Genomic DNA, 53,114 nt, shown 5'->3' with positions numbered 1-53,114 from the left:
CCCGAACCGCCGAAGCTCCCCATGGCCGCCTGGATCAACAAGCCCGACGACCCCAGGCCCGACGATCAAACGATCCCGGCACAGCGATAGAACACTTCACCTGCCTTGATCACGTTGACAGGCTCCGCAGTGCGCACACAACGCGTTGCAGGGCTCGCAGATCTGGATGAGCGCCTTCCGATGGGGGGCGTCCACCGTCGTCCGGAAGTAGCAGGACACTGCCTGCCCCTTCGTGATGATCGCGCGACCGGTCACAGATGACCTCCTGGGTCAATGGGTGCGGGATGGCCCGCCCCGGCCGCGCGCCAACACAGCGCGACCGAGGGCGGGAGTCTCAAACCGAGGCACTGCCTCGGAGGTGGTGAGCACGCACCAGCGCCTCCAAGCGCACGATGCACGGCTCACAGCAGTAGAAAGGGGCATCGCCCGCGTCCTGGCTCTGGACCGGACCGAGCCACAGCACCGGCACGTCCGTCTCATCGCAGCGCCAACAGTCGCCGTCAACGAACCTGTTCACGACCGCTACCCCCGGCAGATGCCGTAGGCCAGGGTCACGATGAGCACGCCGAGGGCCAGGACGTAGAGGATCGGCCCGTAGCGCTCAAGCACTGGACTTCTCCCGGTCCACGGCCAGATCGGCCCACACGCGTTTCCCCCACCGCAACGGATCCACGCCCCACCGGCCGTCACTGAGAGCCGCGACGAGGGCCAGGCCCCGCCCGGACTCGTCGTCCTCGACCGCCGGCCGCGGCAGGGGGAGCCGATGAGACATGTCCACCACGGCCAGGCGCACGACCAGCAGGTCCGCGCGACGCGTCACCGTGACCCGGATCGACCCGGACCGGGCGTGCGCGACCGCGTTGGACACCAGCTCGCTCATGACGAGGAGCGCGGCATCCTCGACACCGCCGAGGGACCACCGGTCCAGCGCGCCGGACACCAGCAGGCGCGCGGGCCGCGCGGACTCAGGCAGCCGCGGCAGGGTCCGTGTGTAGGAGGGAGCTCCGGGAACTGCTGACTCGAACATCGACATGCGGACGCCGATCCTCTGGGCTCGGCGGACGACGCCACCGGCCACGCTCAAGGCCTCGCGGGACGTCACGTCCTGCGCGGGCCAGGACAGGGCCTCGGTCACTCCAGCTCACCGCCCGACGGAACGAACCGACGTCGGCCGAGGCAGGCGAGGGAGGCTAGCAGGGCAGGCGGGCACAGCTCCCCGGGCCCTTCAAGGGGGAGAACCCACCAGGGCCGGTCACCGACCGGCTCACACCGATCCGGGGCCGGCACCAGGAGCAGCGCGCGCGGCGCATGCAGCGTCGTGGACGGCACATTCCAAATCGTCGCCGCGCTCGCGGGCAGCAGGACCACGTACGCGCCATCGGCGCGGAACGCCCCGGGGTCGTAGAACACCGGCCCGTCCAACGCCTCTTGCAGCGCCGGCGCGCACTCCTCCGGGCTGTCCACGCCCGTCGCCGCGTGGACGATCGAGGCCGGGACGAGCACAGCCGTGAACAGGGGCGACGGCTGGAGCCAGGTCTCCCCGGTCTCCTTCCACGCCGCGTTGGCCGCACTGACCGACGGTGCCGCAGCGAGCAGCCAATGCCCCGAGGCCAGCCGGCGTTCCGATCGGGTCGTTAACGCACCGGTGAGCGGCGCCTCCTGACCCTCCGTATCAACATCCATTCAATGCCCCCAAGCGGCATTCGTCCGAGGTGTGACGCAGCTCATGTAACCGGCGCTACCGTGGCAGAGACAGCACCGGTCAACGCCCGATGCGTTTACCGGGTTTAACGCCCTGCTTGGGAGGGTGCACACACCGTGACAACTTCGCGTGCCCGAAACGAAAGCCTCCGACTCGCCCTGGAGCAGACAGGTCTGACGTACGACCAGTTCGCCGCAGACATCCGCCGCATCGCGGCCGAAGCCGGCGAAACCCTCCGCACCAACCGGTCCGCCGTTGCCCACTGGGTCGCCGGCCGACCGCCCTCCCCGGAGACCGGCGCCTACATTGCGGAAAGCCTGTCCCGCCGCCTCGGGCGGCACGTCACCCCCGCCGAGTTCGGCTGGAAGGTGCCCGGACATGGCAACGGGCCCGACGCCCGGCTTGGGTTGGGCATCGGACCCGATCCAGTGGACATCGTACGGCGAATCGGGGAGGCCGACATCAACCGCCGAAAGATCCTTACGGGAGCCGCCTACAGCGTCGCCGCCGCCGCCTTGCCTCTCGGCCTCGTCCAAGCGGCGGAAGCACAGGAGCGCGCGACGGGCGCAGGGCGCATGGTCGGGGTGGGCGACATCGACGCAGTGCGCTCCATGCTCAAGGCGTTCACCGCCATCGACGAGCGGCAGGGAGGACTCCACGGCCGCTCCGCCGTGGTCCAGTACCTGCGGACCGACGTCGTCGGCCTCACCCGGGCACGGTGTGCCACGGAGGCCCTACGCGGGGACGCCCTCACCGCCGCGGCCGCCTTCGCGTTCCTCGCCGGCTGGAAGGCATACGACGCCGGCGAACACGGCCTCGCCCAGCGCTACTACCTCCAGAGCCTGGGCCTGACCAGGGAGGCCGACAACCCCCTCCACGAGGCATGGGTGCTGCGGATCATGGCCCACAACGGCATGGACATCGCCCGCCCCGAACACACGCTGGACCTGGCCGACGCCGCCCTGTCCCTGGCCACCGGCCGCGCCGACCCCGGGATGCTGTCCATGTTCGTCGTCTGCCGGGCCCGCGCGCTCGCGGTCGCCGGCCGCGGCGCGGAGGCAGTCACCGAGGTACGCCGGGCACAAGACCTAGCCATCCGGGGCGAGGACGACGTGATGCCGTACTGGCTCACCCTGTCCGGCTCCCCCCGCGCCGCCGTGGCCTCCCACTCCGCCAAGGTGTTCCGCGCACTCAAGGACCACCCCAACGCCGCCAAGCAGTACGCCGCCGCCGGCCGCAGCTACGGCAGCGCCGCCCATGGCGGCCTGTCCCGCATCACGGCCCTGTCCCTCGCCTCCCTGGGCAAGGAACAGGCCGCCCAGGGTCACCTGGAGCAGGCATGCGGCACATGGGGCCAAGCCCTCACCCACTTCACCGGGGTGTACTCCGACCGCGCGGTGAAGCAGGTCGGCTCCATCCGCCGGCAGCTCACGGTCTTCGAGCGACGAGGGGTCGGCGCGGCCTCCCTCCTCGATGAGCAAGCCCGCTCCTGGCAGCTCGCCCACGCCTGACCCCGGACACAAAGGAGCCCCGCTCATGGTGAGCGGGGCTCCTCCGTCGGGTCCGAGAAGCTGGCAGCAACAGCTTTGAATGGACAAGTCCCCACCATACGCCCTGTGTCCGACATCAGGCCGTATGCGCGAAAGCCCGGCCGCGCTGGGGGAGGTAGCGCGACCGGGCTTGCTCGGGGGGTGCACCACGCCAAGGGGCGGTGCGGACCACCAGCATCCCCCACCAGCATGATCTAAAGCAGGTAAACCACCGAAAGCGGGGTGTCCCGCTCCCGGAGCCGTGGGAGCGGGACACCCCAGCCTCAACCCCCCGAAGGCGGGTCGAGGCAGATCCTGGCCAGGCACGCGTTCGCCCGGTCGACGGCATCCCTCAGCGACTGCCCGTCGTTGGGGTGCAACTCGTGGTCCACCCGGGCCAGCCGCGCCTCGATCTCCCCGACGCGCTCCAGCACCCCTGGGCGGGCAGGCACGCCGGCCCGGGGCGGCTCCCCGTACCAGTCGTCCATGAACTGATCCATGCGCCCGGCCGTACGGACCAGCCCTCGGAGAAGGCGCCACAGCACACCGACCACGCCCGCGATGACGGTGAACGCGCCGGCCCAGACGAGCACCGTGTCCATGACGCCCCCTAGCCGACGACGTCGAAGCCGTGCTTGCGGGCCAGGACCCCCAGCGTGAACGCCCCCGGCACCCCGTCGGCAGGCTCACCCGGCCGCCGCCCCCAGTACCCCAAAGACTCCTGCCAAGCGCTGTACGCGGACCTGGTCGACCAGCCGTAGTGACCGTCCAGGAACCGCTTCTGCAACAGCCCCTCGTCCACGAGGGCCACCTCCAGCACGCGGACGCCCGCGTACGACACGGGCGTGCCCTCCCGACCGGGGTCGGTCTTGGCCGCCCGGATCAGCTCGGACAGGTCCACGACCGGGCGGGTCGGCCGCGGCGGGGGCGGCAGCACGGGAAGCTGAAGACGCCCGGCAACACGGGCCCGCATGGAGGCCATGGTGAAACCCCTCGGGTCCGGCTTCCCCGGCTGCCACTCCAGGTGACCCAGGACCGAACCCGCACCCCACCCGTGCACCCGGCACAGAGCCGCGCTCGCCCGCTCGATGGCCTCCAACTGCACCGCCGGCCACGGGTCGACCCCATCGCCCAAGTTCTCGCACTCGAACCCGTAGAACGCCCGGTTGCCGTCGACCGTGGCCTCATCGTCCACCGGCAGCGCGCGCTCTGCGATCACGGCGGACAACACGTCCGGGTCCCCGAGACCGGCATGGTTCGCCCGCCCGTACCCGACCAGGTAGACCACGCCGTTCTTCGCGATCACCCCGTGACACAAGGGCCCCGGAAGCTCGCTGTGCCCGTCCCGGCACAGGTCCACCGCGTACTGCGTGCCTTGGGTGACGGTGTGATGGATCATCACGCCGTGGACCGGCCCCCACGGGCCGTGTCCCTCCCGGTTGTGGGTCTGCCAGGCACCCACCTCCACCACGACCAGGCCCTCCGCGCGCAGCGCCCCCAGAAAGCCGGCGGCCGTCACAGGCGCAGCCATCAGACACGCTCCGGCCAGTGCCAGGACCCGGGACGAACCTCGTCCGGCGACAGCTCGCACCCCTCCCCGTCCGGCTGATACAGGAAGCACCCGCCCTCCGACAGCGGACGGAAATGCAGCCCGGTCGGGTTGGTGACGGCCAGACCGACCTGGTACGGCTCCTCGACGTTGACCTCCGTCACGGTGGCCGCCCGACACTTCGCGGAGTACACCTGACTGCCATCCGGGAGCAGCGGCGTGCCATGGCTGACGTAGTGGACGGCGCGGCCCACGGTGGGCGCTGCTTGGGCCATGAGGGACCTCCAGGACAGGGGGCCGGACAGGGTGTCCGGGGTTGGGCGGACAGGGCCGGACAGGGTGTCCGGACAACGACCATCGCGCGGAGCCGCAGCGCCATGACCTGCGCGGACACTGCCCGGACAGGATGTCCGCAAGGTGTCCGCACCGGGGTGTCCGCAAGGGGTGCGGACAGGGTGTCCGCAAGGCGGGCGGACAGGGTGTCCGGGGTGTCCGGACGGGGTGGCAGGTCAGCCGGACAACTCCACGTCACGATCCCGCGCGCGACCCGAGGACCCCCGCCGACATCGCCGGCGCCCTCGCTCCTCCAGCCGACGCCCCATCAACGAGCCTTCGTCCGCCGCCCCGTGGCAGCCGGCTCCGGCTCCTTGACGACATGCCCGGACAGGCGGGCGGCGGTCGCGGCCGGGAGCCCCGCCTCAATGAGGGCGTCATGGTCGGCGCGCCGGCCGTCGAGGAGAGCGACACTCTCCGCCTCCCGCCGGGCCTCCGTCCCCGCGACCACGGCCGCAGACCCCGCCTCGTACTCGGCCTCCGTGATCTCGACCGCGCCCTCCGGAGGGGACACCTGCCCGTGATTCCCCGAGATCGACCGCATGCCGAACGCACCGGTATCCGGGTATCGGTAATAGAAAGTCGGCACGATATCCCCTTTACGCGAGGTTGAAGATGAAAGCCTGAATCCACGTCTGGACCCGGTTGTACGTGGCCCCACCCGTACCGCGACTCATCGTCACGCGCATCGGTGCGGCCTGAACTCCACCCGCCGGGACGATCGTTGACACAACCTTGGTGTGCTGGGAATGCACGTCGTTCTGGAAGGTGGTCCCGTTGTTGAATCGGTACACCATGGCGTCCGTGCCGATGCCCCAGTCCGCCGACGAACCCACCGGCATGTCAACGCTCACCTCGACCTCCTGCTCGATGAGCACGAACGCATCGCGGCAAGGATCGGGGTTGATGATGTTGATGGACTGCATCTCGATCTGCACGTTCAGCCCCGCCGGCACGAGGACGTCCGGGTATGCGGTCTGAGTCTGCTGCACGAACCGGGAGAACCCGCCCGGCGGCACCGCCCGCAACCGGCCCGTGGTGTCGCAGTACAGATCCCCGCCCTCCGTGTCGATGTCACACGGGAACGGCCACACACCCACGGGGATGGTGAGCGGCGACCCGCCCGAACCGTCCCCGGAAATACCACAGTCGACGCTCACCGTCGCCGCGCCGCTCGGCACGAACAGCCCGTTGTCGCCACCGATCGCGATGTTGTTCCCCGCGTCGCCGGAAAGCCTCGCGCGAATGATCCCGGTGACCGGATCGTAGAGAATGCCCGGCCCCTGGGAAAGACATCCCCGCACCGTCGGGCAATCCGTGGTCGCGTAGATACCACCGTCACCACCGATCGACGCATTGTTGCCCGCGTCGCCGGAAATCCGCGCCGAGATCACACCACTACCGGCGCTGTACGTGATCCCGTCACCCTGGGAAAGACACGGCCGGACATCATCGCAACTCGCCGTCGCCGACACCACGAAAGGATTCGCGAGGCTCCCGCTACCGGTGACCGTCGTGCCCGTACCGGCGGTGACAGAGCAGTTGCACTGTGAGCCGCCACACCCGCACCGCGCCACGCCGACCAACCCCTACCCACAGAAGGATTCGGCCCGGCCCAAAACCAGCGACACCGCGAGTCTAGCCCGCCACAGTCCTGCCACCCCGGGTCAGCCGTACAGGTCCACCACCACGACCCCCACGCCCCCGGGATGCCCGTCATACGCCGTCCCGTACGACAGGGACCCGCCCCCGCCGCCACCGAACCCGCGCGGCGCACCACCCACACCCTGGAACCCTCGCGAGAAGCCCCCGTTGCCCAGGCGGGAGTCCCCGCCGCGGCCGGACGTCGCCACCGTCCCGGACACCCTCAACGCGCCGTCGCTGCCTCCGCCGCCGGTGGCCAGTTGCCCGGTTCCGCCCGGCGCCCCGGTCGATCCGTTCGCGGACGCCGGCGACGTCCCGCTCACCATCGTCGCCGTGCCGCCGTCGCCACCGAACGCGGACAGGAACCCGCCGAACGAACTCGTTCCGCCGGCCGTGCCCGCCGTGTTCCCGATACCGGCCGCGCCGGCCGCGCCCACGACGATGGCCTCCGACACCCCCAGCGAGGCGACCTGGATCAACGACCGGGCCCAGCCCCCGCCGCCGCCCCCCGACCGCGCGATGCACTCTCCGGGGTCCGCGTCCGCGCCGGCGGACCCTCCGCCACCGCCCTGCACCTGCACGTCGATCCGGGCCAGCCACGGATACGAGGCCTTCGTGAAGTTGTACATGCCGGCTGGGGAGTAGACGATCCGCTGCCGTAGCCCCTGCTGGCCCGGGATGAGGCACAGCACCCCGTCGTCGTCCGTCTCGAAGTAGTCGTCGCACACGCACGCCGTATTGGCCACGGGGTCATCCTCCACACCGCAGAAGCGCCCGGCCCAAAACCAGCGGCCCGCCGAGCCTACCGACCCGGCAGGTCAGCCGTCCGTGCCCGGGGGGAGCCGTACCGCCGTCAGGTGGACCCGCACCCCAGGACCGGCCGGCCGGACCTCGCCGCGGCCGACCAGCCACACCCGTACCCGCACCTGGTCCACCTCCACCGCCTCCAGCACCACAGTGGGCGCCTCCCGCCCGTCGCCGGGGTCCGGGTCCACCACCGCCACCGTAACCACCGGCGGCCGGGAGAACGGCCGCGGCAACGTCCAGGCGGCTCGCCCGTCCTCGTCGCTGACCACAACCGCCGCGACGGGCACCGACCAGGTGGGCGGCTTCCACCCGACCGCCGGCACCGGCGCCTGCTCCCCCTCCGCAGCCGCGGCCTGCCCCCGGGGTCTCATCACCCGCGACTGCCTCGCCAGGTCCCGCAGCACCCCCGCCACAGGGTTCCCCGGCACCCTCCGCGCCGGCCCTCCGCGTACCGCCACCGCTCACACCCCCGACCCGAAACCGGTCGGCCCCAACTGGACCTGGATCTTCTCGCTGTCGCCGTTCTCCACGACCTTCACCCCGAGGACCTTCAGGCGTTGGGCGAGGTTCCGGCACGCCAGCACGCTCGTGATGTCCAGGCACCAACCAGGCACCAGCAGCGGGACGTCAATGTTGGCGTCGGGCGACAGGGTCACCTGGTCACTGTCCATGAAGATCGGCACCGGGTACGACGTCCGCAACCGCGACAGGGCCGCGCTCGCCGCCGACGCGTTGTCCTTGATGGACGTCTCCTCGGCGGCCCGCTCCAGCAACCCGTAATAGGCGTCGACCCCGCCCGCGACGCCCTTGATCCCGGTCTCCTCGTCGCCGTGGACGACCCACCGTGTGGCGAGGGCCGCGCCGTCCTCCGCGATGACCAGGCCGTCCGGCAGGTCGACGTCCGACAGGCTCCCGATGCTCACCGCGAAGTCGTCCGGGAGGAGCAGGATCGTGGACCCGATCGCGGTGTAGTCGAGGCCGGTGCCGGCCAGGTCCCGGAGGTGGTCGCCGGTCTGCTCGACGTCCGTCTCGTACGTCCGGTCCCCGGTCACCCCCGACTTCCCCACGATCTGCACGGTGTGCCCTGGGTCATCCGGAGCGAACCCGTCATCGATGAGGGCCTCGGCGATCTCAGTCAGGTCCCGGCCGGTGAACGTCATGTCGGAGTGAGGCACCCGCCGATCCAGCCAGGCCAGCACGTCGCCGGCGAACAGCTCGACCGTGCCGATCCCCCATGAGGCTTGGATGATCGGCCCCTCGAACACCGGCTTCTGGTCCCGCCAGATCACCAGCCGGTGCCTCCACGACCGGACCGCGCCCAACTTCTCGCAGCAGTCGCCATCCGGGTGGATCAGCACGCGCGCCGTCCCGGTGTCGTTGAGCACGCGGTTCCACTCGACCTCGATCAGGGTGTCGGCCGTGGTGACGACCAGGCCCTGACGGTCGATGACCTGCGCCCGGTGCGTCCCGCACCCCGCGACCGCCATCAGAGCCCCCGCCCCGACACACCGATCGTCAGCATCGCCGTCGCGTGCGGCGGATCAAGGGCGTCCGTCTCGATGCACACGCAGTACGTGGCGCAGTCGATAGGCTTGTACGACGCCGGCCCGCCCTCCGCCCCGAAGATGTACGGCGACGTCTCGCAGAGCGGCGCGCACTCCACCAGCGCCCGGCTGACCTGTCCGTCGATGACGACCGCAGTACCTGCCGGGACGAACGCGGCGGTGTAGACGCTGTGCGGGTCGCACCGCTCGTAGTCGGCGATCTCCTCGCACGTGAACGTGCCGTGCGCGGGCGTCCGTTCGTAGAACGAGATCGTGACGTCCCGCAGGTCGTAGCTGCCGGCGCGCAGCGTGATCACCGGGACATCGACCGACCAGCCCGGACGCGTCGTCAAGTCCAGCTCGAAGCACTGCCGTTCGGCCGCGATGGGCAGGCAGTAACAGGTGTCCGGCGCCCGGGGCGCGGGAGGAGGCGTGTCGAGCATGCACGTCACGGACTGCGAGGACACCACCGGGTCCGAGCACGATCCCAGCCGGCAGCACGCACACCCGTCGGGAGCCTCCTCCCCCCGCGTGACAAGGCACCACTCCGGGCAGTCCCCGGCACCGGGCGGCCGGAGAGGCATCTCCAGCACAGGCATGACGTCGGCCCACAGCCAGGGCGTGCCCGCGACGAGGACGAACTCGACGGTGAGCAGGTCCGCGCCGAGGGTGCATTCCCCCGACCGGCACCCGTTGCCCGTACGCTCCAGCACCTTCGGGCCCTCGGCCAGGACGACCCGGCGCAGCGTCCGCCGGTACCGGTCCGTGAACTGCTGCGGTGTCAAGTCCTCGTCCCCCGGGCAGCACGAGAACACCTCCAGACAGTCCCCGTCGCAGGACCCCCCGCTACACCCCGCCAACGCCTCCGACAGGAACTGCAACCCGTACTGCACCCCGCAGCACGTGGAACCGAGGAGGACCCCCGTCACGGTGATCGTGCGGCCCTGCACCCGGGACGGCCCCAGCGACGCGCCCCCCGATACCGCCGTGGTGGTCTGCCGGGTCACCGGGAAGTCGTCCATGCCCTCCACGCTCAGAACCATGAACCCCGCGAACTCCGCAGACTCCGGGACATCCACGTCGTACCACGGCGCCTCGTCGTCCACGGGGTTCGTGTACGGGCCGTCCTCCCCGAGGACTTCCGGTGTCAGCGTCGGACAGCCGCAGTTGCCGTAGTCCGTCAGGGGGGAGCCCACGGACTCCAGGTACGCCGCCAGGCGGGTCGAGTTCGCGATCTCGATCCCGCCGATCCTGAGGTAGTCGGAGTACACCGTCAGCCCTCCATCCGGGGCCGCAGCCCACCCGCACGACCACGCCCGAGGTCTCGGGCGTGCGACCGGTACCGCGCCGGCCCGCTCACAAGCCGGCCATGAGCGTCATGCGCGTCAGCACCCGCCTGGCGGTCGCCTCCGCGTCCCCGACCTCGTTCAACGTCCAGTAGTTGTTGATCACCCCGGCCGACGGGGCGGGCCCTCGGCCGGGCTTGCGGGGGCCGCCCGCGAGGACGTCCAGGAGCCCGGACTCCTCGGCCAGGCGGCGCGCCCTCGTGGGCCGGGTGAGCGGGATCACGACCTCGGTGCCGGCCTCGCCGATCAGGGCCGCCGTCGGAGAGGTGACGACCCCGCCGTCCGCCAGAGGCAGCAGTCCACGCAAGGACCCGGGCAGGCCTGACTTCAACTGCTTCAGCACGTCCGCGCTCACGGACCCCAGCGACGCGGTGATGAGCGCGGGCAGGACCGCGAACGCACCGGCCACGCCCTCCGCGACCTGCTCGGCCGCGGCAACCGCCTGCTTCTGGAGAGCCAGGATGCGGTCCACGAACCCGATCTCCAGGCCCTCGCCGGTCAAGTCACCGATGTCCCGGAAGACCTGCGACGGGCTCTTGATCTTCAACGCGGTGCGGATCGCCACCTGCATGCCCTTGGCGATGCCGACCATCAAATCCTGGATGGCCTTCTGCTGACCCTTGAGCCCCTCCAGGAACCCCTTGCCGGCCAGCTTCCCGGCGTCGAACAGGATGTCCGCGCTCGTGTTGCCCAACCCCTGCGAGGCCGTCACGAGCTGCCCTTGCAGGGTGTTGATCTGGGCCAGCGCACCCTTGCCCGAGTTCGCGAGAGCGCTCGCGATGGCGGCGCCCTGCTCCGGCCCGAGCCCAACGATCTGCTCCAGCAGGTCCTTGCGCAGGCCTCGGGCGGCAAGCCCCCTGATCTGGTTCGCGAATGTCTTGATGTCGAAGATCGTTTGCTTCAGGCCCTCGGCGAGAGTCTCCGTTGTCACCGGCCCCTCGCCCCGCGACAGGTTCGACAGAGACCCGGACTTGAGCACGTTCGCGGCCGTGTCCGCCGCGAACTTCTGGGCGTCCACGATGCGCTGCGTGATGACCTCGCGCTGCTTTGCCAACGTCTGGAGCTTCGCGTTGCCGGCGTCGACCAGCCGCACGAGCACGTCGTCAATGCTGGTCTTGCGGCCCTCGAAGGCGTTGATGATGTCCTTCGCGAGGCGGTCCGTGGTCTCCTTGATCTGCGACGAGGACCCGGTAGCGCCCTCGATGAAGCCGCGGCCGACGTCCTGCCCGATCTTGACGACCCCGGCGGCGACCTTCTGCATGGCCTTGCGGATCTCCGAGGCCGTCCCCGTGATCCCGATCGCGTATCCCTTGCCGGTGTCCTCGCCGATCCCGATGAAGACCTTCGACGGGCTGCCGATCTTCAGCACGTTCTTGGCCGCGTCGATCGCGCCCTTGACGACCGACTTGGCCGCGCTCGCGACTGCCTTGGCGGCGTTCTTGATGCCGTTGATTAGGCCGTTGACCAGATCTTTTCCGATCGAGACCAGGAGGGTGCCAGCTCCCTTCAGCGCGGCGAGGGCCTTGCCCGGGAGTTCGCGCAGGAACCGGATCGCGTCCGATACGAAGCCGGACACGGCCGTCAGCGCGCTGGTGGCCATGCGCTTGAAGAACCCGACGACCGTCGACACCAGCGAGCTGATCGCGGATCCGATCTTGCCTGGCAAGCCGGCGAAGAACCCGATGATTCCGTTGATCAGGTCCGGGATGATCGAGTTCCCGATCAGCGTGTCGTACAGGTATTGGAACCCCTCGATCGCCAGGTCCACGAACTCCGTGAGGAAGTTCACCACGCTGGTCAAGCCGTCGATCAGGCCACCCAACCCGGCCACGATCAACTTGATCAGCGGGACGATCAGCTCGATCGCCACCGCCTTCACGATCACCGCGACGAACTCGGCCAGCGGGGCCAGCAGCTCCACCACCTTGGCCGCCAACGGGCCAAGCGCGGCGAGCAGGTCGCCGATCGGCGCGACCAGGGGCACGACGGCGGCGACGATGGCGTCGAAGGCCTCCAGCAGGGGCGGCAAAACGGGCAGCAGCGCGTCGACCAGCGTCTCGACAAACGGGACAAAAGCGGCGGCCACCTTCGTCACCGCGTCGCCGATGCTGGTCAGCGCCGGGCCGAGGATCGTCACCGCCTGGCTGAACGCGCCGCCGAGCGCCTCGCCCAGCGGGAGCAAGGCCGCGACGAGCGTGCTGAACGCGAGGGTGATCGGCGGCAGGATCGGAAGGAGAGCGTCGACCAGCGAGGAGATCAGCGGACTGACGGCCGCGAAGATCGTTTGAAACGCCGGCGCCAAGACCTGAAGAATCAGATTTCCGACAGCGCCGATCGCCGGTAGCAGCGGCGCCAACCCCGTTGCGAGACTCGCGATCACCTCCCCGACCGCGCCCAGCGCACCACCCGCCGTCAGCGCCGACAGCCCCTGCGCCAAGGCCCCCGTCACCGTCACCAGGGCCGGCGCAATCGCCGTCAGGGCCGGAGCCAGGGACGTGATCAGGCTGGTGATCGCCGGCCCCAGCGTCCCGAAGATCGGAGCCAACGCCGGGGCAATCGCACCGATCTGCGTCACCAGCGCGCCGAGAATCGGGCCGAGCTGCGCAGCGATGACACCGACCGTGGAGAAAATCGCCCCGATGGACTCCTGACCCTCAGCCGACTTCGCGAACGCGGCGAACGAGCCGGTGATCTCCTGGAGCGTCGAGAGGAACGATCCTCCGGACTCCTGCCCAGCGCGGAAGACCGACGCGATGACGGAGCCGACGTTCCCGAGGACGCTCCCCAACTGCTTGATCGTCGCAACCGCGTTGCTCACCAGCGTGACCGCGCGGCCCGATTCCGCAAGCCCGGTCAGGAACCCGCCGAGTCGCTCGGTCAGGCTCTCCACCCCCGCGCCCGCCTGCGCCCCGAACGCGGTCGCGACCGCGGCCGAGACGTCCAGCAGGCCCTTCACGAGAGGCCCGATCCCCCCGACCAGGCCGCCCACGGCCGCCGTGGTCCCCTTGATCAGGGCCCCGATGCTCCCCACCGACTCGGTGGTCGTGGCCGCCTTCAGGCCCTCCGAGGCGACAGCCCCGAAGTTCGCCGCCAGGTTCTTGAGGTTGGCCTGCAACGGCGACAAGGCCGATACGGCCCCCTTCACCTGCCCGGAGAACTGACTGAACAGCGACTGCTGGAGCGACTGCTGAAGCTCACGGAGCGGCCCCGCCACGCCCCGGGCCGCCTCCTGGGCGGCCGGCGCAAGCTTCATCAGCTCCTTCTCGAACTTGCCGACGTCCCCCGACACGGCCGCGCCGATGGTGCCGCTTACCCCCTGTAGCGCCAGGTCCAGCGTGCTCGCGGCCACCTTCGCGCCGAGGAACACGGCCGGGAGCGCAGCCACGATCCCGCTCGCCGACGCCAACGCGACACTGAGACCACCGATCGCGGACGCCGCGCCGGCCGCGGCGATCCCGATACCCCCGAACTTCAGGGCCCCGGCGATTCCCTTGCCGACCGTCGCCGCAATACCGCCGAGCCGGGTCAGCGCGGACCCCGCCCGGTCCACATCGACGTTCGCCTCGACGTCGACACCCGGCGCCCGGTGCGCCCGCACCGCCGCGTCGAAGCCAGAGAAGTCCGGACTGACCGGGATCTCGATCTCCGACAGCCCCCGCAGGCCGGCGAGGAGCCGAGCCTCGAACCGGCGCAGGTCGGGGATGATCGGGATCTCGATCCCGTCCAGGTCCGACAGCCCGGCCACCAGCCCGCGCCCGAACCGGCGGACGTCGGGGATGACCGGGACCCGCAGCTCGATCCCCTGCACCGCCCGCGCCAACGCGGTCCGGAACCGGGAGACATCCGGGGAGACCGGGATCTCCACGGCGGACAGGCCGCGCAGCCCCCGCGTCAGGAGGCTCCGGAACCGGGTGAGGTCCGGGGTGACGGGTACCTCGACCGCCGTCAGCCGCCGCAACTCAACGGCCAACGCGGTCCGGAACCGGGAGACGTCCGGCGTCACCGGGACGGCGACGGCCGCGAGCCCCCGCAACTCGGCGGCCAACGCGGTCCGGAACCGGGAGACGTCCGGGGTGACGCGGACGGACACCGGGTCCAGACGCCGCAGCTCCGCCGCCAACTCGGCGCGGAACCGGGAGACGTCCGGGGTGACGGTGATCTTCGGGCGGGCGGACCGCAACGCCCGCTCGATGTCCCGGCGGATCGTCTGGCCGACGCCGCTGGTGCCGGTCTCCAGCGCCCGCTTCAGGCGCAGGGCGAGGGCACGGGCGTCGGCGACGGCGCCGGCGTCATCGATCTCGACGGTAATACGGGCAGACCCGTATTCGATCTCGTCGGCCATCGGGCAACCTCACGAACCGCGAAGGTTGCCCGGCCTAACACCAGCGGCCAGACCAGACTATCCGGAGCGACCGCCCGTCAGGCGTGCGTCCTCCGCCGCGACCTGCGCCGCGAGCCGAGACGCCGCAGCCCTGGACATGGCCACACCCGGCACCGGCCGGCCACGCGCCGGCCTGTGCCCCCGGGGCGGGGCGTACAGCCTCGCCCGGTTACGTGCCCGCTCCGCCTCGTCCTCGGCGTTCTGGTCCATCTGCGCCTCGGCCGCGTTGATCAGACGGCAGAACGGCCACGCGCGGGGGTCGATGCCTTGGAGCGCGAGGCTGCCGTCCCACGACTCCCAGGACTCCGAGACGGAGTGGGCGAGTCGCTGGACAACGTAGAAGGGCGGCGCCCGTAGACCTCCGTCACGAACTCCATGAGGTCCATGAGGATCCGGTCCGGCAGCCGCATGCCCGCGAAGGCCTCGGCGGAGGCGGGGAGCATGAACTTCGTGAGGAACACGCGCAGACTGCCGGTCACCTGCCGGAGCTGGGCGGCGTCGATGCTCGTGAGGTCGCTCGTGTCGATCTTCGCCTCGCGATAGACGGCCTGGAGCTCCTCATACGCGTCGAGGAAAAGATCAGACTCGACCTCGGGTAGGAACTCCAACTCCTCCGCGCCGATCTCGGCGACGTGGGGCTCCGTATTCAGGGCAAAGCTCTTGCGTGCCATCGGGGCGGCTCCTGTGTCCCGCGCCATCACCCGGCCCACAACCAGCGGCGTACGCGTACCGGGAAGGGTAGCGGGACCGCTCAGCCGGGCCACGGATCGCACACCTCTGCGTCTCCTCAAATGAGGGTAGACACGGGGGCCGGTGCGGAATGCTGCCCGCATGACCCAGCGATACCGGCACAACCAGCCGCCCCAGTCCCACGCCCGCCGCCCCCGGCCCGCGACCACCGGCTACCGGGCTCCCTACGCCGTCTACGACGAGGCGACCGCGAGCCCCGACCCCGCCCTCTCGGACAGCGGGACGTCCTCCTCGTCGGACAGCGGGACGCCGTGCTCGTCGGACAGCGGCGGCGGGGGGTGCGAGTAGCCCGCCCTCGTCGCCGCGGCTGTACCCGTCCGTGTCCAGATCGACAGGGCGAACTTGATACCAGGGCGCTGCTCCGGTCACCCACGGAGGAGCAGCGCGCCGTATGGAGGGTGCGCCAGCCCCCTCTGCAACTGATCTGCTGCGGGTTGGGCGCGGACCAGGTCTCAAGTCCTGATCGGCCGGTGCCAGGCGCCCCGCCCGGCCCGGAGCCGGGCGGCGAGCCCACGGCCACCCTAGCCCGATGTCCGGCTATCGGCCGAGGAGCAGCGCCTTTGTCAGGAAGTCATTCGCCTGACTGCCAGGGTGGTTGACCTGCTTGCGGAACAAGGTCGTGCCTCCCACGTCGAACTTCAGGTACTTCGCCCGGCGCGCGCGGATCACGTGCGGACGGGTGCCCTCGATCACGTAGCGCGTCGCCGGGTGCGTCGAGGTGATGACCCCGGAGAGCCCCTTGGGTACCCGCTCGATCCGGGTCTCGATCCCGTCGCCCATGCTCCCCGGCGCCAACTGCGCGGCGACGGCCGCCACCCGCTCGGTGCGCGCGCGGAGCCGGCGCTCCACGAACCCTCCTCGCGCCTTCAGCGCCCGCGCCAGACGGCCCGGTTCGAGACGTACCTCCACGCTCATGGCGTCTCCTCTCCAGGACACGGGTAGCAGGCGTGCACCCCGACCGTCACCCGCTGCTCCAGGCCCACACAACCGCCCTCCGGCCCGATGACCCGGGACCCGCCCAGGACCCAGCGGCGGCGGCGAGGAACCGGCGTCGTGTCCGGCAGGCAGCACAGCAGGGCGTTGTAGACCGTGGCCAGGTCCACGTGCAGGACCCTCGAAGCCGCGTTCAGGTCCTCGCACGAGGGCGGGCACCCGTCCTCCGTCGGCCCCGGCGCGCACCGCAGCAGCGTCACGGCCAGCTCGACCGCCAAGAGCGTTGGCGGCGCGCAGTTCTTCAAGCCTCGAACCGTCCGGTCCTCGGTGGGGAACTCGGTGGACGGGAACACCCGGAGCACGTTCACGGTGAGCTGCCCGCCGGCCCTCACCGGGGTGGCCCCACACGGGTCATCGCACGTGTCCCAGGCCGGGCTACCTGGGACGAGGCAGGTCCGGCAGTCCGGGCACCCGGGCTGCCCGGGGACGTCGACGGCGGCCTGTTCCAGGGCGACGCACACGCACGACAGGACGTCCTGGGCGAGGTCGTGCACCATCAGCGGCCGTACGGCCATCACAGCCCCCCGGGGCGATCAGTGGTGGTCACGGGGCCCGCTGGATGCGCGGACGCCGGAGGTCGGGACTGTAGACCCGCGACGCGGATGTCAACCGGTAGGGGTTGACGGCAGCAAGCCAAAGGTCACAGAGGGGGAGGCCGGTACGCCCCTCCGAATAGATCAAGGTGGGATCCGCCATCTCCAACTGCAAGCCCTGGCGCGTGACCTTGTTGACGTTGCGCCCGGCCGCGGCGCAACCGCACGACCCGCCGCACCCCTTCAGGAGGTGGCACGTCAGCTCGGAGACGGCGGCGGTCGCCGATTCATCGAGCTGGAGCCCGGTCCGGTAGGTGACCGCGAGAGTGTCCGGCTCCCCGATCGCCGCGGCCATGTCCTGGCACGAGGGCCAGCACGCGCCATCGAGGCGGACCAGGTCCCCGCTGTTGTCGACCCGGTACGCCGTCGCCGGCAGGACGACCGCCCCCTCCTGCACCGACACGACGTCGTACACCGGGCCCGGGAGGTAGATCTCGCACAGCTCCCCACACGAGCAGTCCCCCGAGCACCCACAGACCGACGCGTTACGCCACGCGCCGTCAGTGCCGATGTACGGGATCCACGGACCGGCCGTGCCCCACGACACCAGGTAACGCGGCAGCAGGTCCAGGCAGGCCCTGCGGCAGGGCCTCACGGTCACCGGGCACGACGGCCCCCACCGCCGCCCGGACAGACGCCACAGAAGCTGTGAGGCCACCGCCTGCCACCGGGCGATCAAGGCCGGCTCGATGCCGTCCGGTAGATCGCAGCACAGATCAACGGGCCACGGGGAGCAGACATCAGGTTGCAGCGGCATGACTCGCCCCTCTCTCGTGGCCGCAGCCGCAGGGCCCGAAGACCCTGCGGCTGTGTGCCGGTACCTGGCGTCCGTTACGGAGCACAGACACCAGTCAGCGGGACGGCCTGGTAGTCGCAGGTGACGGCCGGCGGGGCGATCGTCGTGATCATCGTGCGCCGGTGACAGTTCGAGCCGAGCGGGGTAAGGAGCGGCCCCGGCACCTGGGCAAGGTTGGACGCCTGGACGTTGTACGGACCCACACCCCACCTGGAGTTCGCCCGGGTGGACCCGGTGAGGGTCAAGTTCACGGCCTCGCTGCCGATCTCCAGGTCACCGAGCTGGCCGTTCGTCACCCACGGGAGCAGGAAGTAAATCCAAGCCCCATCGGTGTCGGCTTCGTCCGGGCACACGTCCTCGCCGATGACCTGCGCCCACAGCTCGATCGCGAACCCGCTGTCGCACTGGATCGAGCAGTCGTCGTAACCGATCAACTCTCCGTCGAAACCGGCGTAGGTCGGCTGACCAGTGGTCAACTCGATGAACTCGGGGCTCACGCCGAAGAACGACAGCTCGATGTCGAAACCACGGAAGGAGGGGCAGCCCCGCTTGAAACCGCAGACACGCCCGTTGGCGGCCTTGTACTCGACGTCCTCGCCATCCTCCGTGTTGCGGTTCATGGCCAGAGTGGCAAAGCAATCGAACGTGTACGCGTTGTCGGGACCACAGACGACGCGACCACAGGAGTCGACGCGGGTGACACGCGCCACCTCTGCGTTTGCGATCAGGGGACAGGACACGAGGGCCTCCAACAGATGAGGTTGGTGGCCCGGCCTAGCACCAGCAGCGCACGGCAAGTCTAGCCGCGCACCGCTTCACGCCGTAGGGACCGGCCGCGTACCGGGCCCTGTGGGGCCGGCGTGCGCCCGCGCGGCCCCGGGGGGCAGGGCTCTCGATCGGGACCCGCACGCGCCCGTACAGACGGCGTCAACGGGTGAACGGGCATAACCCCAACCTGTTCAGGGGAGTTGCCGGGGCATGAGCGATGACCCGTTCCCCCCGCTGATCATTCGCGACACGGATTGCCCTACCTGCCGGGGCCTCCAAGACGCCTGCACCCTGTGTTTGGGGACCGGTAGCGTGCGAGCGCCGATCGCCCGCCGCGTCCGCGTCGGCGGCGTGACGGCGTACGTATCCGTATCGAGAAGAGAGCAGGCCGCACATGTCGAGCAGCAGCGAGAAGCAGATCGTTCGCGACTGGCAGACCCCGGAGGGGTTCCAGTCCAGCAACGATGGGTCCAGCTGTGGCGCCGTGCGCACGTACGCCGATGGCTCGGTGGACCTGAAGTCGACCATTGACCCGGCCGGCAACGTCGTGCCGCTGAACGCCGGCGAGTGGGCGGCGTTCAAAGCCGCCATCAAGGCCGGGCAATACGACTTCTGATGATCTCCCGCCCGGGTCATAGGGCGGGCCGGGGCCGGGTGGAACGTGAGGCGACCGTTCCGCTCGGCCCTCACACATTCCCGGCCCGGCGCCGGGTCAGGTCTGGCCGACCTCGACCGCCATGCAGTGGACCGTGACGCCGGCCGCCGGGATCGGGACCTGGAGCACGGAGATACCGAGGATGACCACGGCCGGGGAGCGGCGGACGTTGAACGTGACGGAGGCCGCAGTGAGGGCCGATACCCGGCACTCGGTCACGTCGGTGATCGCCGTCTGCACGGCGTGAGTCACCACCGGGACGGCCGCGAAGTTGGGCGTGAAATTGAACGTGACGTTCCCCGACGCGTCGCTTACGCCCGACCCGGCGAACACCCGGCGGGCGGTGCCGGCCGGGAGGACGATCCACCGGGTGCCGTCGGACTGAACGCGCTTGGTCTGGCCCCGGCCGATGCTGATCGTCGAGGAGTTCACCCCGTTCTCCGTGAAGGGGGTCGCGCCGATCGAGGACCAGACCACGGTCAAGGCGCCACTGTTCGTCAGGTCGTGTGTACGGGCCGCCACGGTCGTCGGGTCCGGCAGGGCCTCGGCGGCCGTGCCGGTCTCGATGACCAGCGCGTCTGTGTCGTGCGTGCTCATTGGGTCCGCCTCAGATCATGTCGCTTGTAGGGTGACTCTTATGTCTCCTGCGAAACCAGGGGAGCCGCGTCGGTGGCTCTTGAACGCCGTCGCCAACTGCGACCGCTCCGAGTGCTGGCTGTGGCCCTTCGGCAAGATCAGGAGGGGATACGGCATGTTGGAAGGCAAGCGGCTGGCAACCCACGTCGCCCTTGAAGTAGATGGCCGTCCCCGGCCCGGCAACCTCCACGCACTGCACTCCTGCGACACCCCGTCCTGTGTGAACCCCGCCCATCTGCGGTGGGGGACCAACGCCGACAACGTGAAGGACCGCGGCCGGAGGGGCCGGTTCGTCTGCAATGCAGCACCGCAATCCAATCCGGGCGAGCAGAACGGCCGTGCCAAGCTGAGCGAGGACGACATCAGGGACATCCGCGCCCGGTACGTCAAGGGCCACAAGTCGCGCCCCGGGGTTGGCACAGCAGCAGCTTTGGCCAAGGAGTTCGCAGTCTCCGCGGCTCACATCCACGCCATCGCCAGCCATAAGACCTGGGGTCACACGACGTCCGAGTAGCTCTTATCACGCAGCCGGTTGACGTTTGCGGCCGTGAGAGTCGTGACGGCAGCGAGGCTGACCTCCGTGTCGAAGTGGACGAACGCCCCGGTGTTGAGCGTCGCTCCGCCCGCGACCCGGCACCGCTGCACACAACCGCCGGCGGGGATGTTGAGCGTGGCCCCCTGCTCCACGGTGACGTTCCGGATCGGCTGGCCGACGACGCGGGCGCCGGCCACGGTCATGAGGGACTGCCCCCGCAGGCTGATCCCGAACACGTCCCCCAGGCCGCCACCCGCGCCGCCCGTGATCCCGGTCAGCGTCAGCGTGCTCTGTCCCTCGATCCGAATGTTCCTGAGCTGCTTCGCGGTGGCGTCGCCGGTCGTGTAGGTGAGGGTCGACCCGGCGTCCAGGTGGAGGTCATGCAGGGCCGTGGCCCCGGACAGGCCGGCGACGGCGTCGGTGACGGTGAGGATCCCGCCGAGGATCTCGCAGGCGTCCATGAACGCCCCGTCGGTCGTGCCGTCGATACGCACCACGCCGTGCCCGACGACGGAGGAGCCACGGACCCGGGACCGGGCCAACGTGTTCCCGCCGCTCCCGGCCGTGGTCGCGAAGGTGACTTGCGCTCCCGGCTCGACGTGCGTCCCGTCGAGCCGGTCACCGATCGAGGGGACCGTGGTGGGGGTCGTGCCGGACTCGGTCACCGTGGCCGCGGATTCGACGACCGAGGCGGCCAGGAGCGACAGGCTACGGACTGCGGTCACGATGACCGACCCGCCCGCGAGAGTCGAGTTCACCACCGAGACGTCACCGGTCGACCCCGTGGCGAGGCGGACCAGCGACCCGGTGGTGCAGTGGGAGGAGTTCACGCCCATGATGCCGGTGCCCTGGTGGTCGAACGTCGTCCCCACGGCCCGGCCGCTGGTGAAGTCGAACCGGCCGGCCGTGGCGCTGCGGGTCACGTTGCAGGCCCTCATGTCGGCGTCGGTCACGCTGACGGTGATGCCGGCCGCGCCGTCCAGGCTCCACACCAACCCCGAACCGAACTCGATCACCGAACGCGACACGGTCAGGGCAGAGCTACCCAGGAGGACCAGGGCGTTCGTCCCGCCACGGCTGGAGAGCGTGGATTGGGTGATCGTCCCGGCGACGGCGGCGGCACCTTGTCCGCGTAGGACGCAGCCGGCTTGGAGGACGCTGCCGGTCAGCGACCACGTCTTTGCCGACCCCACGTCGTTGATGACCGAGGAGTTGCCCTCGACCACGCCGTTCGACACGGTGATGGAGCCGGTAGCCGCGCCGGTCAGTGTGGACAGGCCGGTGACGATGGCCCGGGTCAGGCTCATGTTCCCGCCGGTCGTGACCGTGCTGCCCTCAATGCGCGACGTCGTGAACGCGCCTGTCGTCCAGCCGGTCATGTCGACCGTGCTGTTCGTGATCGTGTTCCCCGTGACCGCGCGGGCGGTGGCCGGCGCGGTGAGGGTGACCGAGTCGAGATAGTTCTCCGACCACCCGGCGGTACCCCACGGGAAGACACCGACGATCGCCCCGGTGGTCGTGTCCCGAACGGTGTTGTTCAGGTTGTCCCGCAGCTCGATCATCACGCCGACCGTGCCCCGGTCGATGTCGTAGACGCCCAGCCACGCCACGTTGTCGTACGGCGTGAAGACCTTCGCCTCCATGCTCAGAGCGTTCGGGCTGACGGCGTGCAGCTCGACCAGGTTCGGGCCGGGCAGCGTCGTGCCTTGAACGAAGTCGGATACCACGTAGTGACAGTCGACCCGCAGCTGTCCGGAGTCGCGCAGGGCTACGACCTGATCGCGGGTCATTGGCTGCGTGGGGCACGGGTCGTCAGCGGCCGGGGTGAAGCTGCCCGACGTGCTCATGCGGTTCTCCTCAGGGCAGGCATACGGCGTCAAGGAAATCGAGGCGCCACGTGATCGGCTGATCCGCGACGGAGACGTTCGACCGGTGCAGGCCGATCCCCGAGCGGGCCGGGACGCCGCAGAGCGTTTCGAAGAACGGGGCGTTCGCGTTCGAGGGCCCCGACAGGTACGTGAACACGGCATAGCGGCCGGTCGGTAGGACGTCGCTCATGACCCGCTCGCCGGGCAGCATGCGGCCGTTGCCTCTCGCCGGCCACCGGATGATGCCGCCGAGCTGGGCGGAGGACAACGACAGCTCGACGCCGCCCACCGTGGCCGCGGTCAGGCCGTTGCCGAACTCCATGCCGATACCGGTCATGGGGGCCGTCCAGTCCAGGACGAGGTCCCGGCCGCCGCAGCCGACCGAAACCGGGGCAGCGGCCGACACGTGGTAGTAAACGCCGCTCTGGACGGTGCCCGTGCCGAGCGTGGCCGGAGGCGTGGTGAACGCGCCGATGTACTCGTCCGACGCGCCACCGGACGCCGGGGAGTCGAAGGCCTTGCCGAGTAGGTGGAGGTCGGACACCTCGAAGGGCCCGGGGCCGAGCTGCTTGTATACGCCGCCGGTGCCCATCAGCTGGCCCCCTCGAAGAAGTCGACCCGGAACACGAGCGGATAGTCGGTGGTGGACACGCTCCCGCTGTGGACTCCGATGGCCTGTGCGTAGGGGAGGCACCCGGCCGGCGAGACGAACGGGGCGTTCGTGTTCGACGGGCCGGAGACGTGTTGGAGGATCGCGAACCGGTTCCCGGGCAGTACCTCGCTGATGACCCGTTCACCGGGCAGGAGACGGCCCGTGGACATGGCGGCGGACCAGGAGATGATCCCGCCCAGGGACGGCGCGGAGAGCGCCAGCCAGGCCCCGGCGATGGGCGTTGCCGGGTGGGTCAGGTTCCCGTACGAGAACGTCAGCGACTGGATCGGGGTCCCCGTCCAGGCGAACGAGACGTTCCGGCCGCCGCCGCACGGCACGCCGCTTGTGGGCGCGGTCGGCCCCGGGTAGTACATGCCGCCGACGCCCAGGGTCGTCCCCACGCCGAGGCCGACCGGCGCGACGCTGAACGCCCCAAGCTCCTTGTGCTGGGCGTCCCCCGCCTCGATCGAGGTGAAGGCGTAGCCGGTCAGCGTCAGGTCTGTGACGCCGGCCGGGGACGGCCCGAAGCATGGCGGCTTCGGGGTCGCCGATCCCTCGGTACTCACCAGCCCCTCACCTTGAAGTCCAGGTCACGTAGATCCGGCCGCCGACGGAGGCGATCGAGGTAGGCGGGGTGAGGGTGTTCTCGTCCTGCGCCTCCCACGTAGTCGACAGGCCGGCGGGCAGGGTCGCGATCACGGTTCCGTCGGCGTCCGTGACAGTGCCGGTGCCGGACAAGATCGAATAGGTGATTGAGGTAAGCACGCCGGTCGTGTTGTTCGCCGGCACCCACGGGTTCCCGGGGACCACGTCCTTGTGCTGGCTGTTGAGCGTGGCCGGGGTCTGACTGGCGTTGCAGATGCCGGCTGTGCCGACGACGACGTACGGCGTCGTCCCGTTCAGGGTGGTGTCCGTCGCGGAGACGAACGCGCCGGTGGCCTCGTCGTAGGTGTACCGGCGCAGGAACGCGACACCCGTAGGCAGGTCGCACAGAACCTGGATCTCGGGGTCACGCTCGACGGTGACCGCAGGGGCGCAGATACCGGCGGTGCCGACGACGGCATACGGGGTCGTCCCGTTCAGGGTCGTGTCCGTCGCGGAGACGAACGCCCCGGTGGCCTCGTCGTAGGTGTACCGGCGCAGGAACGCGACACCCGTAGGCAGGTCGCACAGAACCTGGATCTCGGGGTCACGCTCGACGGTGACCGCAGGGGTGCAGATGCCGGCGGTGCCGACGACGACGTACGGGGTCGTCCCGTTCAGGGTCGTGTCCGTCGCGGAGACGAACGCGCCGGTCGTCTCGTCGTAGGTGTAGCGGCGCAGGAACGCGACGCCGGAGGGCAGGTCGCACAGGACTTGGTCCTCGACGTCCACGTCCGCCGGGCAGGCGACGATGGTCGCGCCCAGGGCGCTGGACGTCTCGCCGGTCTCCAGGTCGGTCAGGGACGTCGTCCCGTCGCAGTTCTGCACCCGCGCGGCCCGCGAGACGGTCGCGGCCGGGACGATCTCGTCGAACGTGATCGTGGACTGCCGGATCCCGGACCCGGGCGGCCCGGCGAGGATGTCGTAGGTGATCGTCTGGACCGGGCCGGCGAACGTGAGGACGATCGTTCCGTCCCCGGCTGGTCCGCCGTCCACGCCCGTGTTCCCGAGGACCGCCACCCCGTTACCGGTGACGCTGTCGAACGGAGGGCTGATGTTGCGGAGCCGCTCAGTGGAGGCCGAGCCGAACACGTCGAGCTGGATGGTGGCGTTCAGTCGCGGCGCGCCGAGGTCGATCGTCACGCCGGTCTGACCGTTGGCGGGCGTCGCGGTCTCGATCGAGTTCGCGATCAGCACCGAGGTGCCGATGATCTCCTGCGTGACGGTGATCCCGGCTCCGGCGAAGGCCGAGTTCGTCCACAGGTCCCCGCCGGCCACCGGGTTGGATGTGGCGCCCGCCCAGTTGTCGGCGCGCGCCGTCCCGGCCTCGGCCGCCTGGTAGCAGACCTCCCCGAGGGTGAACGGCTGGCAGTCACACCGGCCGGCCGGGCCGATGACGAGGTACGGGGCGCCGTCCAAAGTCTCGTCGTACTGCGTCACCGACCCGAGTGCATTGAGCGTGTAGACCCGCCGGAACGGGGCGTCGTCGGCGCCGCCGTCGCAGAGGACTTCCTCCCAGAGGACGTTGGGCGCCTGGCAGACGACCACGCCCGTGGTGTTCGGCCACGGGAGGCCCGTCGCGGCATTGATGTACGCCACGGTCCCGTCACAGGCCTGCACGGCGGAGGCAGGCAAGGTCAGGCCGGGGAAGTCGGTCGAGGCGATGCAGACCTCGCCGAGGACGAGGGGCGTGCAGTCGCAGCGCACGACGGCGCCGACGGGTACGTACGGGGCGCCGGCGAGGGTCAGGTTCACGACGGCCGTGACGGCGCCCTGGGCGTTCTGTAGCAGCTTGCGGATGAACGGCCCGTTGTCGTCGCAGAGGATGAACTCGCCGACGATCGGGGAGTCTCCGGAGCAGTCGCCGGGCTGCCAGGTGTCGGGGGTGACCGGGCCACCGTCGGTGTCGATGAAGCTGTCGGCGATGATGCCACCGGACTGGTCGGAGACCACGACCCGGGACATGGTCCGCGTCTCGCCGTTCAGCGTGCCGCAGACCAGGTACGTGTGCACCAGGTTCCCGACGGAGGAGGACCCACCGTCCGACGTGCCGGTGCAGCAGGTGGGGGCGGGGACCTGCGCCCAGAACTGGGCGTTCGTCAAGTCCTCGCCGTCGGCCACGTTGTACCAGCCGACGATCTCGCCGTTGGAGCAGCGCGGCGCCCAGAACTCGCAGACCGTGGATGTCTCCGAGGTGGGCACGACACAGGTGTCATCGTCGTTCGTGAAGTTCTGGATCGTGTTCGGGGAGTCCTGGAATACCCGCATGTCGGTGAACAGACCACCGAAGGCGTTGCCGCCTGTTCCCGCAGGCTTCTGCGGGCCGGTGAACGCGAGGGTGTAGACGCCGGCCGTGAGCGGCACGGTCTGGTTGAAGGTGGTCCACGGGCCGGCCGTGCCGCTCCCGTCGTTCAGCCCGGCCGGGCTCTGCGTGGTGACCTGCCCGGCGTTGACGGATGTATTGATGATGTCGCCGATACCGGCGTCGTCGACATCCCCCGTGGACAGCTTGATCGCGATGTTCTCGACCGAGGCCCGGCCGCCGACCACGACCCGGACGGTGAAGTTTCCGCCCGCCGGGACCGTGAACGTCTGCCAGATCGTGTTGGGGTCGTTGCCGAACCCGGGGTCTTCGGTCTGCGCGCCGGAGCCGTAGGAGTTGATTTCCTGAACGACCGTCCCGCGAGGCGGGGGCGTTGTGGCGGCCAGCACGTTCTGCGTGCTGGACGGCGGTCCCCACGTCTCGAACGACTGGTTGATGTCGTTCGTTTCCCAGCCCCTGTTGGCGACGTTCGTGCACAGCACGTCGCCCGTGGCGACGCCGCTGACGCCGTCCTGCCGCTTCAGGAACGCGAACTGCCCCGTGTCCGGGACGCTCAGGAACGCCGGGTTGATGATCAGGTCTCGGCCGCCGTTGTACCGGAACTGGAGCAGGTTCGGCGGGTCCTGGTCGAGGCGTAGGCACTCGATGTGGACAGCGAAGTCGGCCGCACCGCCGGCGCACGGGTCGACGGCGCCGGGGGTGACGGTGACGGTCTGCCCCGGGAACTGGCTCTGTAGCGCGGCCTGGAGATCGGCGGCGAACGCGGTGCCGTCCGGGTCGGTGACCTCCCACACGATGTTGAGCGGGGTGTCCACCAGGTCATTGATGAGGCTCTGCACGGCGAAGCCCTGCGCGATGGTCAGGGTCGTGTCGTACATCCGGCCGGGCTGGTCGACCTGCCCGGTGGAGTTGAAACAGAACTGGACCGGGGCCCCGCAGGCGACGTCACCGGGGCATGGCTGTAGGACGCCCTGCGCGACGTACGGGGCGCCGGTGACCGGGTCAACGAACGTCGGAGGGCCGACGGCGGTCCCGAACTCGTCGTACTCGTAGACCGCGATGGCCGACCCGGCCACCGTGCCATCAGGCAGCACGTCGCAGAGCAGGAGCTGTTCCACGTCGGCTCCCGCGTCACCGGCGCCACCGGAGCCGCAGGGAAGGGGCTGGATCGGCATAGGGTCAGTCCTCGGTCTCTGTGGCGTGCGCCGTGCGACGGTGCGTCTTCAGGCCCCGCGCGCTGCCGAACGTCCGGTCACAGTCCGGGCACGCGGTGTCTGACGGGATGGTGTCCGGGCTGTCGTCCGCCGGTCGACCGGCCGGCTCGTCGGCGGGCGGGGGGTGCGGCGGCTCCTCCTCGCCGTCCGCGAGGACCAGGTCGAGCGGGACGGCGCCCTCCGGGTAGCCGGAGACGGGGAGCGGGGGCAGGCGGCCGTCGCATTCCTCCGAGCACCCGGACACGGCAGTCGCGGCCCCCGGCTCCTCCGGGTCGGGGCCAGCCGGCACGTACTCGTGCCCGTCCACCGTCGAGCCGAGGAGCAACTCCTCAGGCACGTGCGTGAACAGCGCGGCCGCGACGGCGAACTCTTGCGCCCCTGATGTACGCACCTTGGGGTCCTGGGCCACGCCCCAGCGGGCGAAGGCCTGGCGCAGCGCGGGCGCCGGCTGGACGTAGACGAGGTTCAAGGGTTGTCCCTCCGGGGTGACCGGCCGCGGTTCACGGGCAGACGGTGACATTGATGGCGCAGACCGCGCACGTCGTGCCGACCACATAGGTCCGCTCCGCGAGGACGCGCCGGTCGTTGGTGCGGATGTTGACCGAGGCGTTCCGGTCCGGGATGACATCGACCGGGCCACGGCGGATCACGAGCGGCCCCGTGGCGTACAGCCATGCCGTACCCGGGTCTGCCGGGAGTCCGTCCGGGCCGATGTTCAGGGCCGAGTAGCCGGCCCCGATGACGACGCAGTTCCCGGTGAGGGTGCGCAGCGCCCCTGTGGCCGGGTCCTCGTGCGCGATGTTGCAGCAGCCCAGGAGGGCCGCCGCTCCGGTGGGAATGTGGAGGGTGCCGGCGCCGCCGTATCGCTCCCCGAGGCAGCCTTCCAGCGCGGCCACGCCCTGGGCCACGGATACGGGCCCCTCGGCGGGGGTGAGGTCGTCGGCGTTGGGGGCGAGGAAGGTACGCATGAACGCGGCCTCGACGCCGGCCTGTTCCCCGAGCGCCAGGTTGGCGAGAGCGTGCTCGACGGCCTCCTCGTACGTCCACCCCGGGGCGGAGCACTCCGCGCCGGTGTAGACGGTGAGGGGGGCGGCGGCCTCGGTCTCCGGCCGGTCGAACTCCTTCGGTGCCACGGCCGGCGGCGGGTTCCCGGGCGGGCACCAGTCGGTGTCACGGACCGGGTTGCAGCCGAGGGCGAGCCACTCGACCCCGAGGAGGTCGTGCGGGTCGGTGACGTCGGTCACCGTGGAGCAGGCGCCGAGGATCCCGTGAGGCAACGGGGTGCCGGGGATTGCCTCCACGCTGCGCCGTAGTCCTGCGGACGGCATGGCCTACCTCCGTTCGGGGCTGGTGGCGGGCCCGGCTGAGGTCGGGCCCGCCACGTCGCGGGGGGTGGGGGCAGGTCAGGCTGCGGGGCACGTCATGACGGTCTGTGCGCCGGTGGCGCCGGACGGGCAGACGGGCACGGTGACGATGCGCGTGTCCACGGAGCGGTCCACGAGGGTCACGCACTCCTCAGAGAACAGAGCGGTGTAGTCGTTCGTGACGAACTTCGAACTGTCGTGGATCACCCCCAGGTTCACTTCTTCGCCGCGGCCGATCTGGAGCTGGCCGGAGGGGTAGATGAGGAAGTTGACCGCTGCCGGCCAGTCGGCGGCGGGGACCAGGCCGCCGATGTCGGTGGGGACGGCCGGGGCCAGGCCGCGTGCCCACTGGATGCGGACGCCGAGGGGGGTGAACAGGTCCTGGACCATGGCCGTGCTGACCTGGTCCAGGCCGACGCCGTTGCGGCGGGCGAGGTCGGCGAGGAACAGGTTCCTGGACCACCAGGGGAAGACGACTTCCAGGCTGATGGACTCACACAGGCTGTGGCGTTCGATCATGTCGGCGGCCTGGAGGGCGACGGCGGCGAACACGGGGGCCAGGGCGCCGAACGTCGCGGTGAGGACCACGGGGGTGGCTGTGGCGACGGCCGCGGCGAACAGGACCGACCGAAGGCGGATCTCGTGCGCGACCATGGCGTTGCGCACGTACCAGGACGTCAGTTCCGGGAAGTGGCGCTGGGTGAGGATGCCGGATTCCAGGCAGACGCCGACCGCTTCACAGCGTGCCTCGACGGGGTCCGGGCAGGGGATCTTGAAGCAGGGCTTTTCGTTGCCGGCGATGTCGTCGGCCTCGGTGTGGACCCAGGTGAGGGCGGCGACGTCCAGCGACGGCGTCTTGAAGTAGCGCAGACCGCCGCGCGCGAGCTGGATTTCGGGGGCGTCCCACAGCATGTCCGGGCAGGCGATGTCCGTGATGTCGTACACGGTCTCGGACGGGGCGCACCAGCCGCCGGAGGCGACGAGGTCGCCGTGGGGCAGGCGTCGCTGGTTCGCGGCGTGCATGGCCACGGTGGTGCCCTCGGGTGCCGAGGAGGAGTCCGTGACGATCATGTCCTGCGGGTACGGGTGCCGGTAGGAGATGACCTGGCCCACGCCGCCGCCCGCTGTCTTCAGGGCGTTGGCGCGGGAGATGATGCCGGCCGTGATGGCGCCGAATTCGAGTGGCTGGCCGGGGGTGTAGCCGGGAACGTCGACGGCCGCCGTGATGGAGGTCGTCGGGGCCGGCGGTTCGGGGAGGACGCTCGGCTGACGGCGGCGGACCCCGGAGAGGTTGAGGGCCGGGCGCGTCACGAGGGAGGCGGTCGCGGCCGGGGCGGCCGGTGCCGGTGCCGGAGTCGGGGCGGGGGCCGGCTCGGCGGCGGCGGTCGGCTCCTCGGCGGGCTCGGCCGGGGTGCCGGCCGGCTCGTTGCCTCGGACCTGGGCGGCCAGGGCGTCGATCTCGGCGGCGGCCTGGGTGGCTGCCTCGACTCGGGCGGCCTGCTCGGTGCGGATGGAGTCCACCCCGGCGGCGAGGGACCGGAGTTCGGCGAGGTCGTTCGGTGTGACGGAGCTGGAGGTCGACCGGGCGTCGAACGCGGCGACCGCGCCGGACAGGAGCGCGGACAGCTCCTCGTCGTTCAGTGCCGTGATGTCGTCGGGGAGTTCGAACGGGTCCATTGGGCTGCTCCAGATACGTTCCTTCATGGAGTGCCCGGCCCAGAACCAGCAGCGATGCCCCACAGCATAGAGCCATGGGGCATCGCGGGGCCTTGCGGACTCGGGTCAGGCCCTCACCCGGAGGACTGGGCCGGGGCCGGGGTGATGCTGACGGGGGCCGGTTGCCGGGTGGCAGGCGCGGCCGGGAGGGTCTTGGCCGCCGCGGCCGGGGGCGTTGTGCCCGCGTCACCCCGGGCCTTGACCTCGCTGTTGGGGTAGCGGCCGGCGACGGTGTCAGCGGTGGCCTTGTTGCCGGACGTGAACACGACCCGGCCGTTCTCGGCGATGACCTCGAACTGTTGCCGGCCCTTGTTCTTGTTGCACGCGCATCCCATCAGGACGCTCCCTTCATGACGGTGTCGGCGAGGCCGGCAACGACCTCTTCGCGAGCCGGGGCCAGGGACGCGGACAGGGCCTGGATCTCCGCGAGCGCGGCGGCTCGTTCCCGGGCGTGGCGTTCCAGGGCGTCCGTGAACTGGTCGAGGAACACGGGAGAGGTGAGCAGCGCGGTCACGACCTCGGCGACCTCCCCGGCGCCCTGTCCGGACAGGGTGTCCGCGTGCTGTCCGCGCTGGTCAGCGGGGGCGGTCACCTGGAGGGCGGACACGGTGTCCGCCGGGTGTGCGGACAGGGCGGACACGGTGTCCGCCGGCTGTCCGGGAAGGGCGGACACGGTGTCCGCAGCGGCGGCGGCCGACGCGGCGAGGGCAAGGTTCGAGCGTTCCGCGACAGAGGCCAGGAGCGGCGAGGAGTGCCCGGGGACAGGCACCGACAGCACCGCGCGGAGCTGCCACCTGCCGCCCGGTCCCTGCTTCATGTGGTAGCTGGGCTGGCAGCCCATGACCACGGTCCGGTCCCACTCCGCGAGCCAGGGAGCCGCGGCGCCGGAGAACCACATACCGCGCTTGTTGATGCCGACCGTGACGATCGCCGCGACGGTGCGCGTGTCATCGAACTGACAGGTGGACGTTTCGCATTCCGCGCCGTCCCTGTGGTGGCCGACGTTCATGGTGAAGGCGCCGGCCCGCACGAAGGCCCCGTTGTCCAGCTTGAACCGGGCCCGCAGGAAGTGGCTCAAGTCCACGTCGCCGAGGCTCTCGATCGTCAGGTTCCGGCCGGGCATTCCGGCGTGAGGCTCGCCGGCCTGGGCTACCCACCCGTACATGCGGCCGTCCGCGTAGTGCACGCCGCCGCTGCCGGGCGGCAGCTCCTCGACGGTGGGCTCCTGGAACCATGCGGCCGGCAGCGGGGGCGCGTCACGCATCGCCGTCCAGGCGGAGGCGACCAGCTCGGTCAGGCCGGGGTCCTCGCCATCGATGGCTGCGGCCGTGACGGGCTCCGGGCCTTCCGGGATGGTGGAGGCCCCGACGTACTGGCCGGGGGCCAGGCGCACGAGGCGGCCGGCTGCTGCTGCGCGGGACAGGTGCCCGCGCGCGGAGTCCATGGTGATGCCGAGGGCGGTGGCCACCTGCCGGGCGCCGACGGGGACGGGCGAGGCGGCCACGAACCGGACCACCTCCAGGTGCAGATCGCTGGGGGCCGCGGCTGTCACCGCTTCCTCGGCCCCGGTGTCGTCCTCGTCGGCGATGGGGTCCAGGACGATCCGGGCCTTGCTGTAGGCGGGCATGGCCACGAGGGTGGCGCCCCTGAGGCGGGCCCGGGTGATGCGCAGCAGGTAGTCCCCGGTGCGTTCGCTGTGGACGACGACGCCGCCCTCCGGGTCGTCCGCGTCGCCGGCTGCTGCGGTGAGCACGCCGGTGGTCGTGAACGCGGTCCGGAGGGCGTCGGCGGACACCAGGCCGCCGGGGCCGGTGATGAGCTGGACCGTGTGCTGTGCGCGGGACAGGACGGCGCCGGACGCGGTCCACTCGGGGGTCGTCGTCGCTGTGATCATCCATGCGTCGTCGGGGAGACGAAGGACGCTCATGGCGGGGAGGGACGCGGACAGCATGATCAGGTCGCCGTCGTCCTCCTCGCCCATGGTGCGGTCCACGAACTCGACGTCGACGTCGTCCAGGTCGACGGACACCCCCAGGGGGGCGCCCTCGTCCAGGAGCATCGCGGCGTCGGCGCCGGCGGGCCGGCTGGTGTACAGCACGCCGTTGCCGGTGATGCGGTCGCCGTCGCGGGTGACGGAGTTGATGGCCCCGGCGAGTTCCGCACCCTCGTGGCCCATGAGCATCTCGTCGGCGTACTGGAGGGGGGCCGGGTCCCGGTCCCAGTACAGGGAGCCGGGGGCGAAGATCCGCCCGTCGCCCGTCTCCTCGTTCTCGTAGGCCAGGGCGGTGTCGTCGGGGTTGGACCAGGAGCGCGTCGGCATCCCGGCCGCCGTGGCGTCGTCGGGTTCCATGGGGGCCTCCGTGGGGCCGATGGGGATATCGGTGTACTCACCGGCGAACGCGACGCGCAGCCGGTCGAATGTGACCGGGCCGAGCCGCTTCTCCAGGGCGGCCAGCAGGCCCGGTTCGTCGCTGTACGCGGCACAGATATGGGGCTGCCAGGGGGAGTGCTGGGTGGGGATGTCCGGGCCGTGGCGGTCTTCGAGGGCGTAGGTGGCAGCCCAGCGGGCGGCTTCCAGGGTGGGGGCGCCGGCCGGGCGGTCGCGGTCGTCGCCGAGGGCCCACACCCAGGACGGGCTGTCGGAACCGGCGTTCCAGTGGTTGGCGCCGAAGGCCTGGGCGTGGACCTGGTCGTCCGGGAGGCCGTGTTCCTGGGCCTGGGTGCGGAGGTTGGCGATCAGCTCGTTGCGCTGGTCTTCCGTCCAGTCCGCGCCTTCGCCGAGGTAGTACAGGGTCAGGTGCAGTTCTTCGGCCGCCTCGCCGGTGTCGAGGGCCAGACGTTGGGCGTCTGCCTCGGTGGGGATGAGGGCGATCATGGCGCCCGTGTGTGGGCTGCCGTCAGCCGCGGCCGTCACGAGGTCGGGCACGATCGGCTCCTTCCGTAGATTCTCAAGTTGGCTCCCGGCGGCCGTCTGAGATTCCAAGGCGGCAGTCCGGTCAGCTCTTGCGACTGCCAGGCGGCAGCGGCAATTGATCACCAGCTCGGGCGGGGCGGTGGGGTCGCCGGGGGCGGACATGGCCACGCCCGCGACGGTGAACGGCTCATCCAGCAGGCGGAGCTGCCCGTCCACGTCGTCGTGGGCGTCGCGGACGAGCGGGTCATGGCGTGTCAGCCACTGCTTGACCAGGGGGCGTTCCGGGCCGGTGAGGGCCTGGGCAGCGGCGAGGGTGGCCGAGTTCCAGGCGCGCGCGGACTCCGTACGGGCGATGCGTTCCTCCCGTACCCGGCCGAGCTGGACGCCCTCGCGCGCGAAGGCCCCCCGCAGGCGGGCCCGCAGCTGCTCGATGTCCTCCCCTGCCTCCACCCCCTCCGCGAGCTCCCTCACGGCGACGTCGGCGAGCCTGTCCCCGACCGCGCGCAACAGGTGCTCGGTCTGCTGGACGTAACCGGCCAGCTCCGTGGGCAGGGTGTCCGCGTCGTACCGGCCCGGGAGGTCGTCCCACCCGTCCGGCAGGGGCACGTCCACGGCCGCGCTGGTCTGGTCGGCGGCGGTCTCCGCGACGCCGAGGAGCCGGCGCACGAGGGCCGGCACGCGGGCCTGCCACATGCGGGCGATACGGGAGACGGAGAACCGGGCCGCCACGAGTTCCGTCGCGTCGGCCAGGGCGGTCGCGTACTCGGCCGCGACGTCGGCCAGGGCCTCGCCGACAGCCGCGGCGACGTCTTCCTCCCCGGCGTCCATGAGGGCCAGGAGCTGCTCCTCATCCACGCGGTGCCTCCCGGAGGGTGCAGTCAGCCACGGGTCCGTTCCTCTCGCCGGTCGCGGGGGTCCTCGCAGATCTCGCACCAGGTCCACGTCCCGATACGGGACACCCCGCCGGGGGCGAGGATCAGCAGGTCGCCGGCCAGGCGGGTGTACGCCTTGCACGCCGTGCACCACTCCTCCGTGGGGGTGCCGACCGCCACGGTCAGGACAAGGTCGGTGGGCGGGGCGCCGATGCGCCCGGGGCTGCTCATGCCGCGATCCCGACCGTGCACCGGCCGATCGCGGCCGGCACCACGGCGAAGTCATGGACCACCCCGGCCGCGATCAGCTCCCGGCAGTAGGCGTCAAGGCTGGCCGTCAGACACTCCGGGTCCATGCCGTAGCGGGTGGCGATCTCCGGCACGCGGGTCCATGCGCCGTCCAGCAGGCGCCACTGGTCGACCTCGTCGGCGTTGACCGTCAGCAGGGTGTGGAGAGCGGCGGCCTGTACCTCCCGGGCGCGGCCTCGTTCACTGCGCGGGCAGGCCGGGGTGCGGCGCAGCTTCTCGCCGGCGGAGGACAGGGCCGCCCAGATCAGCCCGTCGGCAGCGGCCAGCGCGCCGGCTGTCGGGGAGCAGGCCGCGGCCGGGACGACGGCCGCCGCCGGGAGGGTGTCGGGTGCGCGGGGAGCCTCGTCCACGGGCAGCTCCTCGCCACTGTCGGCCGGCTGCTCCACAGGTACGGGAGCCTGGCGTTCCTGGCCGGTGGGGGCGTCGGCCTCATCGAACCCGGTCTCCCGGCGCAGCGCGCGGCTGCTGATGGCCCCCAGCTCGTAGAGGCGTAGCGCGGTCTCGGAGCGGTTGGTGCGCACGCGCAGCGCCGAGGAGTCCGCGAACACGGACCATTCCTCGCCGTTCCGGACGCGCTCGTTCTCCAGCATGGGGCGGAGGTAGTGGTTCGTGTAGGCGTGGGCCACGATGTCCAGGCGCGGCACGATGCCCAGGCGGATGGCCTCCGCCGTCAGCTCCCAGGCTCCCCAGTGGTTGACGTCGCCCAGGCCGAGGAGGAACTCGGCCGGGATGTCGGCGGCGGTGGCGAACCGCTTGATGTTCTCCTCACGCAACCGGATGGCGAGTTCATCGAAGTCGCTCTCGAAGGTCAGGCGCTGGATGTGGCCGACCATCTCGGCCGGTACCTCCAGGATGATCGGGACGGTGGCGGCGGCACTGGCTGGGTCCCGGATGGCGGTCTCCGCGACCGTCATGAAGACGTCGATCAGGTCGTCCTCCGCGTCTCCCTGGGCGGGGGAGGAGGGGAACCGGGTGCCCTTGGGGACGACGAGGATGCCGCGGCCGGTGAGCCTGGACAGGGTGACGGCGCGGACGGCGGCGCCGAGGAGGCGCAGTTCCTCAAGCTCGTTGAGGCTGCCCAGGACCGGGGAGTCGGCCTCAAGGTGCTTCTCCGGGCTCGGGTCCCATACGCGGATGGCCGCCGGGTCCAGCGAAGTGGCGTCGTCTTCGGCGCCTTCGGCGAGGGCGGGGATGGTGACCGGGGCGCCGTCGATCTGCGCCTCCAGGCCCTTGCCCCTGCTGGTCATCTCCAGGACGGACACCACGTGCCAGGTCGGCAGGGCGTTCTCCCGGGGGCAGATGACGGTCCAGGCCTCGCCGGCGACGGCCAGGTGACGGCCGTACTCCCGCAGGAGTTGGGACTGCCCGTTGGGGCCGCCCGCGATGTCGGCGACGATCTGGGCGGCCGGGTGGTCGTCGGGGGCCGGGATGATGGCGTCGCCGGGGCCGAGCCGGCCCGCGTACAGGCGGGCCCCGCTCATGGCGTTGCCAATCCAGTTCGCGAAGGAGCGCACCTCGGGGGTGCGGTAGAACGACCAGGCCCGTTCCTGGTCGCTCCGGGCCGGGTTCTGCGCGGAGGTCTTCGCGGTCCGCAGGCTGTAGCGGGCAGCGGACGCGGTGATCTCGCGGCGGGTCTGTGTCATCAGCCGATACGGCCCATCGTGTCGTCCGCGCGGTTGATGAGCACGGCGGCGCCGGCGACGGCCAGCCACTCGATGCCGTGGATGAGCAGCGGCACGCCGGTGAACCGGTCGGTGAGCAGCAGGTATGTGGCGAGGAGCGCCCCGGAGATCCACCAGCCCATGCAGTACACGCAGGAGATGAGGCTGATCACGGTCTCGCGGACGGTGGAGGCGGGGCGCTTGTCGTGCCAGGAGTGGAGGCGGTCGCGGACGGGGTCCAGGATCGTGTCGTGGACGGCGAGCTGAGTCGCGCGGTACCCGGCGAAGCCGAGTAGGGCGAGTTCGGGCAGGTTGATCATGGTCGCCCCCTGGTGGAATGCTGGCGTCCGGTTGTCGGCGGAGCATCATAGGGCACGCGCCGGCGGGCGCCACCGGATGTAAGTGCCCAGGTCAGGACGGCAATTCAGATCACACGGGCTTGGGTGCCCGCAGGTCGTCCACGCGGCTGACGCCCTGGCGGCGGACCCAACTGCCCAGCAGTCGGGCGCCGGCCCAGGTCTCCCGCTCGGAGTCGTTGCGCTTGGCCGCCTCCAGTTCACGCAGCGCGGACCAACTGTCCAGGTCGTGAGCAGCCGCGGCGCCGAGGCGCACCCGCTCTCCGCTGATGGACAGTGGCCGGCTCAGCAGGTCGGTACGGATCACCTCCCACGTCTCCCCGACGCCCCAGCCCAACGGCAGCACCCCGGTCTGCGCGACAGTGCGCAGCAGCCGGTTGGCGGACCTGGTTGCCTGCCCCTCCCGGTGGTGCACGAGCCGGCGGGCGGCGTCGAGGACCACCTGTCGCGGGTGCCTGTTCAGCTCCGCAGCCACCTCCTCCACGATGCCGTCCATCCACTCCCGGTCCCGGGCCAGGTAGCGGTCCGGTCGAGCCCGGTTGAGGCGGCTGTCCACCAGGAGGTTCAGCTCGGCCTCGTCGTCCGCCTCGCCCTCGGCCCATGCTTCTTCGTCCGGCTCGTGCATCCCTGGTCAGCCGTTCTGTGCGTCGGTGAAGATGCGGTCCAGAGCCGCACGGTGGGTGTCTTGCAGGCCGGACAGGATGGCGTCCGCGTAGGGCGTGCCAGCCTGCTCCCGGATGGTCTGGACGGCTCCCCAGTGGGCGACGACCTGGCCGACACTGGCCTGTGCCCGCCGGATGGAGGCGGCCCGCTCCTCCTCCCACTGCTGGGCGAGGGTCAAGGCCTCGGCCCACGTCACCGCGCCGTCCTCGGCGCGCTCCGCGAAGCTGGGCCCCGGTGAGCCCTCGGCGTCCCGGATCTCGTCCACCCGCTCTACGGCCGCGCGCAGCTCGGCCTCTCGCCGCCGTTCCTCCAGCAGCTTCCGCGCGCCGTCGAGCGTGAGCCGCTCCTCGATCACCTGGTCGGCCAGGTCGGCGGCCTCCGCGCGCAGGAGCGTCATGGCGGACTCGGCGGATTGGGCGGCGCGCTTGCGCTCACGGGCGATCTCATACGCCTTGGACAGCACGGCGGATCCCTCGATCACAGATCTGACCAGGTCGGGAGCATGCCTGCGGACCGCGCGTGCCTGGACGACGTAGGAGCCGTCCACGTCGGCCAGGGCGCCGGCTTCCCGGGTGCTGAATTTTTCAGCACTCGCCACGAGCATGGCCCGCTGCCCTTTGGTGAGGTGCCGGCGGGCAATGTTCACCGTGAGGGCGTAGCCGTCCGGGTCGTCGCCCTCGTAGGTGGTGAACGTCGGCTCGACGCTGGCCAGCTCACAGGCCGCGTACCGGTTGCGGCCGTCAAGGATGCGTCCCTCGGGGTCGAGGACGATGGGGTGAAGGAGCCCGCGTGCGGCGATGTCGTGGGCCAGTTCCTTCAGCTCGTCGTCCGGGACCATGGGGAACAGGTCGGCGACCGGGTGGGCGTCGAGCCCTCTACGGGTTGCGCTGCCCTCCGCCTGGGAGGGGCCGGCGAGGTCACGTGTTTCGATCATGGTTGTCCCCTGGTGCGATGCGGTCGCCCGGTTGTGAGCGGGGAATCATAGGGCACGCGCCAACGGGCGCCCGGGGGCGTAAGAGCCCAGGTCAGCCCGCCAATTCAGATCTTGGGGTGGGGGTAAGGTGCGCCTCCTGGGGGCGCCGCGGCTGTGCCGATACAGCGTCCGGACGGCGCGGGGTCACGCAACCTGTAGCCGGCGGCGGTCCCCGGAGCCCGGAGGTGCGGCCGGGCTGGCGGGCCCTCGGGGGTGGCTCCCCCCGGGGGCTCGACCGTAGAGGGCGCCTCATGGTCGGCCCTTCCCCGTGCAACGGTGCGCTGACGCAAAGCCCTGTTGAACGGGCGGCCTGTGCCCGTACCGTGGCGGTATGTCTGATCTTCCGGGTTTGGATGGCGGCGAGACCCTGTCCATGGTGGAGCTGGAGACCGACGAGGGCCGGGAGGGCATCGTCTACGGTCCCGGCCCTGAGTTCGCCATCATCGGCGACCTGTTCATACCGGCCGCGCTCCTGGACGAGGAGCTGTGACGGCTCCGGTCGGGTCGAGCGCGACCGGTCACCGAGACGGCCGTCTTGAGGCTCCGTTGCCGACGCCGAGGGTGCGCCCGTAGCGGGACGCTGCCCGGGTGCTGCCGGTCGCGTTGGCGGGGGAAGCGATGGTCGAGGACGCGAGGTTCTCGGCCCAGAACGCCATACAGACCGCGTCGCCCTTGTCGGGGGAGCGGCCGAGGCGGGTGACGACGTCCTCCTTCCGCTCCACCTGGATCTTCGGCGGCACGCCTGTGGTCACGTCCCACGTGGGCAGGGTGAGATCCGCGATCATCTCGTCGTCCGGCGGCAGGGCCAATGTGGCGCCGAACGCCGGGTCCAGGAGTTCCCGGACACGCCAGTACGCCGCGCTCCTGGTGTTGGTGAACCCCCACTCCCCGTCACGGGTTCTGATCCGGGTGCGCGCTGCTCCCGTGTAAGCGAGGACGGGCACCCGCAGTTCGCGGAGGCGGTCCACGACGCCGCCACCGACGCCGATGCTGTCGACCACGGGCACCAGCCCGGCCGGCTCCTCGCCGTCGGGGCCAGGGTCGCCGACGGCGGCCTGTACCCGGGCGGTGGTCTGCATGGTGTCCTCGCGGTGGTGGGCTTCCAGGCGGCTGATGAGCAGCCCGTGGCGGTAGGCCAGGATGGTGGAGTCCCCGCCGGTGCGGGCGACGTCCACGCCGAGGACGCGCCGGCCGCCCTCGGGGGTGGGGCGTCCGGCCTGGTCCCACTCGTGCCAGCGCTCGACGGCCGCCTCCACCCAGGCCAGTGGGATGACAGAGTCCTCGTCCGAGGCGTGGAACTCGCCCAACACACGGTTGGCATACATCGCGCTGTCGACGCCCCACTGTCGGGCGCGCTGGTTCGCCCATTGCTCGCTGATGCGGCCGGCGGCGATGGCCTCGTCCAGGCGGACGTGCCGGACGTACCAGTCCTCCAGGCCGGGCGCGTGTTTGTGGATGTCGTAGAAGCGCCCGGCCGGGGGGCCGGGGGTGGAGATGGCGAACGCGAAGGCCTCCGGCAGCGTCCCGGGCGGGCCGTCCGTACGGCCACCTGAGAACGCGCCCTCAATGGCATCCCACGTGCCATCCGGGACGATCTTGGCCTCATCGATCAGGTACAGGAGGCTGTCGGCGTGCGCGCCCTCGATCAGCTCGGGCTTGTGTGAGGCCACGGGGGTGGCGGCGCCGTTGGTGAGCTTGAGGTTCAGGGCCAGCAGCTCCGTGCGCTCCGAGAACGGCGGGCGGCCCAGCACATCCCACCGGATGCGCTTGGCCCACTTGCGTACCTCCGGGACGAGGAAGACGGACAGGTGCCTCCAGGCGGAGGCGGTCATGATCACCTTCCAGTCGATGCCGGCCGCTTCCCTCGTGGTCGCGAACCACAGCACGGTGATGGCGGCCTGGGCGGTCTTGCCCAGGCCGTGGGGTCCTCGGACGGCCACGCGCCGGCGGACGGGCAGCGCGGCCAGGATGTCGGCCTGGTACGGGGTCAGTCCCTCGCCGGCCTCCCAGGTCACGCAGTCCCGCGCCCACCCCACGGGGTCGTACATGTAGCGCAGGATCACGCGGGACTGTTCGCTGGTGCGCTGGGCGCGGACGCGGTCCCGGAGCGCGCGGAGGGCCTGGACGTCCCCCGCGCGCACGAGCGCCGTCACCTGCCGCTCAATGTCCTCGGCCGTCGTCATCCGGTGCTCCCTCGGCGTCGCCGGCCTCGCTGTGGATCAGCGCCATGATCTCGTCACCGAGGCGTTGGGCGTCCACGTTCATGCGGACCGGGGCCTCGGTCCCCTCGATCCGGGACCGACCCGCGATGATCTTGATGACGACCTCGGCGGCTTTCGCGTCGCCCTTGAGGGCCTTGCTCCAGAACGCGGCCTGTAGCCGGTCGTACCGCAGCACCGTCATGGCCTTGAGGGCTTCGACCTCTTCGGCCTCTGCCTTGCGCGCCGCGGCCAGGGCACGGCGTACGTCCTTGCAGGCCGTGTTCCGGTCCCGGTAGCCGAGCTGCTCGGTGATGGTCTGCCAGTCCACGCCGGCCAGGCGCATGGACACGGCTTTCCTGCGGCGCTCGGACGTGGCGGCCTGCACGGCCTTTGAAGCGGGCACGGGGTGACCTCCCGTCGGGGACAGGTGGGAAGGGGGGCCAAGGACGTGTCCGGTATGGGGACGTGTCCTTGTGGCCCGGGGGCGGGTTCAGTGATCCATGAGGCGGTGGAGCTCGGCGCGGGCGTCCCGGTCGACGCGCCAGGCCCCTGTGTAGCTGCTGGTGACCATGACCGATCCGGGCTTGCGGGCCCCTCGGTGGGCCAGGCAGCCGTGTTCGGAGCGGATGACGCACGCGGCGGCGACGGGCCGGAGGTGGGTGTCCAGGGCGGTGGCGACCTGCCGGGTGAGCTGTTCCTGTGTCTGGAGGCGGCGGGCGTAGACGTCCAGGACGCGGGGGAGCTTGGACAGGCCGGCGACGGGGTCCCCGGGGCGAGGCTGGTACGCGATGTCCGCGTGCCCGGTGAACACCAGCATGTGGTGCTCACAGAGGCTGGCGAAGGGCACGCCCGTGACGATGATGGGGCCGCCGTCGTGGTCCACGGGGAAGGTGCGGGCGAGGTGCACGCCCGCGTCCTCGTGGTAGCCGGCGGTCATCTCCGCGAGGGCGCGCAGGACGCGGGCGGGGGTGTCGGTGAGGGCGGGGCTGTCCGGGTCGAGGCCGGTGGCGGTCATCCAGGCGCGGATGCCCCGGGTGTAGGCCTGGGCGGCCTGGTCGTGGTCGCCGGCGCGCACGGTGTCGGCCGCGGCGGTGTCGGTGGTGATCATCATCGGCCCTTCTCGTCGCCCCAGATAGCGACGTGCAAGCGGTTGCTGACGTTGAAGCCGGCCAGGATGGCGGGGTCGGCGATCTCGGCCATGCGGGCGGACAGGGTGGGGACGTCGGTGCCCTCGGGCATGACCCAGACGCGCGCGGGGTCGAGGTCGTGGGCTTCCGTGAACCGGGTGACCTCGGCGACGTCGGCCGCGGCCTGGCACACAAACTTGAACGCGGCCTTCCCCGTCTCGGCCAGCGCGCGCAGGGCCTCGGGGCGGATCCGCTTGGAGGCCGGGTCCCCGGCGTGGGCCAGCTTGGGGGAGACGTTGAAGCGGGTGACGAGCATCGTGGTGTGGGCGTTGGGGGCCTGGGTGCCGTTGGTTTCGACCTCCACCTCCACGAGTGCGCCCCGGAGGGCGGCCAGCAGGGACAGCCATCCGTCCTGCTGCTGGTGGAGCAGCGGTTCCCCGCCGGTGATGACGATCAGGTCCGGGTCCCCCTCCAGGGCGCGGGTGACGATGTCCCTGACGGTGCGGCGGGTGAGGGTGGCCCGGAGGTCGAAGCGGGAGGCGTCCCAGGTCTCCGGGGTGTCGCACCAGTTGCATGTCAGGTTGCAGCCGCCGAGGCGCACGAACCCGCACCGGCGGCCGGTGGAGGGTCCCTCTCCTTGAATGGTGGGGCCGAACGTCTCTCGGGTGACGAGGGTGTGGTCCAGGGAGACGGTGAGGTCGGTCATGAGGCCGTCCAGGTGGCGGCGTTGACGTGCGTCTCGCTGATCTTGACGTGGGTGACGCGGGCCTGGGGGGCGTGGACGAGGTCGAAGAGGGCGTCGGAGGCGACGCGGGCCAGGAGCGCGGCCACGTTCTCGACGGTGGGCCAGCCGGGGACCTGGTGGATCTTCATGCCGTAGGGGGCGAGGACGGGCAGGAGGGGGTCCTCGGGGCCGAGCATGAGGCCGTGGTCCAGGTGCTCATCGATCCAGCGGCGTAGCTGGTGCTTGAACGGGCCGAACTCCACGACGAGGCCGGAGGCGAGGGCCGGTGCTTCCACGGTGACCTCGGCCCACCAGGAGTGGCCGTGCAGGGACTGGCATTTGCCGGGGAGGTGCGGGAGGCGGTGCCCCGTCTCGAAGTTGTGCCGGACCGTTACGCCGTGCGTCATGACTGGCCTCCGTGGGTGCGGGCGACGGTGTAGCGGGTGGTGCTGTTGTCGTGGCCGATGTCGTCGTGGACGCCGATGACGTCCAGGTGGACGGCGCGAAGGCTGTACTGGCCGCCCCAGGGCTCCCACTCGGGGGCCACGTAGCCGTCCAGGTGGGCGAACAGGCGGTCGGTGATGTCCTCGTTGGTGGCGTCCTTGAACACGCGGCGGGTCAGCTCGTGGATGCGGGCCTCCAACGCGGCGTTGGTGGCCTCGAAACTGGGGTACCCGTGGCGGCCGACGGTGTCGTAGACCACGGTGACGGCGCCGGTGTGGCTGTGGGCGCGCAGTCCCATGGCCTTGTTGACGTTGGTGAAGTAGATGCTGAACGGGCCGACGTCCACGGTGCGGGTGAGGGCCGGCGCCGCGGCCGGGGTGGTGGTCATGTGGTGCTCGCTTCCTGCCGGGCGGCCTGGACGCCGGCCGCGGCACGGTAGAGGGGGGTGAGGGAGGCCGCTGCCAGGTACAGGTGCAGGCCCGGCGTGGCGGTGCGGCCTGCTCGCGCGACGGGGTCGCGGGGGCCGGGGGGGATGGTGATGGGGCCGTGGCGGGCCCGGATGTACTCCTCCGCGCGGCGCCACGTGAGGCAGGCCAGGCGGGTCACTTGCGGGTATTTGCTGATCGCTTTGGTGGGGAGCGATGCGGGGTCGGTGTGGTGGGCGCGGATCAGGTCCCGGTAGCGGAGCAGCGCGGCCCGGTCGTTCATCATGAAGCGGGGGGTCCAGGTGCCGCTGTTCGGGTCGAACAGCTTGAGGACGCCGAAGCGGGCGGACTGGCCCCAGGTGGAGGAGTCCACGGAGTAGAACGGGAACTCCCGCAGGGCGGCCCACAGGGTCATGCCGAAGCCGTGGAAGACCGCGCGGCCCTGGGCGAGGCGGAAGGCCTTGGCCATCCAGGGGAGGACTTCCCGGACGGGGTTGCCCAGGAGCTTGCCGAGGGCGATGTAGGTGTAGCCCTCGTCCAGGTAGCGCTCCAGCCAGGACCACGGGTCGCCGGTGTGGAACACGGGGATGGGGTGAAGGCCGTGGGACTCCAGTTCCTGCTGGTTGCGCCACGTGGTTTCGGGGCCGCCGATGACGTCGAGGTTGGCGTACAGGGTCAGTTCCTCGTCCCACTTCCGGCACCAGGCGGCGTAGTCGTCCAGGGTCAGGTGGATGCCCAGGGTGCGGGCGGAGTGGGCCCCGGAGTCCCCGAAGATCATGTTCGTGGGGGTGGCCAGCTTGCCGACGAAGCCGCGCATGGACGTCTTGTGCCAGTACGCGTAGGAGGTGAGGGCTTTGAACGGCTGGTCCAGGCCTGTATAGGCGGTCACGGGGTGCTCGCCTCCTGCCGGGCTTTCTGAACGCCGGCGGCGGCGCGGTACAGGTTGGTGGTGGTGGCTTCCGCGAGGTACAGGTGCAGGCCGGGGGGCGCCGGCCTGGGGCCGCCTCGGGTGACGGGGTTGTGGGGGCCGGGGGGGATGTTGACCGGTCCGTGGCGGGCGCGGATGAACTCCTCGGCCCGGCGCCATGCGATGGCGGCCAGCACGGTGGCGTCGGTGCGGCTGTAGGTGGCCCGGGTGGCGAGGGACATGGGGTTGATGTGGTGGGCGCGCACGAGTTCCCTGTGCTGGAGCAGCGCGGCACGGTCGCGCATCATGAGGTTGGTCCAGGTGCCGGCGGCCGGGTCGAACAGTTTGATCACGCCGAAGCGGAAGCCGCTGCCCCAGGTGGAGGAGTCCACGGAGTAGAACGGGAACTCGCGCAGGGCTCGCCACACGGTGAGTCCGAAGCCGTGGAACACGGCCCGTCCGGCGGCCACCTTGAAGGCCTTCGCGATCCAGGGCAGCACCTCCCGGACGGGGTTGCCCAGCAGCTTGCCGAGGGCGATGTAGGTGTATCCCTCCTCGATGTAGCGCTCAAGCCAGTGCCAGGGGTCGCCGGTGTGGAAGACGGGGATGGGCTCCAGGCCGTGGACCAGCTCCAGTTCCTTCTGGTTGCGCCACGTGGCCTCCGGGCCGCCGATGACGTCCAGGTTGGCGTACAGGGTGAGCTGCCGGTCCCACTTCTGGCACCAGGCGGCGTAATCCTCCAGGGTCAGGTGGATGCCCATGGTGCGGGCGGAGTGGGCACCGGAGTCCCCGAAGATCATGTTCGCGGGGGTGGCCAGCTTGTCGGTGAAGTCGGCCATGTTCTTCGTCCGCCAGAACGCGAAGGAGCACAGGGCCTTGAAGTCCTGGTCCAGGCCGAGGTGGACGGCCGGGGTCATGCCGCGGCCTGCTCGCGGGCGATGTCGATCTCGTCCAGCAGGGCGCCCAACTTGACCTCGTCGTCCCGGCCGGTGTGGGCGTCCAGCGCGAGGCGCCACCGGTCGAACATCTCCGGGGACACGGACATGTTGATCTTGGGTCGGAAAACCTCCTCGTTGGGCTCGCCGTGGTGGTCCATGATCGGGACGGCCTCGTCCGGCGGAGCGGTGAGCAGCGCGGTGATGTCCTCCACGTCGCGGGTGGAGTAGCCGGTGCCTTCCAGGTCGTCCAGGCCGGCGAGGAGATCGGACAGGGCCTCGAAGTCGTACGTCCCCAGGTCTGAGGCCCGGTTGTCCACGATGTTCACGCGGCGTGCGGTGTCCTCGTCGCAGGTGACGACCTCGCAGCGGGGGGCCGGCTCCCAGGTGGGATCGTTGGCGCAGATGCCGCAGGGGCGGGAGCCGCGGCCGGCCTTGACGGTGGCGCCGCAGTTGCCGGGGCCGTGGGCGGTGAACGCCTGCATGGTGTGGTTGCCGGCGAGCACGATGAGCGGCCCGTTCTGGATCTCCCGCACCACCAGGGAGCGGTACTGCCCGTTGCGGCGCAGGCTCTCCACGATGGCCTCCACGTTGCCCCTCTTGGCGTTGCCGGGGAACGGGGTGAGCTGGTCCAGGGGGATGCGGTCCGTGCGGACGTAGGTGGCCTGGGCGGTCATGGGCGGGGGCTCCCTTGTGGGTGGACGAGCGGACTCAAGGACGGAGGGACCAGGACGGCGCGGGCCCGGTCCAGGAGGTGGCGGAAGCGGGCGGTGTCGTCGCCGGGGTTGGGGCCGTCGGCGGTGAGGTCGTAGAACAGGTCCCGGTCCTCGGGGGGCACGGTGAACCGCAGCACCGGCCAGAGGTCTTCGTCGTCCGGGTCGCGGTAGGTGTCGGCCAGTTCCTCCAGTGACGGGGGCGGGGCGAGCAGCCGCTCGACGTCGGCGTCCTGGTAGCCGGTGCCGCCGTAGTCCTCGTCCAGGAAGGACAGCAGCTCGGCCAAGGCGTCCGCGTCGTAGGAGCCCAGGTCGGCCGACCGGTTGTCGATCAGGTTCACGCGGCGGGCGGTGTCCTCGTCGCAGGCCACGACCTCGCAGCGGGCGGCCGGGGTCCAGGCCGGATCGTTGGCGCACACCCCGCACGCCTGGTGCCCGCAGTCGCCGCTGCCGTGGCGGTGGAGGGCCTGGGCGGTGTGGTTGCCGGCGAGGACGACGAGGGGGGCACCGGGTAGCTCGCGGGCGACCAGGGAGCGGTACTGCCCGTTGCGGCGCAGGCTGGTCAGGATGGTGTCGACGTCGCCGCGCTTGGCGTTGCCGGGGAACGGCGTGAGGTCGGACAGCGGGATGAGCGCTGTCCGGAGGTAGGTGGCCTGGGCCATTCCGGTCTCCTCGGGGCGGGTGGCAGCGCAAGAGGATAAGCGGAGGTCGTGTTCGGCCCTCGGGGGCGAGGCTCCGGCACTGATCAGAACGGGAGTTGACGGTCCGTGGGGCGGTAAGCGGAACGGGTGCCGCCGGTGCGGGGCGGGTGGGCCCGTGGCGGGGGTCAGCGGGTGCGTGCCGCCCGTTTGGTGTCCCGCTCGACCTGCCACTCCCGGAAGGTGCGGCCGGCCATGCGGCGCCGGAACTGGGGGATGTTGTTGGCGGGGATGCCGACGGGGGCCGGGCCGAGGACGGCCAGGAGGTCGGACGCGTCCTGGGAGTGGTAGCCGGCGGACAGGATGGCGGCCTCGTCCGGGAAGACGTCCGCGACGCGGTCGCCGGGGCGGATGAGGTGGTCCTCGTTGCCGCCGTACGAGAACACCCAGCGCAGATTTCGAGGTGGGGCGGGGCGGACCATGCGGTTCCAGCGGTCGACTTCCTTGGTGTAGCAGTAGAAGTTCACGGCCGGACGGAACGCGATGAGTCTCAGCCACATGGCCAGGTATCGGTCGCTGAAGAAATCGCCGGCGTCGTGGATACGGATCCAGCCGCCTCGGTGGCGGGGGTGGGCCAGTTCGGCGGCCATCTGGCGTTGCCACCCGGCCGGGTCGTCCAGCACGTAGGCCAGGTTCTCCTGGTGGCGCTGGATGACGCCGGGGAAGTTGTAGGTTCCATTCCTCGCGTAGCAGGCCTGGGCACAGACCCCGGCCGCCGGACAGGTCTTGATCACCCGTCCGTCCCACAGGCGGGTGGCCAGGGCCGGGATGGTCCAGTTCCAGATGTTCTCTCCGCGCAGCTCGCTGTTCTGGGTGAGGAGCCGTTGCGGCCGGCGAGGTCGACGGCGTACGGGCGGGGTCTCCAGGGCGAGGGCGGTCACGGGCGGTCGACCCCGGCGGCCTTGAGGAGCGCGGAGACGGTCACCACCCCGTCGTGGCTGTGGCGGGAGTCGAGGAGCGCGGCCAGGGCGCGGAGCGCGCGGAGCACGATCTCCGGGGCTCCCTCGGTGGGGAACAGTTCCCGGGCGGCGACCACCAGGCGGGCGGCCTCGTCGCGGTCGGGGGGCAGGTAGGTCAAGGTCATCAGCACGTGGCCGGGCGGGGGTGGCAGCGGCGGCGAGGGGTCACCGGCCGCGGCAGGGGCGGCGGTGGTGTCCGGGGCGCCGGGGGTGGTGTCCGGGGCGGCGGGCTGTTCCTCGGGGGGCGGCTCCTCCTCGGCGGTGGCCTCATCGATGGCGGTCAGCAGGTCGGCGAGGTCCTCGTCGCTGTAGCCGGTGCCGCCGAGGTCGTCGTCCAGGCCGGCGATGAGTTCGGCGAGGGCGGTCTCATCCCAGGTGCCGAGCTCTGAGCTGCGGTTGTCGACCAGGTTGATGCGGCGGGCGGTGTCCTCGTCGCAGTGGACGACCTCACAGCGCGCGGTCGGCTCCCACGGCTGGTTGCCGCACACCCCGCAGGGGCGTTCCTCTGCGCCGACCTGGACGGTCATGCCGCAGTCGCCGGGACCGTGGGCGGCGATGGCCTGGGTGGTGTGGTTGCCGGCGAGGACGACGTAGTGGCCGGGGTCGGTCTCCTGGACGACGAGGGAGCGGTACTGCCCGTTGCGGGTGAGGCTGGTGAGGATGGTGCCGACGTCGCCGCGTTTGGCGTTGCCGGGGAACGGGGTGAGCTGGGCGAGCGGGATGGTGTCGGTACGGACGTAGGTGGCCTGGGTCATGGGCTGTTTCCCCTGGTCGCGGCGGACGGCGGCGCAGAAGGATAGGGCAGGCGCGCGCCTGCCGGGTCGGCAGCGGCCGGGGGACCTGGGGGCCGGGGAGACAGCAGAAGGCCCGCACGCGCGCGAGGGCGGTGCGGGCCGGTGTCCCGGAGGGTCAGGCCAGGGCGGTCACCGCGTCGAGGAGCGGCCGGACGTCGCCGAAGAGGACTTCCACGCTCTGGAGGTGGTCCCCGTCCTGGTCGCTGGGGTGCCGGATGAACGGTCCGGTGGTCAGGACCCGGCCGTCCTCGCGGACTTCCGCGCGGGCGCCGGTCGACCGGGGCTGTCCGCCCTCCTTCTCCCAGCGCTGGTAGGCGGGGTGGTCGGCGATCTGTCGGAGGGCGGCCAGGAACGCGGACACGGGGGCGGCCGGGGTGGCGAATGTGTCCGGGGCCAGGGTGACCCAGGCCGCGGCGCGCTCCTCGTTGGTGTACGCGGCCTCCAGCTCCTCGTCGGTGAGGTCGCCGTCGGACTCCTCGCGGATGCGGTACCAGCCGTGCAGGTAGGTGGTCGCGGTCAGCTCGGCGTAGCCGCTGCCCAGGGCGAGGCCCTCGCTGATCTCGACGTTGTACCAGGGGGCCATTTCGGCGGTCGGGGTGAGGCAGGCGCCCATGAGGGTGCTCCTTTGGGGTGCGGTAGCGGCAGGTGAACGGGCGGGGGCGGCCGGTGGGCCGCGCCCCGAGGGGTGGCTACTTGGCGGGGTCGAAGAAGTCGTTGAGGAACGCTTCCAGGTCCATGGGCTCTTCGGTGGCCGGCTCCTCGATGGCGGGGGGCTGTACGGAGGCGAGCAGGGAGGCCAGGAAGTTGCCGGGGCCCATCAGGGGGCGGGGCTCCTCGACCACGGGCGCCGGCGCGGTGGCGTTGGGGTTGATGAACTCGTGGCAGTCCGCGAACTGGGCGTCGGTGGGGTCCAGGTCGAACTTCACCGGGGGGTGGGGGCGGGCCATGGCCGCGAAGTTGGGGAAGGTGGGGGCCTCGAACTTGCGCTTCTCGATCTGGGCGACCGCGCGGTTCGCGTCGAAGGCGGCGCGCTGGTCCGGGCCGCTGTTGTGGCCGCGCGCCTTCTCGTCGGCGGCGCGGGCGGTGCGCTTGGCGGCGGCCAGGGCGCGGGCCTTGTTGGCGTCGTGCAGCTCTTCCAGGGTGGCGCGGACAGCGCGGGTATGGGCGGTCTCCATCTGACGGACGGTACCGGTGCGTTCGGTGCGCACGGTGCGGCGGACGCCGTAGATGGTGACGGTGGTTTCGCGGTAGTCCATGGCGCTGCTCCCTGGCCTGGTGGTGCGGGTTCCAACCCCCACATAGTTGCAACACGATGTTGCAAAGTCAAGTTGCGTGGACTGGTGGTGGGGGGCGTGTCGGGGACGAGGAAGCCCGCACCGGCGCGGGGCGCGGTGCGGGCGCGGGGGGCGAGGGTCAGCGGCGGGTGTACGGGGGGAGGGCGCGGTCGGCCGCGGCGACCAGGTCGGCGGCGCGTCGCTGGGCGGGGATCCGGGCGGCCTCCCGCAGTACGGCCGGCAGTACCTCGGCCGGGACGATGCGTACTCCGCCGAGGGCCAGTTCGGTAGCCGGCCTTCCGTGGGGGCCCACGAGGGGGGCGTGCTCGATGGCGACGATCGGGGTGACCGGCACGCCGAGGGCGCGGGACACGGCTTCGGCCTCGCGCCGGGTGCTCGTGACGCGCGCGGTGACGTCGCGGTCGCCGTGCCAGAGCCGGCCCACCCGCACGGTGACGGGGTAGCGGCTTGCCATCATCTTGGGGTCGAGCACGAACACGTGCCCGTTGGGGGAGATGGCGAGCGCGTCCACGTTGGCGGTGCCTTCGCCGGGCGGGAGGGCCAGGTCGTAACGCAGGGTCCAGCCCTGTTGGGTGAGCTGGGCCAGGCGGGCGGCGGCGCGCTTCTCGCCGATGGCGCCGGCCTTCCAGTTGCGTGCCTGGCGGCCGGCCCGGGTGTCGATGCCGAGGGCGTCGGCGAGGCGGACGAGGGGGGTGCGGAGCTGTCGGGCGCGGGCTTCGGCGGAGGCGCCGGGGCCGGTGCCGGGGCGGGTCTGGCGGTGGTAGATCCACCATGCGGCGGCCATGGCCAGGATGATCGGGAGGGCCACTGTCGGGTTCCTTTCGCGCGGGGCCCGGACAGGGTGTCCGGGCCGGGAGGACAGGGGGCGGACACGGTGTCCGGGGTGGGGCGGACAAGGTGTGGACGGGGTGTCCGCCTGGGGGTGTTCTGGCTGGTGGGGCGGGGCGGACAGTGTCCGGACAGGGGTGTCCGGGTGGGGTTGTCCGGGAGTTGTCCGCAGTTGTTCGCGGACAACTCCCGGACAGGCGGGGCGGACAGCGTCCGGGGGCTGTCCGCCCTGTCCGGGGTCAGTTGTCCGGGGTGTCCTCGACGTGCTGGCAGCGCAGCGCGCGGACCTCTTCCCAGCCGTAGCGGTCCGTCCAGGAGTAGCCCGTGGTCACGCTCACGCTCTTGCCGTTGGCGCGGACCACGGTGCGCCACTGGCCCCGGATCTTGACCAGGTCGTCGCGGTGGACGTTGTTCTTGGAGTACCGGCCGAACCTGCCGGCCTCGGCCGCGGCGTCGAGGACGGCGCGGTCGCCGGCGATCCGCTCGTCCAGGACTTTCAGCTGTCCCTCGTACTGGCGGTGGAGGTCGGCGGAACGGGCCGAGGGGTACCGGTTGAAGGACTCCATGCGGCGTACGAGGCTGCGCCGTTCGGCCTCCAGCCGCTCGACGCGGCGCGCGGTGACGTCCGGGCGCTCCCCGTAGGCCTCGGCGCGGCGGGACCCCTCGACCAGGGCGGGCACCCGGCGTGCCTCCTCGGCGGTGAGGGCGGAGCGGATGGCGGTGTTGATGCTGCGGTCCAGGAGGTTGCGGTGCGCGCGGCCCCGGGCGCCGGGGCCGACCGGCTGGCCTAGGGGGATGTGTTCCACCATGGCGTTCGACGCCCGGTACAGGGAGTCCGCCTGCCGGGCCAGCTTCTCGCCCTTGGCTGTGAGGGCGTCGCGGCGGTCCTCCAGCCGCTCGTGCTTGTCGGCGCGCACCACGTCGTTGGGGCGCACCTCGTCGTCCACCTTGACGGTCACCGTGTGGCCGGCGGCGCGCAGCTCCTCGGCCGCGGCTTCCATGGCCACGATGCGGGGTGCGCGGTCGCGGCTGTTGGGGTGGCCGTACTGGCGCAGGGAGCGGAACCAGCGGAAGGCGTGCCGCTTGAGGATGTCGCCGGTGCCGTCGCCCTTCTCGGTGTCGCCGTCCACGAGGGTGCCCTTTGCCGGGGTGTGGCTGATCGTGATGGTGGCCATGCGTCGCGCCTTTCGTCGGTGGTGCTGGTGCTCGGGCGGGTGACCGGGCCTGTTCGTCCGGCGGGGGCGGACAGGCCCGGACACGGTCCGGACAAGGGGTCAGGCGGGCAGGTCGGCCACGAGGGCGGTCGCGTTGTCCGGGCGCTTGCCGCCCCACGCGACGGCGGTCTCCACCAGGTTGACGGCGGCGGTCGCCGGGGGGCCGGCGAGGTACGTGGCCAGGTCGGCGCCGTTGTCCTCGATCGGCTCATAGGCCCCGTCCGACACCAGCACCAGGCGGCCGGGGGCGGCCGGGACGGTGGCGGCTTCCATGGCGGGGTGGTTGGCGTAGGCCATGGCGTCCTCGTCGGTCCGCCAGGACCCGAGGCAGGCCGTGATGCGGTGGCGGTTGCCGCCTTCGGGGTACACGTCGGTGGGCGGGTAGACGCGGCGGAGGTTGTGGTCGTTGGTCAGGCGCCGGAGGGTGCCGTCCTGGAGCAGGTAGGCGCGGGAGTCCCCGCTCCAGGCCACGCTGTACGGGCGGCCGGGGGCCGTGACGACCACCACGGCGGCGGCCTTCTCGGTGTAGTCCCGGGTGTAGCGGTCGGCGTTGGCCGGGCGGGCGCGGTACATGGCGTACAGCTCGCGCAGGGCGGTCTCCGCGTCGCCGAGGCGGGCGGCGTGGCGGGCGAGGCGGCCGGCTGCTTCCCGCGTCCATGTCTGGACGCTCTCCGAGTCCCCGATCCCGTCCAGGAGTACGTACGCGCTGGTGCCGGCGGGGGTGGTGTGGACGGCGGTGGCGTCGCACTGCATCTCGCGTCCGCCGATGTTCTGTGCGGTGGCGTAGTTGCGCATGGTCTTGCCCCGTTCTCTGGTGGCCCGGGTGGGCGAAGGCTGTGGTGGGGGCGGGCTGTGGGCCCTCCCTCACGCCACATATGGTTGCACGCTCGCATTGCAACGTCAAGTTGCAACGCTGGTCATGGGTGTACGGGAGGGAGGGCCAGGGTGATCAGGTGTCAGGCGGTCGCGCGCGTCGGCGGGGCCAGGTGCTCCGTGACGAACTGGGCGGTCATCGCCCGGCGGTGCTCGCGGGTGAGGCGGCGTGCCTCGTCACGGGTCCCGCCGAGCGCCCCGTTCAACTGCCCGCACGAGCACACGGCCCAGCTTGATCCGTCCCGGAGCATCCCGGCCCGACCGCCGGGGCGGTTGAGGCCGGCCGATCCGTACGGGTCGCCGGCGGACGGCCGGCGGAAGCCCTCCGGCTCGGTGGTGCGGGTGCGGTGCGTCTGGGCCAGGAGTCCCAGGCGGGCCGTCAGGGACAGGCGGACCCGGTCCCCGTCCTCGACCACCAGCGTCCGGGCGCGGAGGCGTGCGGTGGCGAAGGCGGGGATCCGCCACATGGGGCCTGCGATGACGCGGCGCCCGTCTTCCTCGGCGTAGTGGGCGTGGCGGTCGCCGCCGATCAAGGCCAGGTCGTCGCGGGTGGGGCCGGACAGGGCCCCGACCGGGGTGAAGGGCTCCAGGCTGATCGAGCGGGTGGCCAGGACGACCGCGCCGTCCGTGGCGCCGAACAGGTGGCGGGTCCAGGTGATGAGCGCGCCCCCGGCGGGGGTGGCCTCCACGGTGTAGCCGCGGCGGACGGCGGTGGCAAGGAGCATCCGGGCGGCCGGCTCACTGGCCGTTCCCTCGGTGACGCCTCCGGCGTGCTGCTGGGTCTGCTTGAACACGGGGGCCTCCTGGTGGGGTGGGGGGGTGGGGCGGCGGGGGGGTGTCGGGGCGCTGCCGGGGCCCGGGTGCGGGCCGGGGCGCGGGCCGGGGTGCG

General features: G+C 71.3%; 55 protein-coding genes. 5 read left to right on the top strand and 50 right to left on the bottom strand.

Translation table 11 applies throughout. The annotated features are described in order from the left end of the window. Window positions 1–601 precede the first annotated feature (601 nt). Together OTB19_RS12565 and OTB19_RS12560 are read right to left on the bottom strand one after the other, a co-directional pair. A complete protein-coding gene (locus OTB19_RS12565) occupies window positions 602–1,135 on the bottom strand; it encodes an ATP-binding protein (protein WP_324290515.1) in 534 nt (177 codons plus the stop codon). Beyond that, on the bottom strand, window positions 1,132–1,683 hold the full coding sequence (locus tag OTB19_RS12560; protein ID WP_267798163.1) for a hypothetical protein: 552 nt from the start codon (window positions 1,681–1,683) through the stop codon (window positions 1,132–1,134). Before OTB19_RS12560 ends, OTB19_RS12565 begins: the two co-directional genes overlap by 4 nt. Before the next feature lie 135 nt (window positions 1,684–1,818). Between OTB19_RS12560 and OTB19_RS12555 the strand changes: the two genes are divergently transcribed. Next, window positions 1,819–3,213, top strand: coding sequence for a hypothetical protein (locus tag OTB19_RS12555; RefSeq protein WP_267798162.1), 1,395 nt, complete (start codon window positions 1,819–1,821; stop codon window positions 3,211–3,213). Between the two features lie 302 nt (window positions 3,214–3,515). Here the strand turns inward: OTB19_RS12555 and OTB19_RS12550 are convergent, their stop codons facing one another. The 11 genes from OTB19_RS12550 to OTB19_RS12500 form a co-directional block, all read right to left on the bottom strand. Next, complete coding sequence (locus tag OTB19_RS12550; RefSeq protein ID WP_267798161.1) at window positions 3,516–3,833, bottom strand: hypothetical protein; 318 nt, start codon at window positions 3,831–3,833, stop codon at window positions 3,516–3,518. 8 nt (window positions 3,834–3,841) lie between these two features. After that, the gene (locus OTB19_RS12545; RefSeq protein ID WP_267798160.1) at window positions 3,842–4,762 is read right to left on the bottom strand and encodes an N-acetylmuramoyl-L-alanine amidase; all 921 of its coding nucleotides are present in this window, start codon (window positions 4,760–4,762) and stop codon (window positions 3,842–3,844) included. After that, a complete protein-coding gene (locus OTB19_RS12540) occupies window positions 4,762–5,055 on the bottom strand; it encodes a hypothetical protein (protein ID WP_267798159.1) in 294 nt (97 codons plus the stop codon). Before OTB19_RS12540 ends, OTB19_RS12545 begins: the two co-directional genes overlap by 1 nt. A gap of 326 nt (window positions 5,056–5,381) precedes the next feature. Next, complete coding sequence (locus OTB19_RS12535) at window positions 5,382–5,627, bottom strand: hypothetical protein (RefSeq protein WP_267798158.1); 246 nt, start codon at window positions 5,625–5,627, stop codon at window positions 5,382–5,384. An 85-nt stretch (window positions 5,628–5,712) separates the two neighbouring features. Further along, a complete protein-coding gene (locus OTB19_RS12530) occupies window positions 5,713–6,588 on the bottom strand; it encodes a hypothetical protein (protein WP_267798157.1) in 876 nt (291 codons plus the stop codon). Window positions 6,589–6,780: 192 nt separating this feature from the next. Further along, the gene (locus tag OTB19_RS12525) at window positions 6,781–7,503 is read right to left on the bottom strand and encodes a hypothetical protein (RefSeq protein WP_267798156.1); all 723 of its coding nucleotides are present in this window, start codon (window positions 7,501–7,503) and stop codon (window positions 6,781–6,783) included. A gap of 72 nt (window positions 7,504–7,575) precedes the next feature. Further along, window positions 7,576–7,887, bottom strand: a complete 312-nt coding sequence (locus OTB19_RS12520) for a hypothetical protein (RefSeq protein WP_267798155.1) — start codon at window positions 7,885–7,887, stop codon at window positions 7,576–7,578. Between the two features lie 138 nt (window positions 7,888–8,025). Beyond that, window positions 8,026–9,051: a hypothetical protein gene (locus OTB19_RS12515; protein WP_267798154.1), complete on the bottom strand. Its 1,026-nt coding sequence runs from the start codon at window positions 9,049–9,051 to the stop codon at window positions 8,026–8,028. Continuing rightward, entirely contained in the window at window positions 9,051–10,379 is a 1,329-nt protein-coding gene (locus tag OTB19_RS12510) for a hypothetical protein (protein WP_267798152.1), read from the bottom strand. Before OTB19_RS12510 ends, OTB19_RS12515 begins: the two co-directional genes overlap by 1 nt. Window positions 10,380–10,464: 85 nt before the next feature. Beyond that, a complete protein-coding gene (locus OTB19_RS12505) occupies window positions 10,465–14,796 on the bottom strand; it encodes a phage tail protein (RefSeq protein ID WP_267798150.1) in 4,332 nt (1,443 codons plus the stop codon). Between the two features lie 269 nt (window positions 14,797–15,065). Continuing rightward, window positions 15,066–15,506, bottom strand: a complete 441-nt coding sequence (locus OTB19_RS12500; protein ID WP_267798149.1) for a hypothetical protein — start codon at window positions 15,504–15,506, stop codon at window positions 15,066–15,068. A 160-nt stretch (window positions 15,507–15,666) separates the two neighbouring features. Here OTB19_RS12500 and OTB19_RS12495 point away from each other — a divergent pair, with 160 nt between their 5' ends. After that, entirely contained in the window at window positions 15,667–15,873 is a 207-nt protein-coding gene (locus tag OTB19_RS12495) for a hypothetical protein (RefSeq protein ID WP_267798148.1), read from the top strand. A 249-nt stretch (window positions 15,874–16,122) separates the two neighbouring features. Here OTB19_RS12495 and OTB19_RS12490 read toward each other — a convergent pair whose 3' ends face one another. The 4 genes from OTB19_RS12490 to OTB19_RS12475 form a co-directional block, all read right to left on the bottom strand. Further along, a complete protein-coding gene (locus OTB19_RS12490) occupies window positions 16,123–16,500 on the bottom strand; it encodes a hypothetical protein (RefSeq protein WP_267798147.1) in 378 nt (125 codons plus the stop codon). After that, entirely contained in the window at window positions 16,497–17,093 is a 597-nt protein-coding gene (locus OTB19_RS12485) for a hypothetical protein (RefSeq protein ID WP_267798146.1), read from the bottom strand. The genes OTB19_RS12490 and OTB19_RS12485 overlap by 4 nt, the downstream gene beginning before the upstream one ends. Before the next feature lie 28 nt (window positions 17,094–17,121). Beyond that, a complete protein-coding gene (locus OTB19_RS12480) occupies window positions 17,122–17,772 on the bottom strand; it encodes a hypothetical protein (protein ID WP_267798145.1) in 651 nt (216 codons plus the stop codon). Window positions 17,773–18,002: 230 nt separating this feature from the next. Next, window positions 18,003–18,587, bottom strand: coding sequence for a hypothetical protein (locus OTB19_RS12475; RefSeq protein WP_267798144.1), 585 nt, complete (start codon window positions 18,585–18,587; stop codon window positions 18,003–18,005). 542 nt (window positions 18,588–19,129) lie between these two features. On the opposite strand from OTB19_RS12475, the gene OTB19_RS12470 reads away from it, so the two are divergent. Continuing rightward, on the top strand, window positions 19,130–19,351 hold the full coding sequence (locus OTB19_RS12470) for a hypothetical protein (protein ID WP_267798143.1): 222 nt from the start codon (window positions 19,130–19,132) through the stop codon (window positions 19,349–19,351). A 96-nt stretch (window positions 19,352–19,447) separates the two neighbouring features. Here the strand turns inward: OTB19_RS12470 and OTB19_RS12465 are convergent, their stop codons facing one another. Then, complete coding sequence (locus OTB19_RS12465) at window positions 19,448–19,987, bottom strand: hypothetical protein (RefSeq protein ID WP_267798141.1); 540 nt, start codon at window positions 19,985–19,987, stop codon at window positions 19,448–19,450. Window positions 19,988–20,141: 154 nt separating this feature from the next. Between OTB19_RS12465 and OTB19_RS12460 the strand changes: the two genes are divergently transcribed. Further along, window positions 20,142–20,540: an HNH endonuclease gene (locus tag OTB19_RS12460; protein ID WP_267798140.1), complete on the top strand. Its 399-nt coding sequence runs from the start codon at window positions 20,142–20,144 to the stop codon at window positions 20,538–20,540. Here OTB19_RS12460 and OTB19_RS12455 read toward each other — a convergent pair. The 14 genes from OTB19_RS12455 to OTB19_RS12390 form a co-directional block, all read right to left on the bottom strand. Further along, window positions 20,522–22,408: a hypothetical protein gene (locus OTB19_RS12455; RefSeq protein WP_267798139.1), complete on the bottom strand. Its 1,887-nt coding sequence runs from the start codon at window positions 22,406–22,408 to the stop codon at window positions 20,522–20,524. The genes OTB19_RS12460 and OTB19_RS12455 overlap by 19 nt on opposite strands. 10 nt (window positions 22,409–22,418) lie before the next feature. Next, entirely contained in the window at window positions 22,419–23,021 is a 603-nt protein-coding gene (locus OTB19_RS12450) for a hypothetical protein (RefSeq protein ID WP_267798138.1), read from the bottom strand. Continuing rightward, the gene (locus OTB19_RS12445; RefSeq protein WP_267798137.1) at window positions 23,021–23,647 is read right to left on the bottom strand and encodes a hypothetical protein; all 627 of its coding nucleotides are present in this window, start codon (window positions 23,645–23,647) and stop codon (window positions 23,021–23,023) included. The genes OTB19_RS12450 and OTB19_RS12445 overlap by 1 nt, the downstream gene beginning before the upstream one ends. 7 nt (window positions 23,648–23,654) lie before the next feature. Further along, a complete protein-coding gene (locus OTB19_RS12440; protein WP_267798136.1) occupies window positions 23,655–27,221 on the bottom strand; it encodes a hypothetical protein in 3,567 nt (1,188 codons plus the stop codon). 4 nt (window positions 27,222–27,225) lie between these two features. Then, complete coding sequence (locus tag OTB19_RS12435; RefSeq protein WP_267798135.1) at window positions 27,226–27,729, bottom strand: C2H2-type zinc finger protein; 504 nt, start codon at window positions 27,727–27,729, stop codon at window positions 27,226–27,228. 31 nt (window positions 27,730–27,760) lie between these two features. After that, window positions 27,761–28,561, bottom strand: a complete 801-nt coding sequence (locus OTB19_RS12430; protein WP_267798134.1) for a cupin — start codon at window positions 28,559–28,561, stop codon at window positions 27,761–27,763. Between the two features lie 102 nt (window positions 28,562–28,663). Further along, on the bottom strand, window positions 28,664–30,301 hold the full coding sequence (locus tag OTB19_RS12425; RefSeq protein WP_267798133.1) for a major capsid protein: 1,638 nt from the start codon (window positions 30,299–30,301) through the stop codon (window positions 28,664–28,666). A gap of 113 nt (window positions 30,302–30,414) precedes the next feature. Next, a complete protein-coding gene (locus tag OTB19_RS12420; protein ID WP_267798132.1) occupies window positions 30,415–30,675 on the bottom strand; it encodes a hypothetical protein in 261 nt (86 codons plus the stop codon). Continuing rightward, entirely contained in the window at window positions 30,675–34,109 is a 3,435-nt protein-coding gene (locus tag OTB19_RS12415) for a phage minor head protein (protein WP_267798131.1), read from the bottom strand. The genes OTB19_RS12420 and OTB19_RS12415 overlap by 1 nt, the downstream gene beginning before the upstream one ends. 23 nt (window positions 34,110–34,132) lie before the next feature. Then, window positions 34,133–34,357, bottom strand: coding sequence for a hypothetical protein (locus tag OTB19_RS12410; RefSeq protein ID WP_267798130.1), 225 nt, complete (start codon window positions 34,355–34,357; stop codon window positions 34,133–34,135). Next, a complete protein-coding gene (locus OTB19_RS12405) occupies window positions 34,354–36,078 on the bottom strand; it encodes a hypothetical protein (protein WP_267798129.1) in 1,725 nt (574 codons plus the stop codon). Before OTB19_RS12405 ends, OTB19_RS12410 begins: the two co-directional genes overlap by 4 nt. Next, a complete protein-coding gene (locus tag OTB19_RS12400; protein ID WP_267798128.1) occupies window positions 36,078–36,416 on the bottom strand; it encodes a DUF1360 domain-containing protein in 339 nt (112 codons plus the stop codon). Before OTB19_RS12400 ends, OTB19_RS12405 begins: the two co-directional genes overlap by 1 nt. A gap of 109 nt (window positions 36,417–36,525) precedes the next feature. Next, a complete protein-coding gene (locus OTB19_RS12395) occupies window positions 36,526–37,077 on the bottom strand; it encodes a hypothetical protein (protein WP_267798127.1) in 552 nt (183 codons plus the stop codon). Between the two features lie 6 nt (window positions 37,078–37,083). Further along, a complete protein-coding gene (locus OTB19_RS12390; RefSeq protein WP_267798126.1) occupies window positions 37,084–38,049 on the bottom strand; it encodes a ParB/RepB/Spo0J family partition protein in 966 nt (321 codons plus the stop codon). Window positions 38,050–38,419: 370 nt separating this feature from the next. On the opposite strand from OTB19_RS12390, the gene OTB19_RS12385 reads away from it, so the two are divergent. Next, entirely contained in the window at window positions 38,420–38,578 is a 159-nt protein-coding gene (locus OTB19_RS12385; RefSeq protein WP_267798125.1) for a hypothetical protein, read from the top strand. 28 nt (window positions 38,579–38,606) lie between these two features. On the opposite strand, the gene OTB19_RS12380 is transcribed toward OTB19_RS12385, so the two are convergent. The 18 genes from OTB19_RS12380 to OTB19_RS12295 form a co-directional block, all read right to left on the bottom strand. After that, window positions 38,607–40,271, bottom strand: coding sequence for a hypothetical protein (locus OTB19_RS12380; RefSeq protein ID WP_267798124.1), 1,665 nt, complete (start codon window positions 40,269–40,271; stop codon window positions 38,607–38,609). Beyond that, entirely contained in the window at window positions 40,249–40,692 is a 444-nt protein-coding gene (locus OTB19_RS12375) for a hypothetical protein (RefSeq protein ID WP_267798123.1), read from the bottom strand. Before OTB19_RS12375 ends, OTB19_RS12380 begins: the two co-directional genes overlap by 23 nt. An 87-nt stretch (window positions 40,693–40,779) precedes the next feature. Next, the gene (folE, locus tag OTB19_RS12370; protein WP_267798122.1) at window positions 40,780–41,400 is read right to left on the bottom strand and encodes a GTP cyclohydrolase I; all 621 of its coding nucleotides are present in this window, start codon (window positions 41,398–41,400) and stop codon (window positions 40,780–40,782) included. Further along, window positions 41,397–42,122, bottom strand: coding sequence for a 7-carboxy-7-deazaguanine synthase QueE (locus tag OTB19_RS12365; protein ID WP_267798121.1), 726 nt, complete (start codon window positions 42,120–42,122; stop codon window positions 41,397–41,399). Before OTB19_RS12365 ends, folE begins: the two co-directional genes overlap by 4 nt. Next, window positions 42,119–42,547, bottom strand: a complete 429-nt coding sequence (locus OTB19_RS12360) for a 6-pyruvoyl trahydropterin synthase family protein (RefSeq protein WP_267798120.1) — start codon at window positions 42,545–42,547, stop codon at window positions 42,119–42,121. The genes OTB19_RS12365 and OTB19_RS12360 overlap by 4 nt, the downstream gene beginning before the upstream one ends. Beyond that, a complete protein-coding gene (locus OTB19_RS12355) occupies window positions 42,544–42,972 on the bottom strand; it encodes a hypothetical protein (protein ID WP_267798118.1) in 429 nt (142 codons plus the stop codon). Before OTB19_RS12355 ends, OTB19_RS12360 begins: the two co-directional genes overlap by 4 nt. Beyond that, window positions 42,969–43,898, bottom strand: coding sequence for a hypothetical protein (locus tag OTB19_RS12350; protein ID WP_267798117.1), 930 nt, complete (start codon window positions 43,896–43,898; stop codon window positions 42,969–42,971). Before OTB19_RS12350 ends, OTB19_RS12355 begins: the two co-directional genes overlap by 4 nt. Continuing rightward, window positions 43,895–44,833 carry a hypothetical protein gene (locus tag OTB19_RS12345; protein WP_267798115.1) on the bottom strand — a complete coding sequence of 313 codons (939 nt, stop codon included), beginning with the start codon at window positions 44,831–44,833 and terminating at the stop codon, window positions 43,895–43,897. The genes OTB19_RS12350 and OTB19_RS12345 overlap by 4 nt, the downstream gene beginning before the upstream one ends. Next, complete coding sequence (locus tag OTB19_RS12340; RefSeq protein WP_267798113.1) at window positions 44,830–45,528, bottom strand: ParB/Srx family N-terminal domain-containing protein; 699 nt, start codon at window positions 45,526–45,528, stop codon at window positions 44,830–44,832. Before OTB19_RS12340 ends, OTB19_RS12345 begins: the two co-directional genes overlap by 4 nt. Next, the gene (locus OTB19_RS12335; protein ID WP_267798112.1) at window positions 45,525–46,226 is read right to left on the bottom strand and encodes a hypothetical protein; all 702 of its coding nucleotides are present in this window, start codon (window positions 46,224–46,226) and stop codon (window positions 45,525–45,527) included. Before OTB19_RS12335 ends, OTB19_RS12340 begins: the two co-directional genes overlap by 4 nt. Before the next feature lie 164 nt (window positions 46,227–46,390). Beyond that, the gene (locus OTB19_RS12330) at window positions 46,391–47,143 is read right to left on the bottom strand and encodes a GP88 family protein (RefSeq protein WP_267798111.1); all 753 of its coding nucleotides are present in this window, start codon (window positions 47,141–47,143) and stop codon (window positions 46,391–46,393) included. Beyond that, window positions 47,140–47,976: a hypothetical protein gene (locus OTB19_RS12325; RefSeq protein WP_267798110.1), complete on the bottom strand. Its 837-nt coding sequence runs from the start codon at window positions 47,974–47,976 to the stop codon at window positions 47,140–47,142. Before OTB19_RS12325 ends, OTB19_RS12330 begins: the two co-directional genes overlap by 4 nt. A 154-nt stretch (window positions 47,977–48,130) precedes the next feature. After that, window positions 48,131–48,628, bottom strand: coding sequence for a hypothetical protein (locus tag OTB19_RS12320; protein WP_267798109.1), 498 nt, complete (start codon window positions 48,626–48,628; stop codon window positions 48,131–48,133). Window positions 48,629–48,704: 76 nt separating this feature from the next. After that, window positions 48,705–49,271 carry a hypothetical protein gene (locus OTB19_RS12315; protein ID WP_267798108.1) on the bottom strand — a complete coding sequence of 189 codons (567 nt, stop codon included), beginning with the start codon at window positions 49,269–49,271 and terminating at the stop codon, window positions 48,705–48,707. 157 nt (window positions 49,272–49,428) lie between these two features. After that, window positions 49,429–50,118 carry a nuclease-related domain-containing protein gene (locus OTB19_RS12310; protein ID WP_267798107.1) on the bottom strand — a complete coding sequence of 230 codons (690 nt, stop codon included), beginning with the start codon at window positions 50,116–50,118 and terminating at the stop codon, window positions 49,429–49,431. A gap of 259 nt (window positions 50,119–50,377) precedes the next feature. Next, entirely contained in the window at window positions 50,378–51,313 is a 936-nt protein-coding gene (locus tag OTB19_RS12305) for a DUF3560 domain-containing protein (RefSeq protein ID WP_267798106.1), read from the bottom strand. Between the two features lie 99 nt (window positions 51,314–51,412). Continuing rightward, a complete protein-coding gene (locus OTB19_RS12300; RefSeq protein WP_267798105.1) occupies window positions 51,413–52,147 on the bottom strand; it encodes a PP2C family protein-serine/threonine phosphatase in 735 nt (244 codons plus the stop codon). A 161-nt stretch (window positions 52,148–52,308) separates the two neighbouring features. Next, the gene (locus tag OTB19_RS12295; RefSeq protein ID WP_267798104.1) at window positions 52,309–53,019 is read right to left on the bottom strand and encodes a hypothetical protein; all 711 of its coding nucleotides are present in this window, start codon (window positions 53,017–53,019) and stop codon (window positions 52,309–52,311) included. Between the last annotated feature and the right edge of the window lie 95 nt (window positions 53,020–53,114).

The sequence above is a fragment of the Streptomyces sp. H27-H5 genome (assembly GCF_026627505.1).
GTDB lineage: Bacteria > Actinomycetota > Actinomycetes > Streptomycetales > Streptomycetaceae > Streptomyces.
Note: the sequence above shows the minus strand (reverse complement) of the source record. Positions and strands in the feature narration are given on the sequence as shown.

Excerpts from the sequence above, each read along its gene's own strand:
- OTB19_RS12505 (WP_267798150.1), bottom strand. The coding sequence starts at position 14,796 with ATGGCCGACGAGATCGAATACGGGTCTGCCCGTATTACCGTCGAGATC.
- OTB19_RS12460 (WP_267798140.1), top strand. The coding sequence starts at position 20,142 with ATGTTGGAAGGCAAGCGGCTGGCAACCCACGTCGCCCTTGAAGTAGAT.
- OTB19_RS12405 (WP_267798129.1), bottom strand. The coding sequence starts at position 36,078 with ATGACACAGACCCGCCGCGAGATCACCGCGTCCGCTGCCCGCTACAGC.
- OTB19_RS12390 (WP_267798126.1), bottom strand. The coding sequence starts at position 38,049 with ATGATCGAAACACGTGACCTCGCCGGCCCCTCCCAGGCGGAGGGCAGC.
- OTB19_RS12395 (WP_267798127.1), bottom strand. The coding sequence starts at position 37,077 with ATGCACGAGCCGGACGAAGAAGCATGGGCCGAGGGCGAGGCGGACGAC.
- OTB19_RS12325 (WP_267798110.1), bottom strand. The coding sequence starts at position 47,976 with ATGACCCAGGCCACCTACGTCCGTACCGACACCATCCCGCTCGCCCAG.
- OTB19_RS12320 (WP_267798109.1), bottom strand. The coding sequence starts at position 48,628 with ATGGGCGCCTGCCTCACCCCGACCGCCGAAATGGCCCCCTGGTACAAC.
- OTB19_RS12305 (WP_267798106.1), bottom strand. The coding sequence starts at position 51,313 with ATGGCCACCATCACGATCAGCCACACCCCGGCAAAGGGCACCCTCGTG.
- OTB19_RS12440 (WP_267798136.1), bottom strand. The coding sequence starts at position 27,221 with ATGCCGATCCAGCCCCTTCCCTGCGGCTCCGGTGGCGCCGGTGACGCG.
- OTB19_RS12410 (WP_267798130.1), bottom strand. The coding sequence starts at position 34,357 with ATGAGCAGCCCCGGGCGCATCGGCGCCCCGCCCACCGACCTTGTCCTG.
- OTB19_RS12425 (WP_267798133.1), bottom strand. The coding sequence starts at position 30,301 with ATGGACCCGTTCGAACTCCCCGACGACATCACGGCACTGAACGACGAG.
- folE (WP_267798122.1), bottom strand. The coding sequence starts at position 41,400 with ATGATGATCACCACCGACACCGCCGCGGCCGACACCGTGCGCGCCGGC.
- OTB19_RS12465 (WP_267798141.1), bottom strand. The coding sequence starts at position 19,987 with ATGAGCACGCACGACACAGACGCGCTGGTCATCGAGACCGGCACGGCC.
- OTB19_RS12365 (WP_267798121.1), bottom strand. The coding sequence starts at position 42,122 with ATGACCGACCTCACCGTCTCCCTGGACCACACCCTCGTCACCCGAGAG.
- OTB19_RS12495 (WP_267798148.1), top strand. The coding sequence starts at position 15,667 with ATGACCCAGCGATACCGGCACAACCAGCCGCCCCAGTCCCACGCCCGC.
- OTB19_RS12420 (WP_267798132.1), bottom strand. The coding sequence starts at position 30,675 with ATGGGATGCGCGTGCAACAAGAACAAGGGCCGGCAACAGTTCGAGGTC.
- OTB19_RS12470 (WP_267798143.1), top strand. The coding sequence starts at position 19,130 with ATGTCGAGCAGCAGCGAGAAGCAGATCGTTCGCGACTGGCAGACCCCG.
- OTB19_RS12355 (WP_267798118.1), bottom strand. The coding sequence starts at position 42,972 with ATGACCACCACCCCGGCCGCGGCGCCGGCCCTCACCCGCACCGTGGAC.
- OTB19_RS12455 (WP_267798139.1), bottom strand. The coding sequence starts at position 22,408 with ATGAGCACGTCGGGCAGCTTCACCCCGGCCGCTGACGACCCGTGCCCC.
- OTB19_RS12315 (WP_267798108.1), bottom strand. The coding sequence starts at position 49,271 with ATGGACTACCGCGAAACCACCGTCACCATCTACGGCGTCCGCCGCACC.
- OTB19_RS12380 (WP_267798124.1), bottom strand. The coding sequence starts at position 40,271 with ATGACGACGGCCGAGGACATTGAGCGGCAGGTGACGGCGCTCGTGCGC.
- OTB19_RS12545 (WP_267798160.1), bottom strand. The coding sequence starts at position 4,762 with ATGGCTGCGCCTGTGACGGCCGCCGGCTTTCTGGGGGCGCTGCGCGCG.
- OTB19_RS12560 (WP_267798163.1), bottom strand. The coding sequence starts at position 1,683 with ATGGATGTTGATACGGAGGGTCAGGAGGCGCCGCTCACCGGTGCGTTA.
- OTB19_RS12300 (WP_267798105.1), bottom strand. The coding sequence starts at position 52,147 with ATGCGCAACTACGCCACCGCACAGAACATCGGCGGACGCGAGATGCAG.
- OTB19_RS12360 (WP_267798120.1), bottom strand. The coding sequence starts at position 42,547 with ATGACGCACGGCGTAACGGTCCGGCACAACTTCGAGACGGGGCACCGC.
- OTB19_RS12400 (WP_267798128.1), bottom strand. The coding sequence starts at position 36,416 with ATGATCAACCTGCCCGAACTCGCCCTACTCGGCTTCGCCGGGTACCGC.
- OTB19_RS12475 (WP_267798144.1), bottom strand. The coding sequence starts at position 18,587 with ATGAACCGCAACACGGAGGATGGCGAGGACGTCGAGTACAAGGCCGCC.
- OTB19_RS12490 (WP_267798147.1), bottom strand. The coding sequence starts at position 16,500 with ATGAGCGTGGAGGTACGTCTCGAACCGGGCCGTCTGGCGCGGGCGCTG.
- OTB19_RS12500 (WP_267798149.1), bottom strand. The coding sequence starts at position 15,506 with ATGGCACGCAAGAGCTTTGCCCTGAATACGGAGCCCCACGTCGCCGAG.
- OTB19_RS12335 (WP_267798112.1), bottom strand. The coding sequence starts at position 46,226 with ATGGCCCAGGCCACCTACCTCCGGACAGCGCTCATCCCGCTGTCCGAC.
- OTB19_RS12515 (WP_267798154.1), bottom strand. The coding sequence starts at position 9,051 with ATGGCGGTCGCGGGGTGCGGGACGCACCGGGCGCAGGTCATCGACCGT.
- OTB19_RS12550 (WP_267798161.1), bottom strand. The coding sequence starts at position 3,833 with ATGGACACGGTGCTCGTCTGGGCCGGCGCGTTCACCGTCATCGCGGGC.
- OTB19_RS12485 (WP_267798146.1), bottom strand. The coding sequence starts at position 17,093 with ATGGCCGTACGGCCGCTGATGGTGCACGACCTCGCCCAGGACGTCCTG.
- OTB19_RS12340 (WP_267798113.1), bottom strand. The coding sequence starts at position 45,528 with ATGACCGCCCAGGCCACCTACGTCCGCACGGACCGCATCCCCCTGGAC.
- OTB19_RS12385 (WP_267798125.1), top strand. The coding sequence starts at position 38,420 with ATGTCTGATCTTCCGGGTTTGGATGGCGGCGAGACCCTGTCCATGGTG.
- OTB19_RS12540 (WP_267798159.1), bottom strand. The coding sequence starts at position 5,055 with ATGGCCCAAGCAGCGCCCACCGTGGGCCGCGCCGTCCACTACGTCAGC.
- OTB19_RS12450 (WP_267798138.1), bottom strand. The coding sequence starts at position 23,021 with ATGGGCACCGGCGGCGTATACAAGCAGCTCGGCCCCGGGCCCTTCGAG.
- OTB19_RS12345 (WP_267798115.1), bottom strand. The coding sequence starts at position 44,833 with ATGACCCCGGCCGTCCACCTCGGCCTGGACCAGGACTTCAAGGCCCTG.